Origin of the sequence: Albimonas marina (assembly GCF_029223255.1) — a bacterium.
In the GTDB taxonomy this organism is placed as follows: Bacteria; Pseudomonadota; Alphaproteobacteria; order Rhodobacterales; family Rhodobacteraceae; genus Albimonas.
Map to the genome: position 1 here is coordinate 281,831 of NZ_JARHUC010000009.1, position 49,503 is coordinate 331,333.

The 49,503-nt window shown below is 71.9% G+C and carries 30 protein-coding genes and 3 pseudogenes (1 of these 33 running past the window's edge); 12 read left to right on the plus strand and 21 right to left on the minus strand.

Annotated features, from left to right (window positions below):
• The 8 genes from P2H44_RS22455 to P2H44_RS22490 all read right to left on the minus strand — a co-directional run.
• Nucleotides 1-457, minus strand: the beginning of a protein-coding gene (locus tag P2H44_RS22455; protein ID WP_275767258.1) for an AMP-binding protein. It extends 1,103 nt beyond the left edge of the window; the window shows 457 of its 1,560 coding nt (coding positions 1-457); its start codon is at nucleotides 455-457; its stop codon lies off the left edge, out of view.
• A 70-nt stretch (nucleotides 458-527) separates the two neighbouring features.
• Complete coding sequence (locus P2H44_RS22460) at nucleotides 528-1,325, minus strand: enoyl-CoA hydratase/isomerase family protein (RefSeq protein ID WP_275767260.1); 798 nt, start codon at nucleotides 1,323-1,325, stop codon at nucleotides 528-530.
• 407 nt (nucleotides 1,326-1,732) lie between these two features.
• A complete protein-coding gene (locus P2H44_RS22465) occupies nucleotides 1,733-3,616 on the minus strand; it encodes a patatin-like phospholipase family protein (RefSeq protein WP_275767263.1) in 1,884 nt (627 codons plus the stop codon).
• 5 nt (nucleotides 3,617-3,621) lie between these two features.
• A complete protein-coding gene (gene acpS, locus P2H44_RS22470; RefSeq protein WP_275767265.1) occupies nucleotides 3,622-4,068 on the minus strand; it encodes a holo-ACP synthase in 447 nt (148 codons plus the stop codon).
• Nucleotides 4,065-5,351 carry an NAD(P)/FAD-dependent oxidoreductase gene (locus P2H44_RS22475; RefSeq protein WP_275767266.1) on the minus strand — a complete coding sequence of 429 codons (1,287 nt, stop codon included), beginning with the start codon at nucleotides 5,349-5,351 and terminating at the stop codon, nucleotides 4,065-4,067. Before P2H44_RS22475 ends, acpS begins: the two co-directional genes overlap by 4 nt.
• Before the next feature lie 7 nt (nucleotides 5,352-5,358).
• Nucleotides 5,359-6,987, minus strand: a complete 1,629-nt coding sequence (locus P2H44_RS22480; protein WP_275767268.1) for an AMP-binding protein — start codon at nucleotides 6,985-6,987, stop codon at nucleotides 5,359-5,361.
• A 53-nt stretch (nucleotides 6,988-7,040) separates the two neighbouring features.
• Nucleotides 7,041-7,268, minus strand: coding sequence for an acyl carrier protein (locus P2H44_RS22485; protein WP_275767270.1), 228 nt, complete (start codon nucleotides 7,266-7,268; stop codon nucleotides 7,041-7,043).
• On the minus strand, nucleotides 7,238-9,160 hold the full coding sequence (locus tag P2H44_RS22490) for an aldehyde dehydrogenase family protein (protein ID WP_275767272.1): 1,923 nt from the start codon (nucleotides 9,158-9,160) through the stop codon (nucleotides 7,238-7,240). Before P2H44_RS22490 ends, P2H44_RS22485 begins: the two co-directional genes overlap by 31 nt.
• 249 nt (nucleotides 9,161-9,409) lie before the next feature.
• Between P2H44_RS22490 and P2H44_RS22495 the strand changes: the two genes are divergently transcribed.
• The 4 genes from P2H44_RS22495 to P2H44_RS22510 all read left to right on the plus strand — a co-directional run bounded on the left by P2H44_RS22495 (nucleotide 9,410) and on the right by P2H44_RS22510 (nucleotide 15,460).
• The gene (locus tag P2H44_RS22495; RefSeq protein WP_275767274.1) at nucleotides 9,410-12,586 is read left to right on the plus strand and encodes an outer membrane lipoprotein-sorting protein; all 3,177 of its coding nucleotides are present in this window, start codon (nucleotides 9,410-9,412) and stop codon (nucleotides 12,584-12,586) included.
• Nucleotides 12,555-13,805: a hypothetical protein gene (locus P2H44_RS22500; protein ID WP_275767275.1), complete on the plus strand. Its 1,251-nt coding sequence runs from the start codon at nucleotides 12,555-12,557 to the stop codon at nucleotides 13,803-13,805. The genes P2H44_RS22495 and P2H44_RS22500 overlap by 32 nt, the downstream gene beginning before the upstream one ends.
• Before the next feature lie 255 nt (nucleotides 13,806-14,060).
• Nucleotides 14,061-14,825, plus strand: a complete 765-nt coding sequence (locus P2H44_RS22505; RefSeq protein WP_275767276.1) for an SDR family NAD(P)-dependent oxidoreductase — start codon at nucleotides 14,061-14,063, stop codon at nucleotides 14,823-14,825.
• A 374-nt stretch (nucleotides 14,826-15,199) separates the two neighbouring features.
• Nucleotides 15,200-15,460, plus strand: a complete 261-nt coding sequence (locus P2H44_RS22510; protein WP_275767278.1) for a hypothetical protein — start codon at nucleotides 15,200-15,202, stop codon at nucleotides 15,458-15,460.
• Nucleotides 15,461-15,484: 24 nt separating this feature from the next.
• Here the strand turns inward: P2H44_RS22510 and P2H44_RS22515 are convergent, their stop codons facing one another.
• From P2H44_RS22515 to P2H44_RS22550, 8 genes are all read right to left on the minus strand, one after another.
• On the minus strand, nucleotides 15,485-17,998 hold the full coding sequence (locus P2H44_RS22515; protein ID WP_275767279.1) for a hypothetical protein: 2,514 nt from the start codon (nucleotides 17,996-17,998) through the stop codon (nucleotides 15,485-15,487).
• 4 nt (nucleotides 17,999-18,002) lie between these two features.
• A complete protein-coding gene (locus P2H44_RS22520) occupies nucleotides 18,003-18,239 on the minus strand; it encodes a hypothetical protein (protein ID WP_275767281.1) in 237 nt (78 codons plus the stop codon).
• A gap of 357 nt (nucleotides 18,240-18,596) precedes the next feature.
• Nucleotides 18,597-19,034 carry a type II 3-dehydroquinate dehydratase gene (locus P2H44_RS22525; protein WP_275767283.1) on the minus strand — a complete coding sequence of 146 codons (438 nt, stop codon included), beginning with the start codon at nucleotides 19,032-19,034 and terminating at the stop codon, nucleotides 18,597-18,599.
• A 2-nt stretch (nucleotides 19,035-19,036) separates the two neighbouring features.
• Complete coding sequence (locus P2H44_RS22530) at nucleotides 19,037-20,338, minus strand: TRAP transporter large permease (RefSeq protein ID WP_275767285.1); 1,302 nt, start codon at nucleotides 20,336-20,338, stop codon at nucleotides 19,037-19,039.
• A complete protein-coding gene (locus tag P2H44_RS22535; protein WP_275767287.1) occupies nucleotides 20,335-20,847 on the minus strand; it encodes a TRAP transporter small permease in 513 nt (170 codons plus the stop codon). Before P2H44_RS22535 ends, P2H44_RS22530 begins: the two co-directional genes overlap by 4 nt.
• Before the next feature lie 63 nt (nucleotides 20,848-20,910).
• Nucleotides 20,911-21,894, minus strand: a complete 984-nt coding sequence (dctP, locus tag P2H44_RS22540) for a TRAP transporter substrate-binding protein DctP (protein ID WP_275767288.1) — start codon at nucleotides 21,892-21,894, stop codon at nucleotides 20,911-20,913.
• 26 nt (nucleotides 21,895-21,920) lie between these two features.
• A complete protein-coding gene (locus P2H44_RS22545) occupies nucleotides 21,921-23,849 on the minus strand; it encodes a bifunctional sugar phosphate isomerase/epimerase/4-hydroxyphenylpyruvate dioxygenase family protein (protein WP_275767289.1) in 1,929 nt (642 codons plus the stop codon).
• The gene (locus P2H44_RS22550; protein WP_275767290.1) at nucleotides 23,846-24,769 is read right to left on the minus strand and encodes a shikimate dehydrogenase; all 924 of its coding nucleotides are present in this window, start codon (nucleotides 24,767-24,769) and stop codon (nucleotides 23,846-23,848) included. The genes P2H44_RS22545 and P2H44_RS22550 overlap by 4 nt, the downstream gene beginning before the upstream one ends.
• Before the next feature lie 160 nt (nucleotides 24,770-24,929).
• Here P2H44_RS22550 and P2H44_RS22555 point away from each other — a divergent pair, with 160 nt between their 5' ends.
• Complete coding sequence (locus P2H44_RS22555) at nucleotides 24,930-25,637, plus strand: TetR/AcrR family transcriptional regulator (RefSeq protein ID WP_275767291.1); 708 nt, start codon at nucleotides 24,930-24,932, stop codon at nucleotides 25,635-25,637.
• 136 nt (nucleotides 25,638-25,773) lie between these two features.
• Here P2H44_RS22555 and P2H44_RS22560 read toward each other — a convergent pair whose 3' ends face one another.
• A complete protein-coding gene (locus P2H44_RS22560; protein ID WP_275767292.1) occupies nucleotides 25,774-29,466 on the minus strand; it encodes a M10 family metallopeptidase in 3,693 nt (1,230 codons plus the stop codon).
• Nucleotides 29,467-29,778: 312 nt separating this feature from the next.
• Between P2H44_RS22560 and P2H44_RS22565 the strand changes: the two are divergent.
• The 4 genes and pseudogenes from P2H44_RS22565 to P2H44_RS22585 form a co-directional block, all read left to right on the plus strand.
• Nucleotides 29,779-30,369: pseudogene (locus tag P2H44_RS22565) on the plus strand (DDE-type integrase/transposase/recombinase); the annotation flags it as partial.
• Nucleotides 30,370-30,695: 326 nt separating this feature from the next.
• On the plus strand, nucleotides 30,696-32,348 hold the full coding sequence (locus P2H44_RS22570) for a choice-of-anchor D domain-containing protein (protein ID WP_275767293.1): 1,653 nt from the start codon (nucleotides 30,696-30,698) through the stop codon (nucleotides 32,346-32,348).
• 295 nt (nucleotides 32,349-32,643) lie between these two features.
• Complete coding sequence (locus tag P2H44_RS22580; protein WP_275767294.1) at nucleotides 32,644-33,528, plus strand: sulfotransferase family protein; 885 nt, start codon at nucleotides 32,644-32,646, stop codon at nucleotides 33,526-33,528.
• Nucleotides 33,529-33,579: 51 nt separating this feature from the next.
• The gene (locus P2H44_RS22585; RefSeq protein WP_275767296.1) at nucleotides 33,580-39,930 is read left to right on the plus strand and encodes a choice-of-anchor Q domain-containing protein; all 6,351 of its coding nucleotides are present in this window, start codon (nucleotides 33,580-33,582) and stop codon (nucleotides 39,928-39,930) included.
• A 449-nt stretch (nucleotides 39,931-40,379) separates the two neighbouring features.
• Here P2H44_RS22585 and P2H44_RS22590 read toward each other — a convergent pair whose 3' ends face one another.
• Nucleotides 40,380-41,654 (minus strand): calcium-binding protein, encoded by a 1,275-nt coding sequence (locus P2H44_RS22590; RefSeq protein WP_275767297.1) that lies wholly within the window; start codon nucleotides 41,652-41,654, stop codon nucleotides 40,380-40,382.
• A gap of 713 nt (nucleotides 41,655-42,367) precedes the next feature.
• Between P2H44_RS22590 and P2H44_RS22595 the strand changes: the two genes are divergently transcribed.
• Complete coding sequence (locus P2H44_RS22595; protein ID WP_275767298.1) at nucleotides 42,368-43,003, plus strand: SOUL family heme-binding protein; 636 nt, start codon at nucleotides 42,368-42,370, stop codon at nucleotides 43,001-43,003.
• Here the strand turns inward: P2H44_RS22595 and P2H44_RS22600 are convergent.
• Entirely contained in the window at nucleotides 43,000-44,409 is a 1,410-nt protein-coding gene (locus tag P2H44_RS22600; RefSeq protein ID WP_275767300.1) for an ABC1 kinase family protein, read from the minus strand. The two genes, P2H44_RS22595 and P2H44_RS22600, sit on opposite strands and share 4 nt — an antisense overlap.
• Before the next feature lie 366 nt (nucleotides 44,410-44,775).
• On the opposite strand from P2H44_RS22600, the gene P2H44_RS22605 reads away from it, so the two are divergent.
• Nucleotides 44,776-45,330, plus strand: coding sequence for a lipid-binding SYLF domain-containing protein (locus P2H44_RS22605; RefSeq protein WP_275767302.1), 555 nt, complete (start codon nucleotides 44,776-44,778; stop codon nucleotides 45,328-45,330).
• 166 nt (nucleotides 45,331-45,496) lie between these two features.
• On the opposite strand, the gene P2H44_RS22610 is transcribed toward P2H44_RS22605, so the two are convergent.
• Both P2H44_RS22610 and P2H44_RS22615 read right to left on the minus strand, forming a co-directional pair.
• Nucleotides 45,497-47,164, minus strand: coding sequence for a formate--tetrahydrofolate ligase (locus P2H44_RS22610; protein ID WP_275767304.1), 1,668 nt, complete (start codon nucleotides 47,162-47,164; stop codon nucleotides 45,497-45,499).
• Nucleotides 47,165-47,521: 357 nt separating this feature from the next.
• Nucleotides 47,522-48,704 (minus strand): annotated as a pseudogene (locus P2H44_RS22615) (IS3 family transposase).
• Nucleotides 48,705-48,787: 83 nt separating this feature from the next.
• Here P2H44_RS22615 and P2H44_RS22620 point away from each other — a divergent pair.
• Nucleotides 48,788-49,381: pseudogene (locus P2H44_RS22620) on the plus strand (IS3 family transposase); the annotation flags it as partial.
• Nucleotides 49,382-49,503: the final 122 nt, after the last annotated feature.

The window sequence follows — 49,503 nt, forward strand, 5'->3', positions numbered from 1 at the left end:
AGGGCGGCTGCAGCTCGTCGTTGGCGGCGACGAACTCCGCCCAGACCTCGACGCCCTCGGGGACCGCGGCGGTGGCGGCGTCGACGGCGTAGTCCTCGCGGATCAGGGCGGGGGTGGGGGCGGCGACGATGCGCGCGCGCGCCGGCAGCGCGCCCTGCGCCCGGCGCAGCAGGTCGGCATGGGCGACCACGACCTTCGCCCCGCAGTTGTCGATGACGTAGCGCACCTCGTCGGGGGTGTTGTGCCAGTTCACCGGCACCACGTAGGCCCCGACCAGGCCCGCGGCGAGCGTGGCGGCGATGAGCTCGAAGCTGTTGCGCATCAGCACGGCGACCACGTCGCCCTCGCCCACCCCCATGGCGCGGAAGCCGGCGGCGGCGCGGCGGGCCTCGGCGTCGATCTGCGCGTGGGAGCGGGTCTCGTCCCCGATCCGGACCCAGGGTCTTGCAACGGTCATGAACAGTACTCCCGCGCCCGGCCTCGTCGGAGCGCGCCGCCGGCCGGGCGGGGCGGCGCGCCGTCAGGTCTCAGCGGCCGGTGAAGACCGGCTCGCGCTTCTCGAGGAAGCTCTTCACGCCCTCGCGGTGGTCCTCGGTATCGAAGAGGCGATAGATCGTGTCGATCGCCCAGGATCCCAGCTCCCGCGGGTCGCCGTAGGCGGAGCGGCGCAGCCCCTCCTTCATGCAGCGCAGCGCCAGCGGCGGGTTGCGCGCGATGCGGGCGGCGAGCGCCTCGGCCTCGGGCATCAGCTCGTCATGGGGGACCACGCGGGAGACGAGGCGGTAGTCGAGCGCCGTCTGCGCATCGATCACGTCGCCGGTGTAGAGCAGCTCCGCCGCCCGCTCCGGTCCCACGATGGCGGGCAGGCGCAGGAGCCCGCCGATGTCGCAGATCAGGCCGCGGCGGATGAAGAGCTCGGCGAAGACCGCCTTTTCGGAGGCGATGCGGATGTCGGCGTAGAGCGCGAGCTCCATCCCCCAGCCCACCGCCGAGCCGTTGACCGCGGCGATCACCGGCACGGGGCACTCGAGCGCCGCCATCGCGGCCGGCGTCGGCGGGCGCTTGGCCAGTGTGGAGGGGGGCTTCTTCTCCCCCGTCATCATCTCCTTCACGTCCTCGCCCGCGCAGAACGAGGGGTCGGCGCCGGTGACCAGCACGCAGCGCACCTCGTTGTCGGCGGAGGCGCGGCGGAAGGCGGCCTCGAGCTCGTCGTAGGCCTGCCGGTTCAGCGCGTTGCGCCGATGCGGGCGGTTGAGGGTGATGCGGGCGACGTGGTCGCGGACATCGTAGATCAGGGTGTCGAAACCGGGCGCGGCTCCGTCCATGGCGTCGTCTCCTCCCCGCGGCGCCGTCCGCGGAGGCGGCGGGCCGTCGTCGGTCTTGGGGCCGAGGGGAGGTCGCGGCGCAGCCCCCGCCTGCAGGCGGGCGAGCCGGGCGTCGGCGATGTCTCCTCCCCTTCGGGGCGTCGCCGGTCTGCGCCGGCGTCCGTTGCGCCAAGATATTAGCTGGTCGATTAAACAGCAATCCCCTCTTGGGCCGCGTGACGACGCCCCATGCCCGCGGCGGGGCTCGGTCCGGCGGCGACGAGGGGGCGCGGTCCCGATATCGCGCGCCTCCGTAGGCGGCGCGTCCTGCCCGCCGTCATGGCGACGCCCGGGATGCCCGGAGCCGGGCGGTTCGACCGTCGGGTTCGGCGCGCGGCGTCGTCCCGTTCCGCCCCCGGGCGCCGCCCTCAGGCGGGCGCGCCGCGGACGCGGAACAGCGGGCGCCCCGCGCGTTTCCGGGCGGCGGCCTCCTGCGCGGCGTAGCGGTTGGCCTCGTCGATCAGCGCGTGGCAGCGCCGCCAGTCGAGCGCGCCCATGTCGGCGGGGATCGGGGGCATGAAGACCTCGTCGTCCGGCCCCACCCCCGAGGCCATGTCCAGCCGGCCGATGTCCAGCGCCCGCATCAGCACCGCGCGCGCGCTGGGCGCCCCGGGCAGGCGGGCCGAGCGGCCGGGCAGCAGCGCCGAGAGCAGCAGGCGGCGCCGCGACGGCAGGTCGGTGTAGTCGATCCGTGTGCGCGGCAGCGGCGGCGCGCGGAACGCCAGCACGGCGTTGGGGCCGGACTTCAGCTCGGCCATGCTGCGGATCGGCACGTTGTCGATCGTGGCCCCGTCCACCAGCACGTCGCCGTCGCGGGCGAAGAACGGCGGCAGCAGGCCGGGGATCGCGCTGCTGGCGCGGATCGCCTCCCACAGCGGGCCCTCGCGCAGGATGCGCAGCCGCCCGGTCGCCAGCGAGGCGGCGGCCGCGAAATAGGGCGCCCACAGGTCGCGGATGTCGACCGAGCCGTAGTTCTCGCGCAGCGCGTCGTCGAGCGTCTGGTGATCCAGCAGCGCGTAGCGCGGCCAGGTCCAGCGGCGCATCGCCTTCCGGCGCACGAAGATGTCGAGCAGGCGCCGCTCGATCTCGCGTGCCGGGACGCCCAGCGCGAAGGCCGCCGCCATGGCGCTGCCGCCGGAGGTGCCGCCATAGGCGTCGAAGCGAAGGCCGGCGCCGCGCAGGCCCCGGTGCAGGCCGATGTGGGCCGCGCAGAAGGCGCCCCCGCCCGCCGCCACCAGCCCTACCGCGCGCCCGGCGAGGAAGCGGGCGAGGCGCGCGAAGCTCTCGCCGCTGGAGAGGGACACGTGGTGGTGCAGCGCCACCTCGCGCGTGGCGAGCCAGAACGCCGTGTTCGCGGCCACGCCCGTCGTCGCCTGGCGCAGCACCAGCCGCAGGTTCGCCGGCCGGTGCATCGACATCGCCGCCCGCTCCAGCGGATTGGGCGTGCGGTCGGCATCCGAGGCCGCCGCGGCGGCGTCGCCCACCATCAGCACGACGTCCGCCTGGCGCAGGATCTTCAGGGACCACGGGCTCGCCTCGTCGTCGGCGAGGTAGAGGACCGTGTCGTGCCGCTGCTCGAGCGCGTTCAGCGCGGCCGTCGCCTCGGGCGACTCGAGCGCGAGGCCTCGCGTCAGCGAGGCGAGGTCCTCCCGGCGCGCCAGGAGCACCGAGCCATGCGCCGCCATCGCCGCCGCCAGCCGCTCGGCGAGCTCGGGCGCGAGCCGGGTCGCGCCGGCGCGGATCAGGGCGATGGTCCGCGCCGGGCGGAGCGCCGGGACCGAGCGCCGCTCGGTCGTGGCGGCGAGCCGCCGCGACAGGAACGCGGCGATGGCGTGCATCAGCGAGGGATGCTCGGCCGAGACCCGCTCGAAATCCGCCCGCTTCAGGCGCAGCACCAGGCTGTCGCGCGTGGCGCGAACCGTGGCGGTGCGCAGGCCGCCGCCGAAGAAGGCGATCTCGCCGACCGGGTCGCCGGCGCCGAGCTCGGCGATGGGCGTCTCGCGGCCCGCCTGGGTCACCTCGAACCGGCCGGAGACGACGAGGTAGAGCGCGCGGGCAGGCGCCCCCTGTTCCAGCAGCACGTCGCCGCGCGCGATGTGCTTCGGGCGCAGGCGGCGGGTCAGGTGGGCGACGATCTCGGCGTCGATCTCGCGGAAGGCCTCCAGCGCGTCGAGGCCGATCGCGTGCAGCTCCGCCGTCGGCGCAGGGTCCGGCGACGGCTTCGGGTCGGGCGGGGGGGCGTTGTCGTGCATGGCCGCTATCGCCCCGTCCGGCCGGTCCCCGCGCCGGCGGCCTGCGGTGTGGGCGCCGCGGCGGCGTCCGGCGCCAGCAGGATCGCGAGCGCATGCGCCTGAGCGTCGGTGGCCGAAAGGCACAGCCGCCAGCCGCCCCCGCCGCGCGCGCGCGCGACCTCGGCGGCGCGGCGGTGGAGACGCAGGCGGGGCGCGCCGCCGCGGTCCGCCTCCACCTCGATCTGCGAGAACCAGAGGCCCTGGCGGATGCCGGCGCCCAGGCATTTCATCGCCGCCTCCTTGGCGGCGAAGCGCAGGGCGTAGGGCAGGACGGGGTTCGCGCGCCGCTCCGCCGACGCGATCTCGGCGGGGGTGAAGACGCGGCGGCGGAAGGCCTCGCTCTCCAGCCGCCGGGCGAACCGCGCGAGGCCCACGGCGTCCATGCCCAGGCCCAGGATCGCGCCCCCGCTCATCTCAGGCGCCGGCTGAAGGAGGTCTGGCGCCCCGAGACGCCCAGCAGGATCCAGTCGGTCAGCACCCGCGCCGCCTGTCGTCGCGAGGGCTGGAAGTAGAGGAAGAAAAAGAACCGCGCCGTCCAGCCGATCCAGCCCTTCAGGGGCACGCCGTAGAGCTCGCCCATGCCCTTGCCGATGCCCAGGCTCGCCGCCTGCCCCAGGCCCCGGTAGCTGAACACCCGCAGGGGGCGTCCCTCGATCGTGCGGGCGATGTTGTCGCCGACCCAGACGCCGTGCTTGATCGCCCACAGCGCGTTCATCGGGCAGGGGCCGCCCTTGATGAAGGGGACCTCGGCCGCGTCGCCGCCGGTCCACAGGCCGGCGTGGCCGCGCACGCGCAGGTGTTCGTCGGCGATCAGCTGGCCCCGGGCGTTGCGCGGCAGCGCCTCGGCGCCGGGGAAGGTGACGGTCTTCTGACCGACGGTGCAGATCACGAGGCGGGCGGGAAGCGTCTCGCCGGTCGAGAGGACCACGCCCTCCTCCGTCGCCTCGGTGATGCGGGTCTCGAGGCGCACGTCGATGCCGTAGGCCGCCAGCTGGCGCACGGCGTAGTCCACCAGCCCCTGGAAGCGCGGGCGCAGCACCGGCAGCAGCGCGTCGCCCGAGTGGACCAGCGTCATCCGGGGCTTCGCCTCGGCCAGCACCGGGAACTGGGGGGCGAGCGTGCGGATCATCTCGGCGATGTTGGAGGCGAGCTCGACCCCGGTGAAGCCGCCGCCGGCGACCACGATGCCCAGCCAGGCGTCCCGCTCGGGGCCCGGGGGCGCGGCCTGGGCCTGCTCCAGCGCGGCGAGGATGGCGCCGCGGACCGCGTCCACCCCCCCCTCGACCTTGACCGAGAGGCCGTGGCGGTCGAGGCCCGGGACCTTCTCCGCCGCGTCATAGGCGCCGTTGGCCAGCAGCAGGTGGTCGTAGTCCAGCGTCGCCGTCCCGCCGCCCTCGACGTATTCGATCGTCACCGTGCGCCGGTCGAGATCCACGGCCGTCGCCCGGGCGAGGCGGAAGTCGAGGCCCTGCAGCAGCCGGCGCAGCGGGCTGCGGCGGCTCTCGCTGCCGATCACGCCGGTGACGCTCTCGGCCGTCCAGCCGTGGAACGAGTGGTAGGTCTTGGGCGCGACGACGGTCACCGTCACCTCGCCCGCGCGGATCCGCCGGCGCAGGCGCCGCCGGATCGACTTCACCGCCCAGAGCGCCGTGTAGCCGGCGCCGACGATCACCACCTTCTGCGGGGTCCCGGCCATGGCGGGCCTACGACGTCGGGTAGATGAGGAGACCCTCCTCGGCGAGCCTGCCCGAGAGGTAGCGCTCCTTCAGCTCGGCATGGCGGATCTTGCCGTTGTAGGTGAAGGGCACGGTCTGCTTCTTGACCAGGTGGACGCGGCCGGGGCGGAAGCCCAGCCGCTCATGGATCGCGCGCACGATGCGGCGCACGACGTCGGCGGGCTCGATCCCCTCGCGCTCGAATTTCCCGCGGCTCTCGGCGAAGACGTAGACCTGCTCGCCCGCCGCATTCCCGCGGTTGATGCCCACGGCGGCCGAGCAGCGGATCTCGGGGAAGTCGTCGACCAGCTCCTCGATCTCGCGCGGCGAGAGGGTGCGGCCCGACTGCTTGATGACGTTCTTCTTGCGCGCGACCATGAACAGGTCGCCGTCGGCGTCCCTGTAGGCGAGGTCGCCGGTGCGGATCCAGCCGTCGCCCCAGAACAGGTTCGCCGTGGCGTCGGGGTTGCGGAAGTAGCCCTGGGTTCCCGAGGGGCTCTTGAACACCAGCTCTCCGATCTCGCCGGTGGGAAGCTCCCCCTCCTCGGAGACGATCTTCATCTCCAGGTCCGGCAGCGCGTAGCCGATGGCGACGTTGCCCCGCTCGTCGACCTTGATGGGCCGCTTCTCCAGACCCCAGAAGGAGACGCCGACCGAGGACTCGGCCAGGCCGTAGCCCGGCTTCACCGCGAAGGGGCAGCCGAAGCGTTCCTCGAACTGGCGCACGGTCTCGGCGCGCACCGGCTCGGCGGCGTTCAGCGCGAGGCGGAGGTGGGAGAGGTCGTATTTCGACGGATCCCGCACCTGCCCCAGCGCCTGGCGGAAGCCGATGTCCGGGGCGGCCGTGAAGGTGCCCTTGTGGCGGGTGATGGCCTCGAGCCAGTTGGACATCCGGGTCAGCGAGGTCGGCAGCAGGATCAGCCGGGCGCCGGCGTAGAACGGCGCCATGGTCATCAGGATCAGCCCGAGGTCATGGTAGACCGGCAGCCAGGAGACGAGCACGTCGCGCTCGTCCATCTTCGAGGCCTCGATCATCTGGCGCAGGTTCGCCACCAGGTTGGCGTGGGTCAGCATCACGCCCTTGGATTCGCCGGTGCTGCCGGAGGTGTACTGCAGGAAGGCGAGGTCGTCGGGCTCGGGGCGCGGGAACGCGTCGTCCGGGTCGCCGTCGAGGCACTGGTCGAAGGTGAAGAGCTCCGCCCCGAAGGCCTTCAGCCCGGCGCGGTAGGTCTCGATGATCTCGGCCGGCGTGTCGGCGGGCACGATCACCGCCTTCGCCCCGCAGGAGGTGAAGATCGACAGCGCCCGCTTCATGCCCGAGCCGGGGAAGATCGGCACGCTGACGCCGCCCGCGCGCTGGATGCCGTAGAAGGCGGCGAAGAACTCGACCCCGTTGGGGAAGATGATCATCACCCGGTCGCCCGGCCCGATCCCGCGGGCCTTGAGGAACGAGGCGACGCGGTTGATGTCGGCCCACATCGCCGCGAAGCTGACCGAGGTTTCGCCGAACAGGAACGCCTCCTGGTCCGGCGTCGCGACGGCGCGGTATTCGAGCATGTCGATCAGGGTCTCGACGTCGTCCAGGGACGCCGGCCGTCGGGGTGCATCGAGCGTCATGGGATCCTCCTTGTCGCGGACCGGTGTTCGCGGCGCGCGGCCGCGGTCCGGCCTCAGGCCTTCTGAAGCGCGAGGAACAGGTCGTTCACGGTCGCGATCTCGGCGATCCGGTCCTCGGGGACGACGATGCCCATGCGGTCCTCGACGGCGGCCACGATGTTGGCCACGTCGGCGGATTCCGCGCCCAGGTCCTCGGCGATGCGCGCGTCGGGCGTGACCTCGGACGGGTCCGCCCCGAGCTGGTCGGCGATCAGATCGACGACTTCCTGAAACGTAGCCATGAGAGGGCCCTCCCCACCTTGCTGACCATGAGACTTCTCCGCCGCACCATCCGCATCGCCGTGTCGCTCAGCAGCATCAGCCGGCCGGGCGAGTAGAAGGCGATGCGCTTGATGTTGCGCACGTGGGTGTAGGTCACGTTGTCCGTGGTCGACGTTCCCCCGAACGTCCCGCAGCCCAGCGTGAGCGAGGGGCTGAGCCCCGTGGACATGCCGACGACCCCGTGCGCGCCGGGCGAATTCACCAGGATCCGGCTGGCCGTCATCGCCTCGCCGAACCGTCGCGCGCGGGCGCGGTCGCGGGTGTGGATGATGGCGGTGTGGCCCAGCCCGTCGATCTCCAGCAGGCGGCGGGCGGCGTCGAAGCCCTCCGTCTCGTCCGCCACCGTGTAGAGGCTGAGAACCGGGGCCATCTTCTCCCGCGAGAGGGGGTTGTCCTTGGCGATGCGCGCGTCGGGGACGACGATCACCCGGATGGGAAAGGGCCGCTCGACCCCGATCCGCTCGGCGATCTCGCGCGCGGGGCGCCCGGTCAGGTCGCCCGACAGGCCGCCGCGGCGGGCGTCGAGGGCGCGCTCGTGGAACCGCGCGGTCTCGGCCGGGTCCAGCACCGCGACGCCGTTCGCCTCCAGCGCCGCGACGAAACGGTCGCGGATCGCGGCGACCGCCAGAAGGTTGTGCTCCGCCCCGCAGATCAGGCCGTTGTCGAAGGATTTCGAGGCCGCGACGCTCGCCGCCGCATGGGCCACGTCGGCGTCGGCGCAGATCAGCGTCGGCGCGTTGCCCGAGCCCACGCCGATCGCCGGGTTGCCGGAGCTGTAGGCCGCCTTGACCAGGCTGGGCCCGCCGGTCGCCAGCACCAGCGCGATGCGCGGATGGCCCATGAAGGTGACCACCTGCTTGCGCGAGCCGCCGCGCCCCGAGATCCACTGCACCAGGTCCACCGGCGCGCCGTGCCGGGCCAGCGTCTCGACCACGATCTCGCCGACCCGCCCGCAGCAGCCCAGCGCGTCGCGGTTGGGGCTGAGGATGACGGCGTTGCGCGACTTGATCGCGATCAGCGTCTTGAAGATGAAGGTCGAGGTCGGGTTGGTCGCCGGCACCACCGCGAAGATCACGCCCGCGGGGCACGCCACCTCCAGCACCCCGTCCAGCCGGTGCGCGGCCACCACGCCCGCCCCCCGGCGGCCGTTGAACGAGTGCCAGACGCCCAGGCTCGCCACCCGGTTCTTCATCGTCTTGTCGGCGGCGTCGCCCATGCCCGTCTCTTCGACGGCGAGCGTCGCCAGCGCCTCGGCCTCGGCCTCCACCGCGCGGGCGAGCGCGAAGGTCAGGTCGTCGATCCGCCGCTCCGGCCAGTCCTGGATCTGCGCCATCGCCGCCTCGGCGCGGGAGATCATCTCCTCGACCACCGGGTCGCGCTTCGAGGCGATCAGGTTGTCGAGCCGCCCCGACGTGCTGCGCAGCTTCAGCGCCGCCGCGCGCCCCAGCGCGCCGATCAGCGCCATGCCGACCTCGGGGTGATCCCGCTTCAGCAGCTCCAGCGCATCGCGGGAGACCTTGCGCAGCCTGAGGTCGGTCTGCGCCACCGCCGAGGCGCTGCGGGGCAGTTCGTCCAGCAGGCTCAGCTCGCCCAGGATCGTCCCGGGCTCGAGAAAGGCGAGCACGTTGTCCTGCTCGTCCGGGTCGCGGTCGGCGGCGTCGAGCTCGATCCGCACCAGGCCGTCGTCGATGATGTAGAAGCCGTCGGACTCGTCCCCGATGCGGAAGATCGGCTCCCCGCGGGGGTGGCGGATCTCCTCGACGTATCGCGACAGCACGTCCTGCGAGCGCGTCGTCATCCGGTCGAGCGGCGAGGGCCAGTCGGTCCGGGCGATCTCGCTCGCGGCCTGCATGATCGCTCGATCCCCCCCTTCGGCCCGGACCTCCGGACCGCGACGCCGGTTGCCCCTCCGCGCGACGACAGCCGCGCGGCGGCCCTGGCCGTTGCGCGATTCACCTCACGTCACTTTCAGACAACCATATTGAAGACGTTGCGGAAAGTGGAGTCGGCGACTTGAAACAATTTTCGCGCGCGACGGTTGACAGCGGCTTCCCCGGCGTGGGCTTACTTGGCGTCATAGACCGGGGGGATAGGGGCCGCCATGACACCGCTCCAACCGACGGGAGGCGTCTCGGCGCGCGTCGCCGAAGCCATCGTCCGACTGCGCGCCCTGTGGCTGGCGATGACCGTCGCGCTGATCGGACTGTCGGTGGCGCAGATCGGCGGGATCGTGCCGCTGAACGCGGATGCGCGGATCTTCTTCGCGCAGGAGAACCCCGACCGGCAGGCGCTGGACGAGTTCGAGGCGACCTTCAACAAGAACGACACGATGATCGTCGCCGTCGCCCCGAAGGACGGCGAGGTCTTCACGCCCGAGACGCTCGCCGCGGTGGGCGAGCTGACCGAGCGGGCCTGGTATCTGCCCTTCGTGCGCCGGGTCGATTCCATCACCAACTTCCAGCACACCTACGCCGACGGCGACGACGGGCTGGTGGTGCGCGACCTGGTCCCCGACCCCGCCTCGGTCACGCCCGAGGAAGCCGCCGAGGCGAAGGCCATCGCGCTCGACCGCCCGGAGCTGATCGGCACCGGCTTCCTGCCCGCCGACGGCACGGCGGCGACCGGCGTGCAGATCGCCTTCTCGCTGCCCGGCGTCGACCAGGAGGTCGAGATCCCCGAGGTCGTCGGCGAATACGAGGCCCTGCGCGCCGAGATCGAGGCCGCGCACCCGGGCGTCGAGCTCCGAGCCGCCGGCATCATCCTGACCAACAACCAGTTCAACGTGGCGGGGCAGGAGGACGGGCAGACGCTGTTCGGCCCGATGTTCCTGCTGATCCTGCTGATCGTGGGGCTGGCGATCCGCTCGATCCTCGCCAGCCTCGCGGTGCTGCTGATGATCATCCTCTCGGCGCTGGCGGGGCTGGGGGCGGCGGGATGGCTGGGCTATCAGCTCAACCTGATCACGGTGCTCTCGCCCCTCTACATCATGACGCTGGTGGTGGCCTCGGCGGTGCATGTGCTGTCGGCCTGCCGCCAGGCGATGCTGGACACCGACGACCGCAAGGAATGGGCGCGCCGCACGCTGACCGACCACATGGGCGCCATCGTGCTGGCCAGCGTGACCACGGCGCTGGGCTTCCTGTGCCTGAACTTCTCGATCTCGCCGCCCTTCCGGCAGCTGGGCAACATCGTCGCCGTGGGGGTGCTGGCGGGGATGCTCTACACCCTGACCCTGCTGCCGGCGCTGATCACCTACCTGCCGATCCGCCGCTCGACCACGCGCCCCGCCGCGCAGGCGCTGACCGGGCGCATCGCCGAGTTCGTCATCGCCAACAGCCGCGCGGTCCTGCTGGGGGGCATGGCCTGCGCGGTGGCGCTGCTGGCCGGCTTCAGCCAGCTCAAGCTCGAGGACGACTTCCCCCGCTATTTCGACGAGCGCTACGCCTTCCGCCAGAACACCGACTTCGTCGAGGACAACCTGACCGGCGTGAACGTGCTGAACTGGCCGCTGCCCGCGGGCGAGCCGGGGGGCGTCAACGACCCGGCCTTCCTGGCCGAGGTCTCGGCCTTCGTCGACTGGCTGCGCGCGCAGCCGGAGGCGACGACCGTCACCTCGCTGACCGACACGATCAAGCGCCTGAACATGAACATGCACGGCGACGATCGCGACTTCCTCCGCCTGCCGACCGAGGCCGAGGCGGCGGCGCAGTACCTGCTGCTCTACGAGCTCTCCCTCGGCTACGGCATGGACCTGACCGACCAGGTCGACATCCAGCGCGAGATCCTGCGCGTCGGCGTGCCCATGGCCCGCACCTCCACCGCCGAGATGCGCGAGCTGTCGCTGCGCGCCGGCGACTGGCTGCGCGAGAACGCGCCCATCGCCCAGGCGGCCTGGGAGGCGAAATATCCCGACGTGCCGATGATCACCCCCACGGGCATCGACTACGTCTTCAGCCTGATCTCCTACCGCGACGTGCGCGCGATGCTGGTCGGCTCGCTGGTGGCGCTGGTGGGGATCTCGGGCCTGATCATGCTGGCGCTGCGCGACCTGAAGATCGGCGCGCTGAGCCTGGTCCCCAACGTCGCCCCCGCGCTGATGGGCTTCGGCGCCTGGGGCTGGCTGGTCGGCGAGGTGACGCTGGCGATCTCGGTGGTGCTGGCGGCCACGCTGGGCGTCGTCGTCGACGACACCGTGCACTTCCTGTCCAAGTATTCCGCCGCCCGCCGCGCCGGCGCCTCGGCCGAGGACGCGGTCCGCCAGGCCTTCGCCAAGGTCGGCATGGCGATGATCGTCACCACGCTCAGCCTCGTCGCGGGCTTCGGCATCCTCGCCCAGTCCGGCTTCGCGGTGAACGGCGAGATGGCCGAGCTGACCGCCATCACCATCTCCATCGCGCTCGTCGCGGACCTGCTGATCATGCCCGCCCTCCTGATCCGGCTCGACAAGAGGAGACCCTCCGTGTCCAAGGTCGCCGCCGCCGCCGGGGTTCTCGCCCTGGCCGTCGCCCTGCTCGTCCCCCCCGGCGCGCACGCCCAGTCCGCGCAGGAGAAAGGCCTCGCCATCGCGCAGGAGGCCAAGGACCGCGACCGCGGCTGGGGCGACTTCTCGGTCGAGGGGGAGATGGTCCTGCGCGACAAGGGCGGCGCCGAGAGCCGCCGGGTGTTCGAGTCCCTCAACGTCGAGCGTCCCGACCCGTCCGTCGGCGATCTCGCGATCATCGTCTTCTCCCGGCCCCGCGACATCCGCGGCACCGCCCTGCTGACGCATGCCAACATCGAGCCGCAGGACGACGACCAGTGGCTCTATCTGCCCGCGGTGAAGCGCGAGAAGCGGATCTCGTCCTCCAACCGCACCGGCAAGTTCGTCTCATCGGAATTCTCCTACGAGGACCTGACCAGCCAGGAGGTGCCCGACTACACCTACGAATGGCTGCGCGACGAGCCGTGCCCGAACGCGCCCTCGCTGACCTGCCACGTCGTCGACAGCTTTCCCAGGAATGCCGCGTCGGGCTACTCGCGCCGCACGGTCTGGCTGGACGCGCAGCACTTCCGCTTCCAGCAGGTCGCCTTCCACAACCGCCGCGGCGCGCTGGAGAAGACGCTGACCTTCTCCGGCTACCAGCAATACCTGGGCCGGTACTGGCGGCCCGACCTGATGCGCATGGTCAATCACCAGACCGGGAAGGAGACCGACCTGATCTGGTCGAACTATCGGTTCCGCTCCGGCCTTCGCGAAGACGACTTCAGTGCCCAGCGTCTCAAGACCTTTTCGCGCTGAGCGGACGGCCGCCGCGCTGGCGGCGCTGCTGCTGGCCGCCGGGCCCGCGTCGGCCGAGGGCCTCGCGCCCGAAGCCTACGACCTCTTCGGCGAGATCGAGCTGGAGGGGACCGGCTTCCTGCAATCCCCGCAGTTCGCCGGCCAGCGGCGAGACGACGTCTCGGTCGCCGGCAAGGCGACCTTCCTCGCCGAATGGGCGGGCGGCGACGCCGTGCTGCGCATCACGCCCTTCGCCCGACTCGACGCCGCCGACGACCGCCGCACCCATGTCGACCTGCGCGAGGCGAAGCTCGACCTCTACCGCGACGACTGGAGCTTCCGCATCGGGATCGACACGGTGTTCTGGGCCAAGACCGAGGCGGTGCACCTCGTCGACATCGTCGCCCAGGACGACCGGATCGAGGACATCGACAACGAGACCCGCCTCGGCCAGCCGATGCTCCGCGTGGGGTGGCTGAGCGAGCTGGGCGAGCTGTCGCTGTTCTACCTGCCGTACTTCCGCGAGCGTCCGACGCCCGGCCGCACGGGCCGCCTGCGCCTGAACCCGCCCGTGGCGGACGCGCGCCCCGTCTACGACACCGGCGCCGAGGAATGGACCCCCAGCTTCGCCGCCCGCTTCGCGGGCGTGGCGGGCGACGTGGACTTCGGCCTCTCGGCCTTCCACGGCCTCGGCCGGGAGCCCGCCCTGTTCCTCGACCCCGGCGGCGCCCTGCGCCCGTTCTACGAGCGCATCACCCAGGTCGGCCTCGACCTGCAGTACACCTCCGACGCGACGCTGTGGAAGTTCGAGGGGATCCACCGCTCCGGCCAGCGCAACCTGTCCTTCGTCGAGGAGAGCTACCTCGCCGCCACCGGCGGCGTCGAGCACACGCTCTACGGCGTGCTCGACACGCCCGGCGACCTCGGCCTGATCGCCGAATACGCCTGGGACCAGCGCGGCGAGGACGCGCTGACGCCCTGGCAGAACGACCTGTTCCTGGGCGCGCGCCTGGCGCTGAACGACGTCTCCGACACCTCCGCCCTGATCCTCGGCTCGGTGGACCTGGGCGACGGCGCGGTCGGCGTGCGCCTGGAGTTCGAGCGCCGCATCGCCCCCAACCTCAGCCTCGGCCTCGAAGCCCAGGCCTTCCTCGGCTTCGACCAGAGCGCCCCCTTCGACGCCTTCGCCGACGACAGCTATCTCCGCGTCCGACTGACCCGGTTCTTCGGGCTGAAGTGAGCGCGGAGGACGGGCGACGGCGGACGGGAAAAGCCTTCTCGACCGGGATCCGGCCCCAGACCTGCCGAAGCCGAGGGCTCGTGCCGGGGCGCCGCATCGTCGTCAGGCGATCGCCCGGACCGGCTGCGCGCAGGCGCCTCGGGGGCGCGCCGCGCGGCCGCATCGTCGACGCTCGCCATCACGCCTGCGCGCCGTATTCTGGCCGACGCGCCCGGCCGACCGCCGTTCCCCTCGCCCCATCCGGAGACCGTCCCCATGCAGATCCCCCGCAGACTGGAAGGCCGCGCGGCCATCGTCACCGGCGCCGCCGGCGGCATCGGCGCCGCGACCGCCGCCCGCCTCGTCGCCGAGGGCGCGCAGGTGCTGATCGCCGACCGCCAGGACCACGTGGCCGAGACGGCGGCGCGGATCGGCGCCACGCCCATGCTCCTGGACGTCACCGACGCGGACGCGGGACCGCGCCTGGCGCAGGCCGCGCTGGACGCCTTCGGGCGCATCGACATCCTGTTCAACAACGCCGGGATCGGCGGCTCGAAGCGGCTGGAGGACTCGGACGACGCGCATCTGGAGCGGTTCCTTGCGGTCAACCTGCTGGCGGTGATGCGGGTGACGCGGGACGTGCTCCCGCACCTGACGCGGCCGGGCGGGGCGATCATTTCGACCTCGTCGTCGCTCGCCTTCGTGGGCTACCCGGGGACGGCGGCCTATGCGCCGACCAAGGCCGCGGTGCGCCAGATGACCAACCAGCTGGCCGCCGAGCTGGGCCCCGAGGGGATCCGGGTCAACGCGGTGGCGCCGGGGTGCATCGAGACGCCGATGACCTCGAAGAACGTGCATGAGAACCCGCTCTACCAGCGCAACTTCATCGCGAACACGCCGCTGCGCCGCTACGGCGCCCCCGAGGAGATCGCCTCGGTGGTGGCCTTCCTCGCCTCCGACGACGCCAGCTTCGTGACCGGTCAGACGATCGTCGTGGACGGCGGCTGGGTCGGGGGGCGCAACCTGCCGCTGGACGGTTGAACCCGGAGCGGAGGCCGGGACGGAGGCGGCTTGCAGGGCCGTGATCGGTCGAGGCGGCCGGGCCTGCAGCGTCCCCGGCGCATCGACCGAGCGCATTCTCTCGCGTCATGCCGCCGTCTGCCGCCGCCTCGCCGATGCGACGCCGCTCCCGCCGGCTCCGCGGAGATCGGGCGTCGATCCGCATCGAAGGGGCCCGGTCGGTGCCGCCGGCCTCGATGTCCAGGGCGGGAAGACGCCCCGCCCGGGCGGGCGCATCCGCCTCGATCCGCACGGGGAAGTCATGGGCGGCTTCATCCTGCGGTGCGGGCCTGCTATGCTTACGCAAGGTCCGCCCAAGCAAGCGCTCACGAAACAAGTTCCGGAGCCTATCCGCAGTGAGAATCTCAGGCATCGCCATGGCCGTCTCGGCCCTTGGCATCTTCGCCGCGGCGGCGGCGCCGTGGTCGGCGGTCCCGACGGCCGAGCCCGCCGCGCCCGCGTCGCGCTCGACCCTGGAGTCGGACGGCGGGGTCCTGCGGCTCGCGCAGACCTACAGTTCCAAGTGCGTGACGCCGACGACGATCTGCTTCGTCAACCCCGCGCCGGTGGGCAATCCCTGCTCCTGCGGCGCCTCCCAGGGGCGCATCCAGCGCTGAGGCCGAGGGCCGGGGCGCAGCGCGTCAGCGCTCCGGCGCGTCCTCTTCGCAGCGCCGGTCGACCCCCTCCGGCATGAGCACCCGGATCTCCTTGGCGGAGGTCGCCGACCCTTCGCTCGTCCAGACCCGCAGGATGCGCTGTTCGCCGCCGTCGTCGGCCCGACGGCCGGGCGGGGCGACGGGACCGAATTCCGCGACGATGCCGTCCATGTTCGGCAGCACGCGGATGCGCGAGGCGGTCTGCCCCCCCAGCGTCACCGCCGTGCTGCGCCAGAGGCGCGTGCCGGGGATGAGGATCGCGGCCGGCTGGCAGGCCTCCAGCACCATCGCGCCGTGCGGCGGATCCATGAAATCGTCCAGGATGATCGGCCGGCGCTGCACGTCGAGCGCGCCGCCCCAGATCACGATGTCCAGCGCCTCGAAATCGGGCGGCAGCGGCACCCGCACCGGGTAGGTGGACACGTCGATCGTCTCGCGCGAGTCGTCGTCCAGCCAGCCGGTCGTCACCTCGAAGTTCACCTCGTCCGCCCAGGCGGGGACCGAGATCAGGGCCATCTGGGTGCGCTGCACGGGATCGCCGCCGTCGGGCGGGGCGATCACCCAGCCGAACTCGATCGCCTTGCCGTCGCCGTCGCCCTTGCCTTCCTCCTCGATGCGGCTGTCGCCGAAGCCGACGAGGACCGCGCTCGCATCCGCGGCCTGCTCGTCCGACGCGCGGCCCAGGCCCAGCCAGCCGCCGAGCCCGGCCCGCGCCTCGAGCTTGCGCCGCAGGAGCACGCCTTCCGCGTCGCTCTTGGGGAAGATCGCGTAGGAGTAGGCGTCCTGCTTGGCGAGCTGCTCGATCAGGTTGAAGAGACCGCCGTTGACCGTATAGGCCTCCACCGCCCGGCCGGCGGGACAGCCGGCGAGATCGAATTGCGGCTCCTGGCAGAACTTGTGGGTCTCGTCGCGCGCGCGGGCCTCGGCCAGGTAGGCGGCCGGGAAGTTGAAGCGGGGGACGAGGGCCGCGTATTCGTCCAGCGAGTTCAGCTGACCGTCGTAGCTGACCGCGACGAAGGCGTCGTCCCAGCTCCGCCCCTCGCCGACGTCGGCCTGCATCGCCGAGGCCGTGCGGACCGGGTAGTAGTAGGGCCGCGCCCAGTCGGGGAACTCGCCGGTCTCGTCGGCCGCGATCATGTAGAGCGTGTCCTGCGCCTTGCGCACCAGGAACTGCGGACGCGGTCCGCAATCGGTCAGCACCTCCTTGCGCACCAGGTCGAAGAAGCGCCGCCAGGGTTCGGGTTCGCGCAGGTCCAGCTCGTCCGTCTGCAGCATGCGCGGGTCGCGCAGCGGCTCGCTCTCGTCGATGCTGGCCTGGATCACGTCGGTCGGGATCGAGAGCACGGTCTGCAGGGCGCGCACCGTGACGTCGTCCACCAGCGAGCGGTCGCGGGTCAGCAGCAGGCGCCCGATCGCGACATGCGAGCGCTCGACGAGCCGCTCCAGCTGCTCGACCTCCGCCCGCGCGTCGTCGGCGGCCTTGCGCGCCTGCGCCAGCGGATCGACGGGCGCGGCGGCGAGCGGATCCGCCGGGCGCGCGTGCGGGGCCGCGCCGCCGCCCTGGCGCTGCGCCTCGAGCTCCAGCGTCAGGAGCTCCTCGTCGGCCTTCTCCGCGGTCTCGCGGGCGCCGCGCAGCCTGGCTTCCTGCACCCGCAGGCTGTCGCGATGGACGGCGATCTCCTTGCCGATCGCGCCTGCGGGGGCCCAGCTGTCCTTCGACGGGCAGCCCGGCGCGTTCAGCGCGTAGTAGCCGGCGATGAAGTTGTTCAGCCGGATCTCGATGTTCGCCAGCCAGTTGGCGTAGTGCTCGTCATAGGCCGCCAGCCGCGTCCGGTCCGGCCCCGACGTCTGCAGCGCCGCCGACAGGTGCGGCGCCAGCCCCGGCACGGCCGAGGACGGGTCGCCCGGCGCGAAGAACCGCTCGATCGACACGTGGACGCGGACGAAGGCCCGGTCGACGGTGTTGGCGCCGGGCAGGACCGTGGTGTCGAACTTGAACCCGTACATCGTGTTGCCCAGCAGGTCGTGCCGGTCGTCGAGCATGTTCTCGAGGATCATCTGCCGGATGCGGTCGCGCACGCCCGAGATGATCGTGAACTTGTCGGAGAAGTCGAGCTCGCGCAGCGAGACCTCGCCGGCCGGGGCGGGGCCTCCGGCCGCGGCGCCCTGGGCCTGCGCGGGGGCGCGCGCGTCCATGGTCAGCGACTCCCCGATCATCCGCGCGATCAGGGTGGGATCGAGGTCGAGCGCCTGGAGCTGGTTGCGCAGCCAGTGGTCCTGGTCGTAGCGGTCGTTCACCAGACGCTCGCGCGTGTAGACCTCGGGGCTGTCGACATAGATGGCGCCGTAGGTCTTGAACGGCCAGACCGCGGGCCGCCAGGAGCCCAGCGCGACGAGCGCGACGACGACAAGGGCGAGCCAGCCTGCGACGGAGCCCCACCGGATCCCGGCCAGGCGGGCGCCGAGGGGGGGCGGCCTGTCTTCGCCCGGATCGGTCATGCGCTCAGACGCAGCTTTGCGGTTCGATGGTGCGGGGCTTGCCGCCGCCGGTGCAGATCCGGACCCGCTGGCGGCCGCTGGTGCAGGTGGCCGTGCTCACGACGCGGACCTTGATCGAGCAGTCCCGGGGCGCGGGGGCGGGTTCGGCCTCCTGCTTGCCGCCGCCCTTGCCCTGCGCGACGGCCTCGCCGACCGGCACGGCGGCGAAGAGAAGCGCTGCGACAAACGCGAAACGAAGCATGTTTCCTCACCCGGTAAAGCCTTCGGTCTGAGCCTACCTTACGTTCCGTAAGATTAAAACGCTTCACTTCGGGATCGTTGCGGAGGCCGTCGCGTCGCCGGGCGAGCGTGGGGAAGGGGAGCGCGTAGGCGGCCCGGGTCGGCGGAAGGCGCCGGGCCGGGTCCGGGCGAGCGGACCCGCGCGTCCGGCGCCCCTTCGTGCGGGGGGATGCGCGAGGCCCCGGTCCGGTCGAACGACCGGCCTCCGGGCGCATGGCGATCCGTCGGGGCGAGGGCCCGCCGGGCCGCGCCTCCAGGGCCCCGCCCTCGTCCCGGGGCGCGATCCGGTCGATCCGGCAGGGCGGATCCGGAGGCCCGATCAGTCCTCGGCCATCTCCATCAGCGCGCGCACCGCCAGCCGGTATCCGCGCGCGCCCAGCCCCGCCATCACCGCCGTCGCCACCGGCGAGACCAGCGAGTGGTGGTAGATCTCCTCGCGCTTGTGGACGTTGGAGATGTGCAGCTCGATCAGCGGGCAGGGGACCATCTTCAGCGCGTCCATCACCGCCATCGAGTAGAAGGTGAAGGCGGCGGGGTTGATCAGCACGCCCGCGGCGTCCGCGTCGATCGCCTCGTGGATCCAGCCGATCAGCTCGGCCTCGGAGTTGGTCTGGCGGAACTCCAGCGGGAAGGCCCCCGCCTCGGCCCGGCACATCGCCTCGACCTCGGCGAGCGTGGTCTTGCCGTAGATCTCGGGCTCGCGCTTGCCCAGCCGGTTCAGGTTCGGGCCGTTCAGGACCCAGATCGCGCCGCTCATGCTCACCCCTGGTAGCCGAAGAGACGGGGCAGCCACAGCGACAGCCCCGGGAAGAAGGTTATCAGCGCCAGCGCGGCCAGCATCGCCAGCAGGAACGGCAGCGCCTCGCGCGCGATGGCCTGCAGCGGCTGTCCGGAGATCGAGGCCATCACGAACAGCAGCAGCCCGTAGGGCGGCGTGATCAGCCCCAGCATGATGTTCACCACGCAGACGATCCCGAAATGCACCATGTCGATCCCCAGCGCGTTCGCCGTGGGGATGAAGACCGGCACGATCACCAGCAGGATCGTGGTCCCCTCCAGCAGGCAGCCCAGCATCAGCAGGATGGCGTTGACCATCAGCAGGAAGGCGATGGGCGACAGGTCGAACCCCGCCAGCCAGGCCGACAGCGCCGTCGGGATGTTCTCGAGCGTGACCACGTAGTTGTAGACGATGGCCCCCGCGATCAGCATCCCGATCGAGATCGTCGTGCGCGCCGCCCCCGAGAGCGAGGCGTAGAGGCTCGCCGGCGTGATCGAGCGGTAGAGGAAGGTCGAGACCAGCAGCGCGTAGAGCGCCGCGATCGCCGCCGCCTCGGTCGGCGTGGTGGCGCCGCCGTAGATGCCGCCCAGCAGCACCGCGGGCATCAGCAGCGCCGGCAGCGCCCGGAAAGTCACGCCCGGCAGCTCGCGCACGGGGACCGGCGCCTCGACCGGAAAGCGGCGCCGGCGGGAGACGCCCACGATCAGCCCCGCCTGCATCAGGCCCATCATCAGCCCCGGGACCACGCCCGCCAGGAACAGGAAGCCGATGGAGGCGTCCGAGACTAGGGCGTAGATCACCACCGGGATCGAGGGCGGGATGATCGGGCCGATGACGGCGGAGGAGGCGGTCAGCGCCGCGGCGAAGGCGGGCGGATACTTGCCCCCCTCGGTCATCATCTTCTGCATCAGCTTGCCGGTGCCGGCCGCGTCCGCGATGGCCGAGCCCGACATGCCCGCGAAGATCACCGACTGCGCCACGTTGACCAGCGCGAGCCCCCCGCGGAAGCGCCCCACGAAGGCGTTGCAGAAGGCGAGCAGCCGCGAGGTCATCGCGCCCGCGTTCATCAGCTCCGCGGCCAGGATGAACAGGGGAACGGCCAGCAGGATGTAGCTGGAGAACAGGCCGTTCAGCATCTGCTCGGCCGCGGTCCCCAGGTCCAGCCCGGACATCATCAGGTAGAGCACCGACGAGGCGATCATCGCGTGCCCGATCGGCAGCCCGAGCAGCGCCAGCGCGACGATCGAGACGACCGAAGCCGCGAACGGGTCGATGGCGATCACGGCAGGTCCTCGAGGTTGCGCTCGCCGCGCTCCGGCCGGCTGCGCAGCGCCTGCACGAACAGCCAGGCGTAGCGGATCAGAACCGCGACGGCGAAGATCATGAAGACCATGAACAGGTGGTCGTAGCGGATCTTGAGGTAGGTGGTCTTCTGGATCTTCATGAAGCTCACGAAGTCCCAGGCCGCGGGCAGCGAGGCGCCGTAGAGCACGAGCAGCGCCGCCGCCGCGATCCCCTGCATCCAGCGCCGGGTCCTCGCCCCGACCGCCGACCAGACCACGTCGAAGCGGATCTCCTCGCGCTCGGGCAGCACCAGGCCCGCGCCCCACAGCACCAGCCACAGCCACATCACCAGCGTCAGCTCCGAGGCCCAGCCGACGGGCAGGTTCAGCAGGTAGCGGAAGGCGACCTGCACCACGAAGGCCGCGAACATCACCGCCAGCATCGCGACGGCGACGTTCTCGGCCCGGCGGTGCAGCCAGCCGCCCAGCGGGACCAGGCGATCCATCATCCCGGCGTTCCTTTCATCCGCGCCCGGGACGGGGGCCGGCCCCGGCCCCGGGCGCGGTCGGCGTCACAGCGCGTTGATCCGGTCCAGCATCCCCTCGGGCCAGGACGAGGAGAGGTCGGAGTCGAGATACTTCTTCTGCGCGAAGGCGCGGAACGCGTCCACGTCGGGCGTGTAGATCTCGAGCCCCTTCTCCTTGAAGCTGTCGGCCAGCTTCTGCTCGCGCGCCAGGTGCTGCTCGGTCGACCAGGCGATGGCCTCGTCGGCGGCCTTGTCGAAGGCGGCGCGGTCGGCGTCCGACATGCCCTCGTAGGCCTTCTTCGAGATCACCAGCAGGTCGTAGCCCACCAGGTGCGAGGTCAGGACGATCTGCTTCATCACCTCGTAGAACTTCATGTTCTCGACGTTGGGCAGGGGGTTGTCCTGGCCGTCGATCGCGCCGGTCTGCAGGCCGGTGTAGACCTCGGCGTACGCCATCGGCGTGGGGTTCGCGCCCAGCGCCTCGCCCAGGAACTGCCAGGCCTCGCCGCCGGGCATGCGCAGCTTGACGCCGGCCATGTCGGCCGGGGTCTCGACGCGCTTGTCGATGCGCAGGCCGACCTGGCGGGTCCCGAAGTAGGTCGGGCCGAGGATGTGGATGCCCAGCTGGTCCTCGGCCAGCTTCTTCATCTCGGCGCCCGCGTCGCTGTCGAAGAACGCCTTCAGGTGGGCGGCGTCGCGGAACAGGTAGGCCGAGGTCAGGATCGAGAAGGCCGGGATCTGGTTGGCGATGTCCTGGGGCGCGACGTTGCCCATGTCCAGGTTGCCGCGCTGGATGGCGATGATCTCGGTGCCCTGCTTGAACAGCGTGCCGCCGTAGTAGGGCTCGATGGTCGCCACGTCCGAGACGCCGCCCTTCAGCCGCTTCATCATCTCGGCGCGGATGTCCTGCTCGGAGAACACCGCCGAGAACTTCAGCGTGGGCTTGTCCTGGGCGACCGCCGGCGCGGCGGCGAGCGCCAGCGCCCCCGCCATCAGTCCCAGCGCCGTCCTGCGCGCGATCTTCATCATGGTCTTCCTCCCTTTTCGGTTCCCGTTCAGCCGTCCAGTCGCGGCCGTGCGTCTCGGGGCAGCCCGGGCGGCCCCATCAGGCGGGCCTGCGCCGCCACCCGGAAGGGGGCGTTCGGTCCGCCGTAGCCGGCGTAGGCGCCCTGCCGCTCCACGATCTCGAAGAAGATCCCGTCCCCGAAAGGACGCGAGTAGAGCTGCAGGAAGCGCCCGCCGGCGTCCTGGTCGAAGAGGATGTCGGCGGCCCGCAGCCGCGCCACGTAGGCGTCGTCCAGCGCGAAGCGCGCGGCCAGGTCCTCGTAGTAGTTGTCGGGCATCGGCAGCGCCGAGAAGCCGTTGCGCGCCAGCGCCTCGGCCGTGGCCAGCAGGTCGGACGAGGCGAAGGCCACGTGCTGAACCGAGCTTCCGAAACTGTCGGCGATGAAGCGCCCGGCGAAGGTGCGGTGGGTCTCGGCCCCGTTCAGCGTCAGGCGCAGGCGCCCGTCGGCGGCCTCGATCGCCTGGCTGCGCACCAGCCCGCCGGGGTCCACGACGTCGACCATCGGCTGCTTCTCCACCTCGAACAGCGAGAGGTAGAACAGCGACCAGGTCAGCATCTCCTCGTAGTTCATCGTCTGGGCGACGTGATCCACGCCCGTCAGCCCCGCGGGTTCGGAGGGGGCGTCGTCCGCGACGGGGCGGAACTCCGTCTCCCAGACCCGGGCGAGCCCGCTGCGCCCGTCGATGAAGTGCAGGATGCCCCCGCCGACGCCGCGGATGGCGGGGATGTCGAGCTCCCCCGGTCCCACCGCCTGCGCGAAGGTCGCGGCCCCCAGCGCCTGCGCCCGCGCCACCGTCGCCTGCGCGTCGTCGACCGCGAGCCCGAGGTCGCACACGTTCAGCCCGTGCGCGATGTGGGCCGAGGCCGCGAAGCCCTCCCGGTCGGTGTTGACCACGATCCGCGCCTCGCCCTGCCGCCACAGGTCCACGGCCTTCGAGACGTGGCGCCCCTCGCGCCGGAAGCCCATCACGCGCAGCAGCGCGCCGAGGCCCGCGGCCTCGCGCTCGTCGGCGGCGAATTCCACGAAGCTCACGCCCTGGGCGTGGATGCGCGGCGGCATCGGCGGCGGGGCGATGGCGATCTCCGGCTCCTGGCGCGCCACCGCGTCCATCAGGTGCAGGAGCGAGCGGCGCCCGTCCACCGCGATGGTCCGCGGGCTGCCGCCCCGGAACTGGTCGTTGAAGACCTCGAGGCTGAGCGGCCCCGCGTAGCCCGTCGCCGCGACCGCGCGCATGAAGCCGGTCACGTCCAGGTCGCCCTCTCCCGGCATGCAGCGGAAGTGGCGCGACCAGTAGAGCAGGTCCATGTCGATCTTCGGCGCGTCGGCGAGCTGCACGAAGAAGATCCGGTCGCCCGGGATCCGCCGGATCGTGTCGGGGTCGATGCCGCGGCCCAGCGTGTGGAAGCTGTCCACGATCAGCCCGACCGCGGGGTGGTCGGCCCGGCGCACCACCTCCCACGCGTCGCGGTGGTCGTTGACGTGCCGGCCCCATGCCAGCGCCTCGAACCCCACGCGCAGGCCGCGGGCGGCGGCGCGCTCGCCCAGCTCGGCGAAGTCGTCGGCCATGCGGTCGACGCCGCCCAGCGCCTCGGGATGGACCGAGGAGCAGACCAGCACCAGGTCGCAGCCCATCCGCTCCATCAGGTCGAACTTGCGCTCGGCCCGGTCGAAGGCGCGGGCGCGCAGCGGCTCGGGCAGGCCCTCGAAGTCGCGGAAGGGCTGGAAGAGGGTGATCTCCAGCCCGTGGTCGGCGGCCATGCGGGCCACCTCCCCGGCGCCCTTCTCGAAGGCGATGAAGTCCTGCTCGAAGATCTCGATGCCGTCGAAACCGGCGGCCGAGATCGCGGCCAGCTTCTCGCGCAGGTCGCCGGCGAGGCAGACCGTGGCGATCGAGGTCCTGAGCGGCGCTCGCGTCATGCCGCCCCCTGCGACGCTGCGTTCGGCGCGGCGTTCGGCGCGGCGTCGAAGCTCTCGAACGTCGCCCGCATCCGGTCGGGGTCGGCCTCGCGCCCGGTGAACAGGCGGAAGGCGCGCGCCGCCTGGAAGATCGCCATGCCCGACCCCGGCAGAACGCGGCAGCCCTTCGCCCGCGCGGCGCGCAGCAGCGCTGTCTCCAGCGGGAAGTAGACCACGTCGGCGACCCAGTGGCGGGGCTCGATCGCCGCCTCGGGAAGCGGCAGGCCCGGCAGCTTGGCCATGCCCACGGGGGTCGCGTTGACGATGCCGTCGGCCTGCGCGGCGCAGGCGGGATCGCTCGCCGCCTCCGCCCGGCCCGGGCCGTGGCGCGCGACGACCGCGGCGGCGAGGTCGCGGGCGAGCGCCGCGTCTACGTCCAGGATCATCAGCCGCCCCACGCCCGCGTCGGCGAGCGCATGGGCCACGGCCCCGCCCGCGCCCCCGGCGCCGAGCAGCAGCACCGCGTCGCGGGCGACGTCGGGCAGGCCGCGGCGGAAGCTCTCGGCGAAGCCGAAGTGGTCGGTGTTGTGCCCGAACCGGCGCCCGTCGCGGAACACGACGGTGTTGACCGCGCCCACCGCCTCGGCGTTCGCCGACAGGGCGTGCAGATGGGTCATCACCGCGCGCTTGCAGGGATAGGTGACGTTGAGGCCGTCGTAGCCCTCGCCCTCCAGCCGGTCGAGCAGCGCGCCGAGCGGCTCGTCCCGTCCGGCGAGGTCGATCAGGCGGTAGTCGAGGTCGATCCCCTGGGCGCGCCCCTCGGCCATGTGCATGCGCGGCGTGCGCGACGGGCCGATGCCCTGGCCGATCAGCCCGACCAGAACGCGCCGTCGCGCGTCGGGGGCGCTCGCCTGCGCGCCGGGGGCCGTCTGGTCCGCCAATCCGAGATCCTCCCTGCGCCGGTCTCCCTCCGGCTTGCGTCGACAATGTCCGTGGCGGTTAAATATGTCAACAATGTTCGCTCCGGTTAAAATGGCGCGACGACGAGAAGCCGGGCGCCGACGCGCGCCGGCCGCTAGACTGGCCGGCGGAGGAGGCGCGATGACAAAGCTGGACGAGAGCGAGGCGGAGGCCGGGGCGGAGCCGGAGGGCGCGCGCCGCCGCTGGAAGCAGGACCCCGCGACCGTGCAGGCCGACATCCTGGACGCCGCGCGGGCGCTGTTCGCGCGCAAGGGCTATTCCGGCGCCCGGGTCGAGGAGATCGCGGCCAGCACCTCCTACTCCAAGCGGATGATCTACTACTACTTCGGCGACAAGGAGGGGCTCTGGCGCGCCGTCCTCGCCGAAGCCTACCGCCGGACCCGCGAGGCCGAGGAGGCGCTGGACCTGCGCGGCGTGCCCCCCGTCGAGGCGCTGCGCCGGCTGGCCGAGTTCACCTTCGAGAATCACGCCGCCCGCCGCGACTTCATCCGCCTGGTGATGATCGAGAACGTGCACGAGGGCGCGCACATGCCCGACGCGGACGAGATGGCGGGCCCCAACCTCTCGGTCATCCGGCTGCTGGCGGACATCTACGAGCGCGGCCTCGCCGCCGGCCTGTTCCGCCCCGGCCTGACGCCGCTGGAGCTGCACTGGCAGATCTCGGCGCTGAGCTACTTCAACGTCGCCAACCGCGCCACCTTCTCGCGCATCTTCGGCGACGCCCTGTTCACCCCCGACGGCCAGGACCGCCTGAAGCGCCAGGTCGGCGAGGCGCTGCTCCGCTTCGTGCTGACCCCCGAGGCGCTCGCACGCGAGCTGGGCGACTGACGAAGCACCGCCGCGGAGCCGGGGCCGACCGCGGACCCGCCGCCGGACGGCCGCCGCGCGAACCGAAAGGGCGCCGCGAGGCGGCGCCCTTTCAAGGCCTGGGCGGGGCGTCGGCCCGGCCTCCCGCCCCCGCCGGTCAGGCGAAGAGCAGGAAGTCCTGGAAGCTGAGGTCCGCCACGTCGAAGTTCTGAAGCGTCACCGTCTGGGTCGGGTCGGCGACCAGCTCGACGACCGTGTCGCCGCCCAGATCGTACCAGTCGAAGCTGGCCTCGATCGCCTTGCGTCCCAGCGGGCCCGCGATCCCGGTGAACTGGAGCGTGTCGAGCCCGTCCTCGAAGTCGAGGATCGTGTCCGCGCCCCAGCCCGAGACGGCGAAGCGGTAGTCGTCCCGCCCGGCGCCGCCGACCAGGGCGTCGTCGCCCAGGTCCCCCGACAGCAGGTCGTCCCCGAGCCCGCCCAGCAGCAGGTCCGCGCCCCCTCCGCCGAAGAGCGCGTCATGGCCTTCGCCGCCGCCGACCAGGTCGTCGCCGTCGCCGCCGTAGATCGTGTCCAGCCCCTCCTGGCCGGCCAGCATGTCGTCGCCGTCGCCGCCGTAGACCAGGTCGTTCTGGGCGCCGGCGAAGACCATGTCGTCCCCCCCGCCGCCGTAGACCGTGTCGAGCCCGTCGTAGGTCTCGATCAGCTCGTCGGCCTCCAGGCCGCGGAACTCGTCGTTGGCCTCGGTCATCTGGAAGTGCTCGACGTCGGTGTAGACGTCGCCCTCGGCGATGCCGGAGTTGCGGGACTGGTCGGTCAGGTCGATGACGATGCCGGTGATCGACTCGTGCACCGAGGTCCGGTCGAAGCCGTCGCCGCCGTCGATCACGTCCGCGCCCTCGCCGCCGACCAGGAAGTCGTGCCCGGCCTCGCCGTAGAGCCGGTCGTCGCCGGCGAAGCCGAAGATCGAGTCGTTCCCGCCCGCGCCGTAGACCACGTCGATCGGGTCCTCGAGGTCGAAGCCGATGTAGAGGTCGTCGAACTCCGACAGGCCGAACTCCTCGATCGAGATCCAGGTGTCGTTCGCCGCGTCGCCGGTGTTCTGGGACGGGTCCTGCTGGTTGATGACCACCGGGCCCGTCGCATCCTCGAACGAGGCGCGGTCCCAGCCCTCGCCGCCGTCGAGCGTGTCGGCGCCCGGCCCGCCGGAGAGGGTGTCGTCCCCCGCCTCGCCCATCACCAGGTCGACGCCGCCCTCGCCGAACAGGCGGTCGTTGCCCACGCCGCCCCAGATCGTGTCGTCGTCGTCGCCGCCGTGGATCTCGTCGTCGCCGGCGTCGCCCCACAGGCTGTCCATGCCGGCGCCGCCGTAGACGAGGTCGTCGTCGTCGCCGCCCGAGACCGCGTCGTTCCCGCCGCCCGCGGCGATCGAGTCCGCCCCGGCGCCGCCCTCGATCGTGTCGACGCCGTCGCCGGTCTCGATGGCGTCGTTTCCGTCGCCGCCGTAGACGGTGTTGGTCCCGCCGCCGGCGGAGATCTGGTCGTCCCCGCCGCGGCCCCAGACCAGGTCGTCGCCGTCGCCGGTCGTGATGTCGTCGTCGCCGGCGCCGCCGTCGGCGGTGTTGGCGCCGTGGCCCGCGTCGATGACGTCGGCGCCGTCGCCGCCGAAGATCACGTCGCTCCCGCCCAGCGTGACGATCACGTCGTTTCCGGCGTCGCCGGAGATCGACTCGTTTCCGCCGCCGCCGGAGATCGTGTCGTCGCCGACGCCGCCCAGCGCCTCGTCGTCGCCCAGGCCCAGCGCGATCACGTCGTCGCCGCCGTTGCCCTCGACGTAGTCGTCGCCGTCGCCGGCGTCGATGACGTCGTTTCCGGTCCCGCCTTCGCCCGGGCCTTCGCCGTAGATCTCGTCGTCGCCGTCGCCGCCGAACAGCGAGTCCGAGCCGCCCATGCCGTAGATCCGGTCCGCGCCGGTTCCGCCGTAGGCCGTGTCGTCGCCCGCGCCGGCCTCGATCGCGTCGTCGTCCGCGTCGCCGTGGAGCTCGTCCTCGCCGTCGTTGCCGGTCAGCAGGTCGTCGCCGTCGCCGCCGTAGACCGTGTCGTCGTCGCCGCCGCCGTAGAGGTAGTCGCCCGCGCCGTCGCCATGGATCAGGTCGTCGCCCGCGCCGCCGGAGACGATGTCGAAGTCCGCGCCGCCGTAGGCCTCGTCGGCCCCGTCGCCGCCCTCGATCTCGTCCGCGCCCTGGCCGCCGAGCAGCAGGTCCGCGCCGTCGCCGCCGTAGAGGTCGTCGTCGCCGTCGCCGCCCACGATCTCGTCGTCGTCGCCGCCGCCGGAGACCACGTCGTCGCCGAGGCCGCCGTAGAGGGAGTCGGCGTCGAGATTGCCGAACAGCGCGTCGTCGCCGTCGCCGCCGAAGACGATGTCCAGCCCGTCTCCGCCGTAGATCGTGTCGCCGTCGTCGCCGCCGTAGGCGATGTCGTCGCCGCCGCCGCCTTCGATCAGGTCGGCGCCCGCGCCGCCCTCGATCACGTCGTCGTCGTCGCCGCCGTAGATCTCGTCGTCGCCGGTCCCGCCGATCAGGCTGTCCTCGCCGGCCCGGCCCTGGAGCGTGTCGTTCCCCGCGCCGCCGTCGAGCGTGTCGTCGCCCTCCTCGCCGTTGAGGTCGTCGTCGCCGTCGCCGCCGACCAGCAGGTTGTCGGCCACGTTGCCCAAGAGCACGTCGTTCCCCGCGCCGCCGATCGCGTTCTCGATCAGCGAGCGCAGGTCCCCCTGGTAGAGCCGCGCGTTGGCGACGTTGCCCGCGACCGCGCCGCCGATCGAGGCGAGCTGCGCGCTCGACAGCGTCGACCACTCGCCCGGCCGCAGGTCGATCTGCACGCCGCCCGCGTAGTTGGAGGCGTCGTAGGTGTCGTTGCCGTCGCCGTCCCAGACGGTGAGGAAGATGCGGTTGATCGAGGGCGTCCGCTGCGCGGCCCCGTCGATGGACATGGTCCCGTCGATCTCGGACCAGGTGTAGACCGTGTCGCCGGAGTTATGGTCGAAGTTGGCGCCGTAGAGATACTGGATCGCCGCGATGTCCAGCATCATGATCGTCTGTGGATAGTGCCCCTCGGCGGGCGAACCCGTGTAGGTCATCACCGTGTATTCGAGCGAGTCGAACTCCGCCGGCATGATCGGCCCGGCCTGGTCGGTGATCGCGGATTCCAGCCATTCGGGAATGTCGCCGCCGAACAGGCCGCTCTCCTGCGCGTGCTTCAGGCCCAGCGCGTGGCCGAGCTCGTGCATGATGGTGCTGTCGGCGAAGGTCCCCGGCGCGGGCGCGTCGTAGCCCGAGCGCGGGAACCACATGTCGCCCAGCACGCTCGAACCCAGCAGGTTCTCGACGCTCGCCAGCGGCGGGATCGCGTAGGCGCGCCCGTCGTTGGTGGTCCCGGTCTCGCCGAAGCGCAGGTCCTGGTGGGTGAACCAGCCTTCCTCGCCGAAGCTGAACGAGAGCCCGCTGACCGAGGCGTACTGGGCGAGCGCGAACTCCGCGGAGTCCTTCTGGGCGGCGTTGAACTCCTGGAAGTCGTTCAGGGCGACCGCGGTCACCGCGATCTCGTCGTAGAAGGCGAGGATCGCGATGGGCGGCGGGACGCCGAGGCCGATCAGGCCGAAGTAGGCGGTGATGCTGCCGAGCGTGCCGATCTCGAAGAATTCGTCGAAGACGTAGGGCAGTCCGCTGTCCGGAAAGCTGTAGCTGAGGGAGGTCGTGTCCCATTTCCAGACGGTGGTTCCGTCGTCCTCGTCGACCAGAAGCAGCGCATCGATCGTGATGTCGCCAGAGATGGTGGTGGTTGCGACGCCGGCCATGAGGTCCCCTCCTCCCAACCCGCCTTTAAAGCGAGGGACGGGTTGCGTGCGCGATTTGCAATTATTGCATGTTTAGGCCGAGTCTGGCAAGTTTCGATAAGTATTCACTCATGTCTTGTTCATAAATCACAATTTTCCTTGCGACGACGAGCGTTCGCGACTTTCGTCAAGATGAACGGAGGCGGCCTCGACTAGACGCCGCCTCGCCGAAGGGGCGACGGGACGCGGCGCGGACCGCGACGCCGCAGGTCATGCGCGGCTTCGACGCTTGAACCGGATCGCGGCCCGAGACGCGGCTCGACCGGCCCGGGGATGCGCCGCAGGTCCGGCGCCCGCCGCCGCTTCCCGCCTCTCGTCATCCAGCACGCGGCCTGGCTCTACCTTCGGTTCGCCCGCAGCTGGCGAGATGTCGAGGATCTGGCGGCCGAGCTCGGGATCGATGCCTCCCACGAGACCGTCCGCCGTTGGACGCTCGAGTTCGCCGCCGGAACCGATATCCCTGACGCGCCGGCGACGACGGGGGGCGAGGTGATCGTCCAGTCTCAACGGGATGAGGCGGCGGCGCCGAGGCTGATGCGCAAGCCGCTCGAAGGACACGGCTTCGTGCCGGCAGCGATCGTCACCGACCGACTGCGATCCGACGGCGCGGCCCTGCGCAACCTCCGTCCAGCGGACCGCCATGCGACCGGCGGCCGGTCGAACAACCGGGCCGAGGTCTCGCATCGACCCTCTCGCGAGCGGGAGAGCCAGAGGTGCGGGTTCGGATCGCCTGGCCCAGGCCCGCGCTTCCTGTCGCCCTGCGCCGCCGCCTGCAGCCGCTTGAACATTCGGCGTCACCTGTTCTCCCGTCGAACCATGAAGAGGCTCCGGGCCGGCGCCTTCGCGACCTGGCGCAAGGCCGCCGCCTCCTGGGCCGCAGATGCGCCGCCGTTTCAGGCGATCGCCCGACAACGTGACGGCGCCGATGGGGCGCGTGCCCGGGATTGTTGCGCCGCGTCTCGGGGCGCCGTCCGGCTGGCGTGACGAAGCCGCGGCCGCAGGAAGGCGGGCGAGCGGATCCGACTGGTTATCGAGAGAGTTATGACGTAAGGTAAATTTAATTGCCGATCGAGTCCGTCGTCAGCGGTTTATCCGGTGCACGCGTGCGTCAGATTGCGGCGATCCTTCCATGATCTGGCGCCTCGGGGCGTTGCTCGCGTGATCCGGAGATCGGCGTTGCCGGCGGCCTCGTGGCTATCGGCCGGAACGCGTGTTCCCGGCTCATCGAAACGGGGAACCAGACCATGCGCCGATACCTGCCGTCCCTCCTCCCGGTTCTGACGAGCGCCGTCTGGGTCCTGCCGGCCCATGCGCTGCCGTTCCTCGTGACCCCGCTTTCGTTCGATTTCGGGGACGTGCACAAGGGCGCGACCTCCTTCACGGCGACCGTGAACATCACCAACACGACGAGCGAGACCCTGAACCCGCAGCTTGCCGGGGGCGCGCCCTTCACGGCGAACTTCGGGGCCTCGCAGAACTGCGGCGGGCGGGACCTCGGGCCGGGCGAGTCCTGCCAGATCTTCTACGATTTCAGGCCGCAGGACCTCGGCGAGCTGACCGACGTGTCGCGCCTCTCGGTTGGCGGCGAGCTGCGGGAGATCGACCTCAGGGGCGCCGGCATCCGGGCGTTCCTCGCCACCCCCGGCGCGCTCGACTTCGGCGCGGTGCAGGTCGGCCAGGTCTCTTCCCAGCAGGTGATGAACATCAGGAACCTGAGCGATACGGCCCTGAACCCGGGGCTGGCCGGGGGGGCGCCGTTCACCTCGAACTTCGGCGCCGCGCAGAACTGCGGCGGCGGCGACCTGGCGGGCGGCGCGTCGTGCCAGATCTTCTACGATTTCAGGCCGCAGGAGTCCGGCGCGCTGACGGACGTGTCCCGGCTCACGATCGACGGCGAGCTTGCGGAGGTGCAGCTGAGCGGCTTCGGGGCCGACGAACTCGACCCGGGGTCGCCCTGGCGCGTCTCCGCGCGGGCGCTGAACTTCGGCGACGTGCGCAAGGGCGAGACCTCGCCGCAGCAGAAGGTCACCATCACCAACGTCAGCGACGAGACGCGCAACCCCGGCCTCGCCGGCGGCGCGCCGTTCACGCCCGACTTCGGGGCCTCGCAGAACTGCGGCGGGCACGATCTCGCTCCCGGCGAGTCCTGCGAGCTCTTCTTCACGCTCAGGCCGACGGTGAACGGTCCGCTGACGGACGTGTCCCGGTTCTCGCTGGACGACATGGCGGTCGAGATCGCCCTCGGCGGCCGGGGACTGGACGCGTTCCTCGTCTCGACCCTCGCGCTGGATTTCGGCGAGATCGACGTCGGCGAGGTCTCGCCGCAGCAGTCGATCTCGATCACCAACGTCAGCGGCGCGACGCGCAACCCCGGCCTCGCCGGCGGCGCGCCTTTCACCGCCGACTTCGGGGCCTCGCAGAATTGCGGCGGACGGGACCTCGGGCCGGGCGAGTCCTGCCAGATCTTCTACGACTTCAGGCCGACCGGGGGCGGCTCTCTCGACGACACGTCCAGGTTCACCGTGGACGGCCGCCTGATCTCCGTCGCGCTGAGCGGGCTCGGCCTGGGCGGCACGCCGCCGCCCCCGCCGCCGCCCGACACCGTCGTTCCAGCGCCGGCGACCCTGCCGCTGCTGGGCGCCGGTTGGCTGGCGTTCCTCCTCCTCGGCTCGCGTCGGCGCCTGCGTCCCGAGCCGCCTTGCGCGCCCGGGCCGGAGCGCTCTGGGGCGCCGAGACACGGGGCGACAGGTCCCTGGCCATGCGCTCCATCTCCCGCGCCCGCCATCGCTTTCCGTCGGTCATCTCTCGGCACGTCGTCACGCTCCACCTCCGGTTCGCCCTGAGCCGCCGGGAAGTCGAGGACCTGCTCGCCGAGCGCGGGACCGGCGTCTCCTGCGAGACCGTGCGCCGCTGGACGCGCAACTTCGGCGCCGCCTGCGCTCTGCGGATCCGGGAGCGCCGCTCATGAACCCTGACGCCGGACGCCCGTTAAGAGCGCGCCGCCTCCGCGCCTGCAAGGCGTCGTTCGGCGCCGGTCGCCGACGTCGGCGCGATGCCGCCGAGGTCGACGGGTCGTTCTGGACGCGTTATCCTTCCGTAACGGAAATCTCCTCGGGGCTTGGGAGGAGGAAAGTCGTCATGGGCGAGACGACGCGATACCGCTTCATCTCGGGGCTGCCGCGGTCGGGCTCCACGCTGCTCGCGGCGCTGCTGGGGCAGAACCCCCGGTTCCGTGCCGGCATGAGCAGCCCCGTGGCCGGACTGGCCGACGCGGTGATCGCGCAGGTCTCGGCCGGCTCGGAGTTGCACGCCATGGTCGACCGCGATGCGCGCAGGCGGCTGGTGCGGAGCCTGTTCGACGCCTACTACGCCGAGGCGCCGGAGCCGGTGATCTTCGACACCAACCGCTCCTGGACCGCGAAGCTGCCGGCGCTGGCGGAGCTGTTCCCCGACGCGCGCGTGATCTGCATGGTCCGCGACGTCGCCTGGATCCTCGACAGCCTCGAGCGGCGGTTCCGCGCCGACCCGTTCGAACACACCCGCCTGTTCGCCTCCGCCGCCGAGCGCGCCACCGTCTACACGCGGGTCGAGGCGCTGACCGCCGCCGACCGGGTCGTCGGCTACCCCTGGCACGCCCTGCGGGAGGCCTGCTTCGGCGAACATGCCGGACGGCTGATGATCGTCGACTACGACCTGCTGACCCGCCGCCCGGCGGAGGTGATGGCCCTGGTCTACCGCTTCCTCGAAGAGCCGCCGTTCGACCATGACTTCGAGCGCGTCGCCTTCGACGCCCCGGCCTTCGACGCGCAGCTCGGCATGGGCGGCCTCCACCGCGTCCGCGACCGGGTCGCGCCGGCCCCGCGCGAAACCGTGCTGCCCCCCGACCTGTTCGAGCGCTACGCCCGCCTGTCGTTCTGGAAGGACCTCGCCGGCTCCCGCGCCTGGCGGATCGTGTCCGAGGGCGACGCCGAGACGGCGGAGGTCGGAGCGGCCGGGCAGGGGCGGGCGGCGGCGGCCGACTAGGGCGGCGCGGCCCGACGGCGCGGCGCCGGAGGGGAAGGGGGAACGACGGCCATGGCGATCATCACCGTGGACAGCCTTCTGGACGACGGCGCGGGGTCTTCGACGACCCTGCGCGAGGCGATCGCCCTCGCCTCCGACGGCGACCGCATCGTTTTCTCGGTCGCGGGCACGCTGACGATGATCGCCGGCCAGTTCTTCATCGACGCCGCCGTGGAGATCGACGGCGATCTCGACGACGACGGCGTCGCGGACGTGACCCTGGATGCGGACGGGCTCGACCGGGTGATCGAGGTCGCCGCCGACGCCTCGGATCACGTGACCCTCGACGGGTTGATCCTGACCAACGGCTCGGCGGCGAGCGGCGGCGGGCTGCGGCTCAGCGACGGCTCGCTGACCCTTCGCAACACGGTCGTCGCGAACAACACGGCGATCCTGCGGGGCGGCGGCATCGACGCGCTGGGCGGGGCGCTGATGCTGCTCGACAGCCGCATCACCGGCAACTCGGCCGGCAAGGGCGGCGGGATCTACGCAGCCTACGGACCGGTGATCGCGGACGGCGGCTCGATCGACGGCAACACCGCGGCCGACGGCGCGGGCCTCTACACCGTCGCGCAGGCGCGGCTGCAGAACCTGACCGTGGCGGGCAACGTCGGCGGCCCGGCGCTGGAGGCGCGCCACCACGGGCCGGGGCTGACGCTGGTCAACGCCACCGTGACCGGCAACGTCAACGAGGGCGTGAGCTCGCTGGCGGTCGAGGCGGGGACCGGCACGGCCCTGTCCATCGCGAACTCGATCGTCGCCGGCAACGGGCCCGTGGGCGCCGCGCAGGTCTCCTCCGGCGCGATCTGGAGCGGGGTGAACCTGCTCGACCGCGCCACCTCGCGCGGGGCGCCCGACCTGGTGGAGACGGACCTCGCGAAGATCTTCGAGGCGACGGTTCTTCACGACCCGGACGGCGCGCCCGGTTCGGGCGACGAGTTCCTGGGCGGCGCGATGACGGTCGAGGGCGGCGTCGGCGTGGCCCGCATCCGGCGCGGCGGCCCGGCCGAAAACGCCGCCGACCTCGCCGCCGCGCCGACGGATCCGCTGGATCGGGACGGCGACGCCTCGACCGCCGAGACCTCGCCCTGGGACGGCCGCGGCGACGGGTTCGCCCGCGTCGACGGCGGCGCGCTGGACATCGGCGCGTTGGAGCTGGTGGACCACCCCCCGGTTTTCGAGGGCGCGCTGGCCGGCGGCGCGGCGTCGGCCTCCGTCTCCGAGGCCGCGGCGACCGGCGCCGCGGTCTTCGACGTCGACGCGAACGACGGCGACGGCGGAGCGACCGACGCCGGCCTGACCTATGCGCTGCTCGCGCCCGAGGATCGCGACGGCGACGGCGTCGCGGCCTTCGCCATCGACGCCGCCACCGGCGAGATCACGGTGCGCGACGCCGACGAGATCGACTACGAGGCGAAGGGTTCCGGCGCCTTCTTCACCGCCGCCGCCGACTACGTCCTCGACGTCCGGATCCTCGACGGCGGGGGCAAGAGCGCGACCGCGCAGCTGACCGTCTCGATCTCCGACGAGGCCGAGACCTTCGTGGTCGACACGTTGGACGACGCGCTGGACGGCGACGTCTCGGCCGGCGCCCTCAGCCTCCGCGAGGCGGTGGCGATGAGCAACGTCGACACGTCCAACGACGACGCGATCCGCTTCGCCTCCGGCCTCGCGGGGACCATCACGCTGACGCAGGGCACGCTGCGGGCGATGGGAACGCTCGACATCGACGGCGACACGGACGGCGACGGCGAGGGCGACCTGACCCTCGACGCCGACGGCACCGGCGCGGTGATCGAGATCTGGGGCGCCGGCGCCAGCGTGGTGCGCGCGCTGACCCTGACCGGCGGCCGCCTCGGCCCGCCCAGCACGCCGGGCGCGGTGCAGACGTCCGGCGCCGGCCTCGCCCAGACCAGCGCGGGCGGGACGCTGAGGCTGGAACGCGCGACGATCACCGGAAACGAGACCCATGGCGGCTGGGGCGGCGGCCTCTACGTCCGCGGCGGGGCCGAGGTGATCGAAAGCGTGATCTCGGACAACTTCGCGCGCTACGCGGGCGGCGGCATCGCGAACTTCCTCGGCTCGCTGACCGTCGTCGGCTCGACCATCGCAGGCAACCGCACCAACGGCATCGGCGGCGGCATCTTCAACCGCGCCGACGGCGCGGGCGACGGGCTGTGGATGGCCAATTCCACCGTGGCCCGCAACGTGGCGGCGGGCTCGGTCTACACCGGCTCGGGCGGGGTGGACGACCGCGCCGAGGGCGGCGGCATCTACCTGGCGGGCGAGAACGCCGTCTCGCGGATCTACAGCAGCTCGATCGTCGGCAACTTCGGCGAGTTCAACGGCGGCGGCATCCGCGACAACGCCCGCCCGATCTCCCCCGCCTCGCCGGACACGCTGGTCCTGGTCAACAGCCTGCTGGCGGGCAACGGATCGAACGGGGCGCGCAACGACCTGCACGCCGACCCGATCCCCTCGCTGGGCAAGACGCTGCCGGCGCGGTTCGTCGGAACCAACGTCCTGTCGCAAAGCTACCTGCCGCCGGGCGCGGGGGGCTACACGGTCGAGACCAGCCTGGCGAGCATCTTCGCGGGACTTTCGACCATGGACCCCGACGGCGTCGCGGCCTCGGGCGACGAGTTCCTGACCGGCGTCCTCGCCGACAACGGCGGCCGGGTCCCGACGGTCGCGATCAAGGGCGGCGGCGCGGCGGACGACGCGGGCGACGCCGCCCATCCGCCGCGCACGCCCACCGACCTCGACGGCGACGGCCAGCTGCAGCTGTTCAGCGACGCGCGCGGGCCCGGCTTCGAGCGGCAGGTCGGCGCCTCGATCGACGTCGGCGCGTTCGAACGGCAGGCGCCGAGCTTCGTCGACGACCCCGACGCCGGCACGGTCGAGGATCCGCTGCCGGTTTCCGAGGCCGCGGCCGTCGGCGTGCTGGTCTTCGACTTCCAGGCGACGGCGGGCCTGGGCGGCGCGCCGGACGAGGGCGTGACCTACGCCTTCGATCCCGCCCGCCTCTCGGGCAATGCGGATCGCGACGGCGACGGGATCCGGGCCTTCGCGCTGAACGCCGCGAACGGTCGGCTGACCGTCGCCGACCCCGACGACCTCGACACAGACGCCGACCATGCCGGCGCGGGCCAGCCCTTCGACATCTACGTCGTCGCCCAGGGTCCCGGCCCCAATCCGCTGAGCACGGCGCGCGCGGCGCTTCGCGTCGATGCGCAGGACGTGCCGGACGTGCTGGTGGTGGATTCGCTCGCCGACGTGGTCGACGGCGACTTCGGCCCCGGCGGCTTCACGCTGCGCGAGGCGTTGATGGTCGCCGACCGCGACCCGACCACGCGGGACACGATCACCTTCGCCCCCGGCCTCGCCGGCGGCACGATCACGCTGGATGGGACCGCGCTCTATTTCGACGGGCTGCTCGACATCGACGGCGATCTCGACGACGACGGCGCGCCCGACGTGACCATCGACGCCGACGACCGCTCCCGCGTGCTGAATCACTTCGCGGACGACGCGACCCTGACCGGCCTGCGCCTGACGGGCGGCGAGGTCGACGGGCACGGCGCCGGCGTCTTCGTGAACTCCGGCGACCTCCGCCTGGTGAATTCCGAGGTCGTGGACAACGAGATCGTCGCGCCGACCTTCTCCCGCTCCGGCGCGGGGCTGTTCGTGGCGGGGCGGCTAGAGCTCGTCTCCAGCGCCGTCACGGGCAACGTCAACGGGCGGGGGCAGGGCGGCGGCGTCTGGATGGGGACGGGCGAAATCCGCGACAGCCGGATCGCCGACAACTCCGCCACGGTCGCCGGCGGCGGGGTCGTCGGGTGGAACGTCCAGATCTTCGGATCCACCCTCTCGGGCAACGTGGCCTCGAACGGCGACGGCGGGGGGCTGTGGCTGACGGGGGGATACGGGAACCGCATCGAGGGGTCGACCCTCTCGGGCAACTACGCCCTGCGCACCCTCCCGACCTTCGCCGAGGGCGGCGCGCTCAAGATCGACGGCGGGGCGCTGACGATCGCCGACAGCGCGGTGTTCGGGAACTTCGCCTCCGACCAGGGCGGGGGCGTGCACGCCGTCGACGCGGCGCTGACGCTGTCGCAGGCGACCTTCGCGCGCAACGGCACTGGCGGGGAAGGCGGCGGGCTCTACGCCCACGGCGGCGGCGTGACGCGGGTCACGGACTCGACATTCACCTCCAACGCCGCGGGGGGCATCGGTGGCGGGCTGTACACGCGATCCACGGGGGGCGGGTTCCTCGACATCTCGAACAGCATCGCCACCGGCAACGACGGCGGCGACCTGAAGATCATCGCCGGCGCCGCGGCGACCGCGTTCGGCGGGGTCAACATCTTCGGCCCCGATTCCTCCGGCGCGAAGATCCTGGGCGACGCCGAGGACCTGGCCGCCACCCCGGTCGAGACCTTCCGGGACGTCTCCCAGCACCAGCTGGTCTGGACCCGGGCGGGCTTCGGAACCTCGCCCTTCATCCACGGCGACCTGGCCGGGAACGGCGGTCCGACGCAGACCGTCGCGCTGCGTCCGGACGGCGTCGCCGTCGACGCCGCCGACCGCCGCCCGCTCGACCTGACCGAGTTCGACGGAAGGGGCGAGGGGTTCGAGCGGGTCGTCGGCGCCGTCTCCGACATCGGCGCGGTCGAGGCGCGGGCCTTCGCGGCCTCCGGCCCCTCGACGCCGGTGTTCGAGGCCGGGACCGTCTCGCTGACCCACGCGCCCTCCACGCTGACGCTGACCCGCAGCTACGTGGACCCCGTCGCCATCGCCTTCGTCGCCTCCCGCTTCGGCGAGCAGCCGGTGGCGGTCCGCGTGGTCGACGTCTCGGGCGACGAGCTGACCCTGCGCCTGCAGGAGCCCGACTACCTCGACGGCGAGCATTCGATCGAGACCGTCAGCTACCTTGTCGCCGAGGCCGGCGCCTGGGTGCTGCCGGACGGGACGTTGTTCGAGGCCGGGTCCTTCCTCGACGGCGGCGTCCTGCCCGCGGACGGGTTCGAGAGCGTCGCCTTCGTCGCGGGCTTCGCCGAGCGCCCCTCCGTCCTCTCCCAGGTGCAGGGCGAGGCCGGCCCCTCCTTCGTCGTGACCCGCCAGCAGGGCGACGGCCCCGGCGGCTTCGAGGTGGCGATGCAGGAGGAGGAGGCCGGCGACCTCGCCCATGCCGTCGAGCGCATCGGCTGGATCGCGTTCGAGCAGGGAAAGGGCGCCGCGGGCGGCGTCGCCTGGGCCGCGGGGTCGGAGGCCGGCGTCGCCAGGGGCGTCGCCACCGTCGCCCTGCCGGCGGGGTTCGCCGGCGCCTCGACGCTGGCAGGCTTCTCCTCGGTCGAGGGCCTCGACCCGGTCTGGGCCCGGGGCGCGGGCGCGACCGGCGCCTCCTTCGACGTCTTCGCGCAGGAGGAGCAGAGCCTCGACGCCGAGCTCGGCCACGCCGCGCAGCGCCTCGACTGGGTCTCGATCGACCGGCCGGGGGCCGGGGCGGCCTCCGTCTCGGGCGTGGCGATGCGCGCGGTGCTCGAGACCGGAGAGACCGTCATCGACGACGTCGGCGCCGTGATAGATTTCCTCGCCGACTACGAGAACCCGGTGATCGTGGCCTTCGTGGCCACCGCCAACGGCCGGCAGGAAGTGAACGTCCGCGTCTCGGACGTGACCTCGACCTCGGCCCACCTGCGCCTGCAGGAGCCGAACTACCTGGACGGCAAGCATGTCGCCGAGACGGTGCGATACGTGATCGGCGAGGCCGGCTCGTGGGCGCTGCCCAACGGGGCGCAGGTGGACGTGGGCACGGTGCGCACCAACCTGACCAGTCCCCGCGGTTTCGAGGACATCGCCTTCAGCCGCGGGTTCGAGGCCCGACCGTCGCTGCTGGCGCAGGTGCAGACCGACGCCGGCCAGGATTTCGTCGCCGCCCGCGTCCGCGCCGTCGTCGCCGACGGCTTCCGTATGTCGATGCAGGAGGAGGAGGCGAACCTCGCCTCCGGCCACGCGGTCGAGACGCTGGGCTGGATCGCGGTGTCGCCCGGCGAGGGCGGCTCGGACGACTTCCGCTGGCAGGCGGGCGGCGCCCCGGGCGTCAGCCACCTGGTCTCGTCCACGACCGTCGGCGGCATCTATCCCGCCGGCGTCCGCGCCGTCGCCTCGCTGTCGAGCTACGCCGGCGCCGATCCCGCCTGGGCCCGCGGCGCGGGGACGAGCGGCGGCGCGTTCGAAGCCCGCGTCGAGGAGGACCGCAGCGCCGACGCCGAGATCGGTCACGCCCCCGAAACCCTCGACTGGTTCGCCTTCTCCCGCGCCGGCGTGATCTACGGCACGGACCTGGACGCGCTGCTATAAGGATGCGGCAGCGGTGACCGAGGCGCCGCAGCCCGGCGCGGGCTCGTCATCGCGGGACGGGGAATGCGGCGGGGCGCGCGGCATTCCCAGCGGCTTCGACGCGCAGATCAGCAGACGCCCGCGAGCAGCTTGAGGCCGAGCCTTGGGCGGCCACGAATTCGCGCCACGTCGCGAAGGCGTCCGTGCGGAGGTGCTTCATCGTACGGCGGGCAATCAGGTGACGCTGGATGTTGGAGTTGTTGCAGGCGGCTGGTCCGCCCCCATCGGGTGGCCCGGGGATGGCCTGGGTGCACAACGGCGGCACGTGGCCGATGCTGCGTCGCCTGCTGTTCTCCCGCGAGGTCGACCTCCGGCCTGCGACCCCTCGCGCGACGCGCGGCCGCGGCGCGGCGCAGGCGGGCCCGATGCGCGTCGGCGTCGCCCCGCGTCGGAGCGGCGCCGGGCGCGCGTCAGAAGAAGTTGTCGGCGTCGTTCAGCGTGGCTGCGTCGACGCCCTTCACCGTGCCGATCAGGTCGCCGCCGGCGGTGCGGATCTCGGCCCCGCCCGGCACGTCGTCGAATGTCAGGTCGCCGAAGGGGAGATCGACGCGGATGCGGTCCGTGCCGGCTTCGAAGTCGGCGATGATGTCGACGCCGCCGCCGGTGACCAGCACGAACTCGTCCGCGCCGCCGCCCCCGGTCAGCAGGTCGTCGCCGTCGCCGCCGTCGAGCGTGTCCTTGCCCGAGCCGCCGCGCAGGTCGTCAGCGTCCGCGCCGCCGAACAGCGCGTCGTCGCCTGAGCCGCCGAAGATCGTGTCGTCGCCCAGGCCGCCGAACAGCTTGTCGTCGCCGCTCTGCCCGGCGATCGCGTCGTCGCCGCCGCCGCCGGACAGGAAGTCCCCGCCCGTGCCGCCTTCGACGCTGTCGTTGCCCTCGCCCCCGTCCACGTAGTCGTCGCCGCCCGAGCCCTTCAGGTCGTCGTCCCCGGCCTCGCCGAAGATGAAGTCGTCGCCGCCGCGCCCGTTGATCGAGTCGTCGCCGCCGCGCCCCGAGATGAAGTTGCCCCGGTCGTCGCCCAGCAGCGTGTCGCGCCCGTCGGTGCCGCCCAGGTCGACGAACTTCTTGATGATCTGGTCCTCGCCCTTGATGCGGGCGAAGTTGTTTAGCAGGTCGCCGAACACGCCCAGCTTCTTCGTTCCGACCTCAACCGAGCCGTAGAAGATGCCGTTGTCGCCGGCGCCGCCGTTGATCTTGTCGGCCCCTTCCGAGCCCAGGACGGTGTCGTCGCCGCCTCTGGCCTTGATCACGTTGTCCCCGACCGTGCCCAGGATCCGGTCCGCGAGGCCGGTTCCGATGATCCTGATCGCCTCGCGGCCGAACACGGAGGCGAGGTGGTGGAGCGCGCCGTCGAGGTCGCCGGCCTGATGGTGGTCGAGCCCTTTATGAAGCGCGTCGAAAAAGTCGTCGAAGCGCATTTCTTCGGCCAGGCCGCTGGCCAGGTGGGCCCCGTCATCTAGGTCGAGGTCGAGGGCGGCCACGAATTCGGGCGCGCCCGTGGCGTCCAGGATGAGCTCCAGGTGAGCGACGAAGCCGCCGCCGCTCAGCTCGAGCTCGCCATAGGTCTTGCCGGTCCTGGTGAAGACCTGGTCGTAGTCGGTTGCGGCGTACAGCATCAGCAGGATCTCGCCCGGCGACAGGCCTGCGTCGGCCGCGCCGGGCTTCTGCTTGATCTTTCCTCCAGGCATGGTCGGCCCCCTGTCCCATGGCGACGATCGAGCGGGCCCGACGCGCCGTCCGGTTTCGCTGGGCCGCGCCCGAGACCGCCGGCGAGGGGCGGCGTCGATGATGCCCAGGCGTTCCCCAGTAGGCTTCCGCAACGTCATGTTAGCGTCGAACATTGCCGCGACCCAACCGAAATCGGATTGCACGGCCTGACCGAGACTCCGTGCGCGCCTCGAAGACGACGACACGGCCCGATCGCTCCGCCAGGCGCAGGGGTCCGCAGCCATTCAGGTTGGCTGATCCGCTCGACAACGGTGCATCGCGCGGCGGCTTCGACATATCGACCGGATCGCGCATCAAGATGAGGTGCGAGACACCCGGGCAAGCGTCGCATCGTCTGTGCCCGCCATCGCGTTCCGCCGGTCATGATCCAGCACGCGGTCTGGCTCCATGCCAGGTTCGCCCTGAGCTAGCGCTATGTCGGGGACCTGCTGGTCGAGCGCGGGATCGCCGCCGCATGAGGTGCAGACCCACTCCGTTTCAGGCGATCGCCCGGCCACATAGCAACGCCCCTGGCGTCCCAGCGCCCGTGCGGCCGGACCCTCGAGACGAGATCCGTGGACGCCCCCCTCTCCGCGAAGATCGCGCTGCGCAGCCTTGATCGGGGGAGAGCGCACGCCAAGTCTCACCTCCGCTGGGCGTCCGAATTCACCTGACGACGGAGATCCTGCTTCCCATGAGGGTCCGAAGAGTCCTGACGGCCGGTCTCGCCGTCGCGGTCGCGCCGCTGCTGGCGGCCTGCGCCGCGGATGAGCGGGATATCGAGACGCCGTCCTATGAGACGGTCGCGCGTCTGGCCGACGACGTCGAGGTGCGTCGCTACGCGCCGCGCCTGGCGGCGGAGACCGTCGCCGAGGGCGGAAACGCCGCCTTCCGTCGCCTGTTCGCCTATATCTCGGGGGAGAATGCCGGAGGCGCCGAGATCGCCATGACGGCGCCCGTGGAGACACGGACAGAGGGCGCCGACATCGCGATGACGGCGCCCGTCGAGACCGCGGCCGCGGAGGACGGCGGCGTCAGGATGAGGTTCTTCCTCCCCGCCGCCTACGATGCCGCGACCGCGCCGCAGCCCACGGATCCACGGGTGCGTCTGGTCGAGACGCCCGGGCGGACCGAGGCCGTCCTGCGCTACTCCGGTCTGCCGCTCGAGTCCCGCGCCGAGACGCGCAAGACGCGGCTGCTCGAGATCGTCTCCGGCTCGGACTGGACGGCGCAGGGGGAGGCGGCGACCTACTACTACGATCCGCCCTGGACCCTTCCCTGGAGCCGCCGCAACGAGGTCGCGGTCCCCGTCGGGCCCGCCGGCGACTAGAAAGCCGCGGTCGCGGATGGCTGCGGGTCCAGCCGCGCCGCGACGGCCGCTCGGACGCGCACGTCGACCCGCAGGCGCGAGACGAGCAGGAAGACGCCGGCCAGCTTGCGCTGCACGAGCAGCGTCGACATGGGCGGGGTCGAGCCGGCTCCCCCGTCCTCGGCGAGCGCCAGACCCTTCGCGCGCAGTTCCGGAAGCAGCTCCGCCTGCACGCGGGACAGCGGCCAGTCCTCGGCCAGCGCCGTCGTCGCGCGACCGATCATGTCGAGGACCGCGTCGCGATGGCCGGTCGCATCGCCGGGTCCGACCAGGCCCAGCGTCCGCGCCGCCGCCGCGATCCCGTCCCGGTCGCCGGAAAGTCCGGCGCGCAGCAACGCGCGGTATCCTTCGACCGTCGAGGCGGGCAGGGCGCGTGACGCGCCGAAGTCGAGCAGCACCAACCTGTCCCCCGTCGCGTCCCAGAGGTAGTTGGCGAAGTTGGGGTCGGTCTGCATGGCCGAGAACTCGAACAGCTCGCGCAGCGCAAGGTCGATCAGCAGGCCCGCGGCCCGGGTGCGCGGGGCGGCGTCGTCGGCCAGCGTTTCGACCCGTCGACCGTCCATGAAATCCATCGCCAGCACCTCGGGCGTGCAGAGATCGGCGTGGGGGCGCGGCGCGGCGAGGCCCTCGAGACCGGCGATCCGCTCGCCCCACGCGGCGAGCTCGGCCGCCTCGCGCGCGTAGTCCGCCTCGGCCTCGAGCTGGCGCTTGGCGTCTTCGAGCAACGGATCGAGATCGAGCCCGGACGGCGCCAGCCCCGACATCCGCACCAGCGCCGCCACGTTGTCGACATCCGAGCGGATGGAGCGTTTCACCCCCGGATACTGAACCTTCACCGCCAGGCGCCGGCCGTCCCGGGTCTCGGCGTAGTGGACCTGACCGATGGAGGCCGCCGCGAGCGGCCGCGCATCGAACCGCGCGAAGCGCCCGCGCCAGTCGCGCCCCCACTGCGCGTCCAGCGTGGCGCGCAGCTGGCGGGCCGGCATGACGTCCGCCTGGGCGCGAAGACGGGCGAGCATGTCGGCGAGCTCGGGCGGCAGCATCTCTCCGGCGTCCATCGAGATCAGCTGGCCCACCTTCATCGCCGCGCCGCGCATGCGGGCGAGGTCGTCGGCGATGCGGCGCAGGTTGGAGGGCGTCAGCAGGAGGTCCCGCGCGGAGCGCCGGCGCCCTGCGGCGAGGTCGGTCAACGCGCCCGTCGCCATGCGCGCGCCGACGGCGCCGGCGAGGCCCCCGAGGCGCGCCAGCCGCTCCAGTCGCCGGCTCGGAACCGAAAGCGCCCGAGCGGCGGCGCCGTCGTCCCGCGGCGGACGCTGCGAGGCGCCGCGGCGACCGGCTTGAAAGATCTCGTCGTCGCGCGAACTCATGCCGGCGCCTCGTTCCCGCTTCATCACCGGGGCGAGATAGCGCTCGGACCGGGGAGGTCATCGCCCGGCGCCCCTTCGCCGGACGGCTCCCCGATGCAGCCGCGCTTCCGACGCACCGAAGCCTGCGGCGGTTCTCGTGAGGCCCGGACCGTCACGCCGAGACGTCGGTATCGGGCGGGCTGGACGTCATCTCGCTTGATCGGGGCCGCAGGCGGCTGCAAGCTTCTGGCCGACCGACCGTGGGACGGGCGTCGCCGGGCCTCTCAGGCGCCGAGCGCGCGACGCTTCCAGATCACGCAGACGGCGCGGCAGGCGGGTCGGCGCGGCCGGAAGGCCGGCCGGCTCCGCCGACGGGAGGACCCTGACATGCAAATCACCAGACGTCTCGCCGTGGCCGGCCTGATGGCCGCGACGCTTGCGACGCCCCCTCTCGCGCAGGCCGACGAAGCGGAGCGCATGGAGATCGACGCCAAGGCGAACGCCGCGCTGGCCCGGCTCTATGCCGAGAACCCGGCGGCGAAGGAGCTTGGCGGGAAGTCGGTCGGGATCCTGATCATGCCCGAAATCACCAAGGCCGGCTTCGTCGTGGGCGGTCAGGGCGGGAAGGGCGTGCTTCGCGTCGGCGGGGCCCCGCAGGCCTACTATCGCCTGGTGAGCGCCTCGATCGGGTTCCAGGCCGGCGTGCAGTCCTATTCGCAGGTGCTGATGTTCCTCACGAAGGAGGCGCTCGACGGCTTCACCTCCGCGAACGGCTGGGAGGCCGGGGTCGACGGGTCCGTGGCGATCGTGAAATCCGGCGCCACCGTGGGCGGAGACACCACCACCGTGTCGTCGCCGATCGTCGGCTTCGTCTTCGGCGAGAAGGGCCTGATGGCAGCGGCGAACATCGAGGGCAGCAAGTACACCCGGCTCGACGACTGACCCCCGACGACCGACCGTCGTCCGCTCGGGTCCGACGGCCGGGCGGACGGAGGACGCATTCGGAACGCGTCTCCCCATCATGCGGATCCCGCATCGACCTTCCTGCGATGCGGGACCGCCATTCCGGAGCGAGGGCCGGCCGGGATCCCGCCCCGGCGCGCTCCGGCTAGAACAGACCCTCGATGTCGCCGGCGGCGTTCAGCCCGATCCGCTGGGCCGCGGGAGAGCGCGGCAGGCCGGGCATGGTCATGATCTCCCCGCATATCGCCACGACGAAGCCCGCGCCGGCCGAGAGACGGACCTCCCGCAGGGGAACCGAGAATCCTTCCGGCGCGCCCAAGCGCTCGGGGTCGGTCGAGAAGCTGTATTGCGTCTTGGCCATGCAGATCGGCAGATCGCCGTAGCCCTGCGCCTCCCAGGCCGTCAGCTGGGCGCGGATCTTCTCGTCCGCGACCACGCCGTCGGCGCGGTAGATGCGCCGAGCGATCGTCTCCATCTTCTCGAAGAGCCCCATCTCGTCGGGGTAGAGCGGGGCGTACTGCCGGGCGTGGGTCTCGGCGATCTCGACCACCTTCTCCGCGAGGGCGACCGCGCCCCGGCCGCCGTCGGCCCAGTGCGTCGCGAGGATCGCGTCGACCCCCCGGCGGGCGGCGAAGGCCTTGACCGCTTCGATCTCGGCGTCGGCGTCGGTGACGAAGTGATTGATCGCGACGACGACGGGAACGCCGAACTGCTTGATGTTCTCGATGTGCCGGCCGAGGTTCGCGCAGCCGGCCTCGACCGCCGCGACGTTCTCGGCCGAGAGCTCGCCCTTGGCGACGCCGCCGTTCATCTTCAGCGCGCGCACCGTGGCGACCAGCACCACGGCGTCCGGCTCGAACCCGGCCTTGCGGCACTTGATGTCGAAGAACTTCTCGGCCCCCAGGTCGGCGCCGAACCCCGCCTCGGTGACCACGTAATCGGCGAGCTTCAGCGCCGTGCGCGTGGCCACGACCGAGTTGCAGCCATGCGCGATGTTGGCGAAGGGCCCGCCGTGGACGAAGACCGGGTTGTTCTCGAGCGTCTGCACGAGGTTGGGCTGCATCGCGTCCTTGAGCAGCACGGTCATCGCCCCGTCGGCCTCAAGGTCCCGGCACAGCACCGGCGAGCGGTCGCCGCGGTAGGCGACGATCATGTCGCCGAGCCGCCGGCGAAGATCCTCGAGGTCCTCGGCGAGGCAGAGGATCGCCATCACCTCCGAGGCCACGGTGATGTCGAAGCCGCTCTCGCGCGGGAAGCCGTTGGCCACGCCGCCGAGCCCGATGGTCGCGTGCCTGAGCGCTCGATCGTTCATGTCGAGCACCCGTCGCCAGGCGATGCGGCGCACGTCGATGCCCAGCGCGTTGCCCCAGTGGATGTGATTGTCGATCATCGCCGCCAGCAGGTTGTGCGCCGAGGTGACGGCGTGGAAGTCCCCGGTGAAATGGAGGTTCATGTCCTCCATCGGCACGACCTGCGCGTAGCCGCCCCCGGCCGCGCCGCCCTTCATGCCGAAATTCGGACCCAGCGAGGCTTCGCGGATGCAGACCGCGGCCTTGCGGCCGATGGCGTTCAGGCCGTCGCCCAGCCCGACGGTGGTCGTGGTCTTGCCCTCGCCCGCGGGCGTGGGGTTGATCGCGGTGACGAGGATCAGCTTGCCGTCGGGCTTGTCCGCCTGGGCCCGGATGAAGGCCGCGTCGACCTTCGCCTTGTCGTGGCCATAGGGCAGCAGATGCCGGGCGGGAATGCCGAGCATGGCCCCTATCTCGTGGATCGGCTTCTTGTCGGCCGCGCGGGCGATCTCGATATCGGACATCTGGCTTTCCTGCTGCATGGCGCCGTCGACCGGCGTGGCCAAATGGCGTCCTTGCGGCCGCGAACGCAACGCATGGATGGGCGCCGATGCGTGAACGGCGGGCGGCGGATCCTCCCGGCGGGCTCGGCATGCCCCTCGAGGGCGCCGTCGCGTTGTAGGGTGATCGCCTGCAACGGCGTCGTGAGGTCGAGGCGCAGGCGCCCGCGAGCCGCATGGGACCCGCCTTCAGGCGGCGGCGATCTCGCGCCAGGTCGCGAAGGTCTCCGCCTGCAGACTCGTCATCGTGCGGCGGGCAACCAAGTGACGCTGGATGTTGAAGTGGTCGAAGGTGATCCTGCCCCGATCTTGTGGACGGGGTCATGCCGCCATTCGCTCCATGTCGGCCGGCGAACGGCAGCCTATTCCGGAATGAAGCCGCCGGGAGTTGTAGAAGCCCTCGACGAACGCGAAGGATCGCGACGCGCCTCGTCGCGGGTGGCGTAGACGCGGTGATGGACGCGCTCGACCTTCAGGGTGTGGAGAAGAGCTCCATCGGCGCGTTGTCGAGGCAGTTCCCCTTCCTGCTCATCGACGACGTGATCCATGCGGCGGCAAGGGCTTGGCGGTAGGCGTCCGCTGCGTAGCGGATACCCCTGTCGCTGTGATGCACGAGCCCCGGCGCGGGGCGCTGCCGCTTGATGGCCATTTCCAACGCCTCGAGCGCGATGTCGGCGTGCAAGGTGTCGCGGACCGCCCAGCCGACGACCTTGCCGGTCTGCATGTCGATCAGCGCCGCCAGATGAGCTGGGACCGTGGCCCCTGCGGGGCCGCGCAAGCCCCGCGAACGCCAGCCTTCGCCGGTGCGGACGCAGGTCAGGTCGGCGAGCCAGACCTGGTTCGGCGCCGTCGCCGTGAAGTTCCGCCGAAGCCTGTTCGGTGCGATCGGGTGATCGTGCCGGCTGTCCGTCGTGCGCATCCGGCGTGGCATCGCCGCCAGGCCGCGCAGACCGGCCCGGCGCATCAGCCGCGCGATCCGGTGACGGCCGACACGCCGGCCGTGGGCGTGCAGCTACGCCTGCACCCGCGGCGCTCCGTAGGCCCCGCCGCTCTCGGCGTGGACCGCCCGGATCTCGGCCGGCAGCGCGTGGTTTGCGGCGGCGCGCCCGCTCTCCGGCCGACGGCGCCAGGCGTAATGGCCGCTCGGCGACACGCCCGGCACGCGGCAGATTATGCGAACCGGCCAGAGTTGGCGGCGCTCATCGACGAACCGGTGCTTCACCGGCTGGCCGCTCCGAAGGTGAGCGCAGCTTTGTCTAGGATGTCGCGCTCCATCTGCGCCCCGCGAAAGTTCCCGCTTCGGCCGCGCGTTCTCCGCGGCCAGGTCCGCCGGAGACGGGACCTGCGTCGCGGGCCGCCGCGCCGGCGACGGTTCGGAGAACGGCTTCATCCAGCGCCGCGGCAGCATCTCGTGCAGGCCGAGCTCATCGGCGACGCGCACGATCGGCAGACAGCTGTCGAGCACAGGCTCGACGGCCTGTCGCGTAAAGCTCTTCCGGAAAATGGCGGCGCGTCTTCGTCTCAATCGCACACTCCTCTCCTGGCTCGAAAGCCGTAGCACGAGTCTCCACCAGACCGGGCAGGATCAACGGCGCGCTTCGTCAGAGGCTGAGAGAGTTGGCCCGCGAACGGCGGCGCTTCGGCTATCGCCGCCTGCACGCGCTGCTGCGGCGGGAAGGGATGGCCGTGAACCGCAAACGCGTGCAGCGCATCTACGTGGAAGAGAAGCTGCTGGTCCGTCGTCGCGGCGGCCGGAAGAGGGTGCTGGGAACCCGCGCGCCCACGGCCGTCCCCAACGTGCCGAACGCCCGCCGGTCGCTGGACTTCGTGCATGACCAGATGACCGACGGGCGGCGGTTCCGGGTGCTGGGGGTCGACGACGACTGCACCCGCGAATGCCTGGCCTTGGTTCCCGACACGTCGCTCTCGGGCGTGCGGGTCGTGCGGGAACTGGACGCCATCGTCGCCCGCAGAGGCCGTCCCACGGCGATCGTCAGCGACAACGGAACCAAGTTCACCTCGAACGCGATCCTCGCCTGGGCGGACGACCGGGGCGTGGCCTGGGAATGCATCCAGCCCGGCAAGCCGGTTCAGAACGCCTTCGCCGAGAGCTTCAACAGGCGGCTCAGGGACGAGCTTCTCAACGAGACCCTGTTCCGCTCCATCCGTCACGCCCGATCGGTAGCGCCCCGAGACGTGGTGTAGGAGCGCCGGCCTTCGGCGAGGCCCGAGGCTGATCAGGCGGCCACGGCGGGCAGCCTGACATGGTCAGCATCGTTGATGCGGGCGAGGGACTCCAGCCC

Excerpts from the sequence above, each read along its gene's own strand:
- P2H44_RS22460 (WP_275767260.1), bottom strand. The coding sequence starts at position 1,325 with ATGGACGGAGCCGCGCCCGGTTTCGACACCCTGATCTACGATGTCCGC.
- P2H44_RS22465 (WP_275767263.1), bottom strand. The coding sequence starts at position 3,616 with ATGCACGACAACGCCCCCCCGCCCGACCCGAAGCCGTCGCCGGACCCT.
- acpS (WP_275767265.1), bottom strand. The coding sequence starts at position 4,068 with ATGAGCGGGGGCGCGATCCTGGGCCTGGGCATGGACGCCGTGGGCCTC.
- P2H44_RS22475 (WP_275767266.1), bottom strand. The coding sequence starts at position 5,351 with ATGGCCGGGACCCCGCAGAAGGTGGTGATCGTCGGCGCCGGCTACACG.
- P2H44_RS22480 (WP_275767268.1), bottom strand. The coding sequence starts at position 6,987 with ATGACGCTCGATGCACCCCGACGGCCGGCGTCCCTGGACGACGTCGAG.
- P2H44_RS22485 (WP_275767270.1), bottom strand. The coding sequence starts at position 7,268 with ATGGCTACGTTTCAGGAAGTCGTCGATCTGATCGCCGACCAGCTCGGG.
- P2H44_RS22490 (WP_275767272.1), bottom strand. The coding sequence starts at position 9,160 with ATGCAGGCCGCGAGCGAGATCGCCCGGACCGACTGGCCCTCGCCGCTC.
- P2H44_RS22495 (WP_275767274.1), top strand. The coding sequence starts at position 9,410 with ATGACACCGCTCCAACCGACGGGAGGCGTCTCGGCGCGCGTCGCCGAA.
- P2H44_RS22505 (WP_275767276.1), top strand. The coding sequence starts at position 14,061 with ATGCAGATCCCCCGCAGACTGGAAGGCCGCGCGGCCATCGTCACCGGC.
- P2H44_RS22515 (WP_275767279.1), bottom strand. The coding sequence starts at position 17,998 with ATGACCGATCCGGGCGAAGACAGGCCGCCCCCCCTCGGCGCCCGCCTG.
- P2H44_RS22520 (WP_275767281.1), bottom strand. The coding sequence starts at position 18,239 with ATGCTTCGTTTCGCGTTTGTCGCAGCGCTTCTCTTCGCCGCCGTGCCG.
- P2H44_RS22525 (WP_275767283.1), bottom strand. The coding sequence starts at position 19,034 with ATGAGCGGCGCGATCTGGGTCCTGAACGGCCCGAACCTGAACCGGCTG.
- P2H44_RS22535 (WP_275767287.1), bottom strand. The coding sequence starts at position 20,847 with ATGATGGATCGCCTGGTCCCGCTGGGCGGCTGGCTGCACCGCCGGGCC.
- dctP (WP_275767288.1), bottom strand. The coding sequence starts at position 21,894 with ATGATGAAGATCGCGCGCAGGACGGCGCTGGGACTGATGGCGGGGGCG.
- P2H44_RS22545 (WP_275767289.1), bottom strand. The coding sequence starts at position 23,849 with ATGACGCGAGCGCCGCTCAGGACCTCGATCGCCACGGTCTGCCTCGCC.
- P2H44_RS22555 (WP_275767291.1), top strand. The coding sequence starts at position 24,930 with ATGACAAAGCTGGACGAGAGCGAGGCGGAGGCCGGGGCGGAGCCGGAG.
- P2H44_RS22560 (WP_275767292.1), bottom strand. The coding sequence starts at position 29,466 with ATGGCCGGCGTCGCAACCACCACCATCTCTGGCGACATCACGATCGAT.
- P2H44_RS22580 (WP_275767294.1), top strand. The coding sequence starts at position 32,644 with ATGGGCGAGACGACGCGATACCGCTTCATCTCGGGGCTGCCGCGGTCG.
- P2H44_RS22585 (WP_275767296.1), top strand. The coding sequence starts at position 33,580 with ATGGCGATCATCACCGTGGACAGCCTTCTGGACGACGGCGCGGGGTCT.
- P2H44_RS22590 (WP_275767297.1), bottom strand. The coding sequence starts at position 41,654 with ATGCCTGGAGGAAAGATCAAGCAGAAGCCCGGCGCGGCCGACGCAGGC.
- P2H44_RS22595 (WP_275767298.1), top strand. The coding sequence starts at position 42,368 with ATGAGGGTCCGAAGAGTCCTGACGGCCGGTCTCGCCGTCGCGGTCGCG.
- P2H44_RS22600 (WP_275767300.1), bottom strand. The coding sequence starts at position 44,409 with ATGAGTTCGCGCGACGACGAGATCTTTCAAGCCGGTCGCCGCGGCGCC.
- P2H44_RS22605 (WP_275767302.1), top strand. The coding sequence starts at position 44,776 with ATGCAAATCACCAGACGTCTCGCCGTGGCCGGCCTGATGGCCGCGACG.
- P2H44_RS22610 (WP_275767304.1), bottom strand. The coding sequence starts at position 47,164 with ATGTCCGATATCGAGATCGCCCGCGCGGCCGACAAGAAGCCGATCCAC.